Raw genomic sequence first — 52,048 nt, 5'->3', positions numbered from 1 at the left:
ATTTGGAAAAACCTTAGCACAAACGTAAGACTAAGCGAGTATCCATAAACAGTTGTGCTGGCGACAATAGCAAGAGTGAACCACCTGATCCCTTCCCGAACTCAGAAGTGAAACCTCTTTGCGCTGATGGTAGTGTGGGGTTACCCATGTGAGAGTAAGTCATCGCCAGCTCATTATTCCTGAAAACACCCCCTTCAAGAGAAGGGGGTGTTTTTTTATGTGCGGGATTTAATAAAAGGAAGAAAAGCCCTTATCTGCCAACTCTTCCTATTTAAAGAAAAATACATAAAATATAATAGTTTTTAATTATGAGATTATTTATCAAATTTTTAGTTTCAATAAGGATGAAAAAGTTTTACTCATCTTATTTTATTCCAGTTGCCTACGTGCATGTTTAAACGCAGTTCTTAGCCCTTCTTCTAAAGTGGGATGATAAAAAGGTTTATCTAAGATTTCATCAATTGTTAAATCTTCAGCGATGATCCAAGATAATAAATGCGCCATATGTTCAGCTGACTCAACAAAAAGTTCACTTCCTAAGAAGTTACGTGTTGCCTTATCAATATAAACTTCAATAGTACCTTTATTTTTGCCCAAAACCATCGCTCGCCCTTGTTTTTCGTATGAAACGATTCCAGTCACAAATTCGATCTTGGATTGAGTAAGCTGTCTGAAACTCTGTCCCACAATCGCCATTTCAGGTTGACTAAAAACAATCCCTAGTGGAGAGAGAGTTTTGATATTTTTAAGTTTAGGAAAGTTTAAACAATTATAAACCGCAGCTCGCCCTTCATGGGCAGCTTCATGCTGAATTGGGGAGTTGGTATGAGCATCGCCAATAATGAAGATTGGATAATCGTCTAATTGTTTAGTTTTTTCATCTACAGGAAGTTTTTTTAGATCACTAAATTTAGAATCGATATTTTCTAGATTTAAACTATTTAAATAACTGGAACGTCCTGTTGCGACCAATAAATAATCTGCAGTAATACTGTTTTGAGTTCCTTTTTCTGTGTAATTAATTTTAACTTTATTGCGAAATTTTCTAACTTGTTCTGGGAGTACTTCAAACTTGATATTTAATTCTTCACTTAAAATATTTTGAGCAATCTTTTGTAGTTCTGGACTAGTAAGGGAGCCAACTTTACGACTACGTGCAAAAACAGTCGTTTTAACCCCTAAACGTTGCATGGCTTGCGCGAGTTCAATGGCTATAACCCCACTGCCTATCACTGCTAATGATTCAGGTAAGGTTTCTAATTCAAAGATTTGATTAGATGTGATGAGCTTATCACCAAGTTCATCTTTCCAATCACTATTAATAGTGGGGGTAGATCCAACAGCGATAATAAAACTTTTAGCTTGGTAGTTTTGTTTATTAACTTGAACCGTGCTTGAGTCAATGAAATGGGCTTTTCCAGAGATTTTATGGGCATTATCCCAACTATTAACTTCTTTTAGTGTTGCATTGGTAAAGTGATTACGTAGCTCTCTTACATGTAGCATCACTTGAGAAGTATCTATTTTAGCTGAAACCCTTAATGCAACTTCTTGAGCATGTTGAATTTCATACATTCTGTTAGCTGTAGAGATGAGCACTTTGCTTGGCATACATCCAACACGGGCACACGTTGTATCCCAAGGACCATCATTAATAATAAGAATGTTTTGGGTATGCTTTATTGCTTCTTTATATGCAGATATTCCTGCAGTACCTGCACCGATGATAATGATGTCGTACATAAAAAATTGTCAGCTTTATGAAGTGATATTTTATATTCATAGTATATTAAAAGTATGTCACTACAGAGTTTGTAAAAAATGGTATTTAAATACTATTTTAAAAATTAAATGGATGACCCCACACTCACTCCAACTGTAGGTCGAACGTTCATCGAGCTACATCCAACAACGACACATGAAATAAGCAGTAGAAGAATCATTTTATTCATTGAGCAATCCCAGTTTTTCGCTTCATTAAATAATAGGGTAGAGCGTGTGCCACTTAGACATATCATTAAAATTGGTTTTGTAAGTTCATTATAATATTTTGCAAATTCAATTACGTCTGTTTTAGAAACTTTACTGATTGATAATCTATTGATAAATAAAACGATCATGAGCTTGTTTGACAATATTGCGCAATTGATTGACGGAAACCAGATTGTCTTGTTCCTGATCAGGACGATTCATAATGACGAATTAAAGTTTCAAATTTGTTTACTGTCATTTGACCTGTAAGTGCTACAGGTCAAACTTAAACTAAATAAAGCACTATAAACAACGTGCTTAGTCCTCCAGTAAATCCATTTGTTTTGCGATTTGATATAAATTATTTGAGCGATTACCTGTACGACAAAACATCAATACTGGTTTCGGAAGTTCATTGAAGTGATTGGCAAATGTACGTACATCGACTTCAGTAATTTGACCCGCAACGACAGGTTGGAAAACGTAATCTAAACCCGCATTGCGCGCAGCTTCTTCAATTTGGGCACTTGTAGGTTGTTCTGAACCACCTTCCATATCCGGACGGTTGTTGATAATCGATTTAAAACCTTTCTCGGCAACTTGTGCTACTTGTTCTGGGGCAATTTGACCTGCAAAACCGACATTTTCACTCATTTCGTCACTCCATAATTCGTTAAATAGATTTATGCTTTATGATAGCATTAAGCTGAAACTGGAGCTTAATCTGTTGAAATTTTTATAAGCGATTACAACCATAAAATAACGCAATGGAGCGCGTATGCATTCCTATACAGTTGAACCACTTTATGTGAATAGTGGGAAAGAGGTTATTGCTGCAGATTTTTACCGTCCCAAAACTGAACACAAGCCTGCTGTCATTATTATGGCGCATGGTTTGGCAGCCTTGCGTCAATTTAAACTGGTTCAGTATGCCAAGCGTTTTGCTCAAGCCGGTTATGCAGTGGTATTGTTTGATTATCGTTATTGGGGTGGAAGTACAGGCCGCCCACGAGAGCTAGTGTCGATTCAATCTCAATTAGAAGATTGGCGAACCATGATTGGGCATATTTTAGAGCGAAAATCAGTAGATACGCGACGGATCGTACTTTGGGGAACCTCTTTAAGCGGAGGGTATGTCTTAAATTTGGCTGCAGAATTAAAAAATATTCAAGCCGTAATCGCACAAATTCCCTTTGTTGATGGGACAGAAAGTGCCAAGCTTTACCCTTTACAACAACTACCGAAAGCATTAAAAATATCAAGTCAGGACTATATGGGTGCAAAAGTGGGCATGTCCCCCAAAACCTTGCCTGTCGTAGACCGGAAGGGCTTATGTTTTATGCCGACTGCTGATGGTTATGATGGATATTTATCCATTGTCAATCCAGATTATTTCTGGAGTGGAGAGATTCCTGCGCGAGTCTTTTTCAATCTGATCCGTTACCGTCCTATTCAGGATGTGCGTAAAATTAGTGTTCCTGTTTTATTTATTGCTTCCAAACAAGATAGTCTGATTCCACTTGAGTCGAGTCGTGAAACAGCAACCAATATTGCACCTTATGTACAATACCATGAGTGGGATATGCAACATTTTGATATTTATCATGGTCAATGGTTTGAAAAAGCCATAACTACCCAATTAGAATTTTTACATCAACATATTGGAGTGAGCTAAATGATTATTGTATGTCCTGCGTGTGGTGCTAGAAACCGAGTACCTGAAGATAAACTAGAGGCAAATCCAAACTGTGGTCAGTGTCAACATGCGCTTATCCCTCTGGCTCCAATTGAATTGAATGAGCACAATTTTAGTAACTTTGTCACCCATAGTGAATTGCCTGTACTGATTGACTTATGGGCGGAATGGTGTGGTCCTTGCAAGATGATGGCTCCTCATTTTGAACAAGTGGCGAAACAAAATCCAAGAGTGATTTTTGCGAAAATTAATACTGAACAATCACCTCGACTCAGTGGTGCTTTTAATGTGCGTAGTATTCCTACCTTAGTTTTGATGAATAAAGCCAACGAAATTGCTAGAATAAGTGGTGCTTTACGATCTACAGAGCTGCAACAGTGGCTAGATCAACAATTGAATGCCAAAACTGGGAGCTAATGTGTCAGATACTTATGTAAAACCTGAAGGAACCCTTTCCCTTCAAACCATTGCGATGCCAGCAGATACCAACTGGAGTGGTGATGTCTTTGGTGGGTGGATTGTTTCACAAATGGATTTGGCAGGTGCAATTCACGCAGAGCGTTTCAGTAAAGGGCGCTGTGCAACCATTTCGATTAATCAGATGACTTTTCTGGTTCCGGTAAAAGTCGGTGATGTGATTAGTTGCTATACCAAGATTTTAAAAGTGGGTAATACCTCAATTCAAATGCAAATTGAAGTGTGGGACAGCCATGATGATTCACGTGAACCGATTCGTGTGACCGAAGGGGTATTTACCTTTGTTGCGGTAGACGTAAAAGGTGGGAAGCGTCAAATTCCCGATGATGTAAAACAAAAATATTTAGCATCGCAACCCGCGTAAGAATCATATAAAAAAGCCCAACAATGATTGGGCTTTTTTATATTTTGAATTTTTTAAAACAGCATCTGGTTTATTTTGAACTAAGCAATATTCTTTACATAAGTAAAAATTCGTCACTTGATTTAGCTTTAGGCAACGAAAATTAAAAATTAAATTATCTTTTTAATTGTGACTTGGATACCCAAGCCCAGAGCATTTCGCATTGAATTGGCTCTTCACCTGATTCATCTGTAACACGAACTGAAACTAAGGTTTCACCTTTTTCAGTACTTTGCATTAATTTTTGCTGATCATCGGTGAGTGTTGCAGTGGCAGTCATTGCACCTTTAGTTGGACGTTTAAAATCGATTTTTAAACTTTTGATGAGCATAATACAGGAGTCGGGAACATTCATTCCGGTAACAAAACCGGTGGCTGTTTCAGCAATCAGTGCCATGGCACAGGCATGTACCTGACCAATATGGTTTTGCATCGCGCGATGGTTCTCAATTTTCACCACCACTTTGGTGTTACTTACTTCAAGGTAGCGAATATTGGCACTACCCACCATCGGCACGACCCGACCAAACGCTTTGCTCCACAGGGTACTGCGAATACCCTTAGGGAGTTTAGAGGTGGCTTTAACCAGTTTTGATAAGCGGTTGGACGATGTCATGAAGTTCCTCGACTTTTTATTGCATTAGTAGATTAGTCTTTAAAGTTATTAAACTGCAAAGGCACACCAAATTGTTGTTCTTTTAAGAACGCCATAATTTGTTGCAAAGTATCGCGCTTCTTGTCAGTTACACGAATCTTGTCACCTTGAATAGAAGATTGCGCTTTAATGCCGCTTTCTTTAATGGCTTTATTAATTTTTTTTGCAGTATCAGAGTCAAGACCATCTTTAAGCTTAATCACTTGAATGACATTCTTACCTGAAGCGGTCATTTTTTGTGGATCAAGGGCTTGAATATCCACTTTACGTTTAAAGAAATGATTTTCCAGCATGCTATACACCTGTTCGCATTGGAAATCACTTTCAGTCGTAATCTTGATTTCTTTATTTTTTTCGCTCAATTCAATAGAAACATCTTGGCCACGGAAGTCAAAACGGGTCGCAATTTCTTTTTGCGTGTTTTGAACAGCATGATTTACTTCAAAAATTTCTAATTCAGATACAATATCGAAAGAAGGCATGGTTTAGACCTTTACAAAGGGAAAGAATATCTGAGATGCTAGGGATGTTTTCTTCATTTGCCAAGTGTTGTTTACATCAAAGGAGTGCACAATGATCCGTAAGCAAGAAATTACAACATTTGAGTTCCCAGAAAATGCGGTTATCTGGGATGTTCGTGATACAAAAGCCTTTGCTGAAGGTCATGTAAAAGGTGCTGTAAATCAGCCCATCGATGACTTGAGTGCAGACAGCTTAACTCAAGTGGAGTCGGATCAGACCATTTACATTTTATGTGGTGGTGGTAGTAAAGCACCACGTGCTGCTGAAAAGTTAGATAGCTTCGATAGCTCACGTGAGTATGTTGTATTGATGGGTGGCACTCGTGCTGCACGCGATGCAGGATTCCCTTTAGAACAGGGCGCTTAAGAAAAAAGCACCGTAAGGTGCTTTTTTAATGGCTAAAAAATGAATTCCGCTCAATCCCTCTTGGTATAAAGGGGATTTTTTATTTTGCTGGTTTTTAGAGCGAGCTTGGGACTGGCTTTTGATAGTAAGGCTTTTTCGGTTTTACTTTTTTAATAAAACGTCGCGGATTAAGTTTATTCACCCAATATGAAGTCAGCGGGCAGGCTTCCCCTAAAACTTGAGCAGCCAAGACTTCACTACATAACGGTGCAAATAAAAAGCCTTTAGAGCCTAAAGCGGTAAAGGTATAAATTTCTGCATCGGGCTGAATTTTTCCAAGCAAGGGGAAATAGTCTGGGCTTTGTGTCCGTATCGATGCACGACCTTGCCAGGTTTCAATAGACGGCAAAGATTGTGCATAATTTGGAAAGACACTGTGGATCAGTGAATAGTTATGCACATGATCTTCTGGCAGCACTTCATCATCATCCCGGTGTGGATAAAAAGAAGCACCTAAAATCAGATGCTGCTCATCCAACTGCATGCAATAACCACCATAGCTATAAGCCTGTTCAGGTTGCAACGGCTGATTCGCATTATTCACCCAACTGACTTGCCCGCGATTCGGTTTAAGTTTAGGAAATTGTTCCGCAAAGTTTTTACTGTTCAGTGCCGCACAAACAATCACGTGATCGAACTCTCCCAAACATTGTTGCTTGGTGTCGATTACTTGAATGTTAGATTCAGTCTTTAATTCAACGATTTCCGCTTGCTGAAACTGAATAGCAGGATGCGCTAAAATTTGATCGCATAATTGATGCGGTGAAACTGTACCCGCTTGTAATAATTTTAAGCTCGGAAATTCGGTTTCAAGATCACTTTGATTTACTTTTTCCGCAAATACCCCGTGTGGATATTGCCCTGCAAGTTCAAGTAAATCATCGTCCTCTTTAAGGGTCAATTGGTTTACCTGAATCGGGCGAAAAGCTTTGAATTTTTGATAATGCGGAATCGCATATTGCCATGCCAAAGTGACCAGATGCTCAGCACTTTGCTCAATACGACCTAATCTAGGATTGAGTAAGGCCAGTGGATTGCCAGAAGCTCCCGCAAGAGGCGCTGATTGGTCGTAAATCGTGACTTGATGACCACGCCCGGCAAAGGCATAGGCACAACTTAAGCCAGCTATTCCTGCGCCAATAATCGCAATTTTACGTTGTTTAAATGCTGAAGCTGAATTGATTGATTCGGACTGTTCTGTCTCTGCAGTTTTTGATTTAAGGACTTGGTGATCTTTCGCTTCAGGAGGATTCCAGATTGCTGTGAGCATCTGACGCTTATGCTTAAAACCGGGGGGAAGAGAAATGGTAATTCCATATCCACTTAAACCATGTTTTAAAATACCCGCAACACTAAAAGAGGCAAAGGTCGTTCCATAATCAGACAGTCGGACAATATGGCTTAAAACATGGTCTTGCCAGAGATCGGGATTGCAAGCAGGTGAGAAGCCATCTAAAAACCATGCATCTACGGCTTTGGTTTTAGCAATGACCGGCAAGACATCATTGGCATCACCGAGCCATAAATCGATGGAAAAATGATCTTCAGGAAAGTTCAGTCGGTGACAACCAGCAATTGGCTGTGGATATTGCTCAATTAGCTGCTCGGCCAAAGGTTGCAGTTCTGGCCATACCTTGAGTGCGCGAATCAAATCAGCTTTGCTGAGTGGAAATTTTTCCACGCTGATCAAGTGTAGATGACTTCGGTTATTCGGGCGCAGCTGTCGCCACATTTGCCATAACGCTAAAGCATTTAAAGCGGTACCAAAACCAGTTTCGCCGACACAAAAATATTCAAAATCTTGCAGCTTTGCCAAACGTGTTGCGAGGTTATTACCATTCAAAAAGACATGTCGGGTTTCGAGTAAACCATTGTCTCTAGAAAAATAGATGTCTCCAAATTGTTTGGAGACAGGAATATCAATTCCATCCACACATTGCCAATCCAGATCAGCAGTTTGAATTGCACTAGACAAAACCTAAGCAACCTTTAAAACAAAAATAGATAGTGGTGTTTTACCACTGACGACGACGTTTGGTATAGACATAACTTGCAACCAAGAACCCAAGCAAGACACCGACTGCAATGGTTGCAGCGCCGTATAAAAACATTTGTGCACTACGTTCACTTTGTAAAACTTGAACTTGAACTCCCAAGCTGTCATTTTTCAATTGCAGCTCTTGGTTTTGCGATAAGGCATCCAGATTGGCTTTTTCCAATTGTTGTAAACGGGTGGCTTGATCCTTAACTAAAGCTTTAACTTTGGCATCTTGCAAAGCTTTATTTTTCGCAATTTGTTCTGCTGTTAAAGGTTTTGCTTCTTGTGGTAGACCATTGGCATCAACGTTACCAGCAGCAGGAACAGTGCCGGGTTTATTTGCAGGTAACGTTTGTGGCTTTTGGGTTTGTGGCGGTGGTGTTGCAGTCGTTGCTTGAGCAGCAGTAGCTACAGTAGGAGCGGGAGCAACAGGAGCGGTTTCTACCGCCCATGCAGTTGAACAGATAAGAGATAAACCCAATAAGCTTGAAACAACAACGCGCATGATTTTATCCTTGAGGGAAAGCTTTATTAAAAGGTTTCACATCAATATGACCGTATACGCCTTCTTTTAAGAAAGGCTCTTCTTGTAGCCATGCATCAAGTGCTTCACGCGATTCAAAGTCAACAATAATGGTACTGCCATAGAAACCCGCTTGTGGATTACTCGGATCTTTGGGCATGGCACCGGCAACAATTAAGCGACCTTCATCATTTAATTTTTGTAGACGTTCAAGATGTTGTGGGCGTGTAGCAAGACGTTTTTCTACTGTACCTTCGTTATCTGTACAGCTTACGACGAATAAAGGCATATTCTTTCTCGATCTGTTGACCTAAATTATTCTTCAGGCGACTTAAAATATTTGCGCAAGACAATAAACTGAATAATGATAAAGGAAAACATCACAATCATGTCACCAAATGCAGTGAATTCACCCCAATATTTTCCACCTAAAAATAAAAAAGCGAAGAAAATATGCAGGCAAGACATGAATATGAACATTGCAGCCCATGCGAAGTTTAAATTTTTCCAGCCTTTTGCCGTTAAATTGAAAATTGGACCAAATAAACGCTGAATCAGCGGTTTCTTATCTTTCATAAAATAAGGCGAAAGCAAGAATGCACCTGCGAAGATAAGATTTAAAAGCACCGCTTTCAAACGAATATAAAAATCATCGCTCAGCATTAACGTGACGCCACCAAAAATCACCGTCATAAACAACACAATCCATTGTTGTTTGTCTAAACGGAATTTTTGTATAACAAACAAAGCCCCATATACCACAAGCATGGAAATAATCAGGCCTGAGGTTGCAACCAGAATATTATTGTTATCTATACCGCCTGCAGAACCAATCAATTGCAGCAGGGGATGTTCAGTATCTTTGGGATCGACGGTTTTATATAAATAAAAGAAAATAATGAGTGGCACAAAGTCTAAAAGTGCTTTCATGTTAGAGTATCTAAATCTGATCAAATAAATGACGTAGTATAAGTGATGCAAGGCGTAGATTTACATACACACAGTAATATTTCTGATGGAACTTTATCTCCAGAACAACTTGTGCATGCAGCCATTGAAAAAGGTATTCATACCCTTGCGCTGACTGATCACGATACTATGGATGGCTTAAAAATAGCTGAAAAAGTTGCCTTGGATTTACCATTGAACATTATTTCAGGTGTAGAAATTTCCAGTCAATGGTCACGACCTGCAACTCAAAAAAGTTATGCGGTACATATTGTGGCCTTAAATATGCAAGATCCAGAACCGTTGCAGCGAGTGCTAGAACAACAAAAACAGATTCGCGCGATCCGTGCCAAACAGATTTGTGATTTGCTGATTCCGCTGATTGGTCAGGATATTTATGCAGATGTGATTTCTAAAGTGGATGGCATTGCAGACCGTATTACCCGCACCCATATTGCCAAAACCTTAGTCGAAAAAAAGATTGTGAGCCGCCCGCAACAGGCTTTCGATAAATATATAAAAGAAGGTAAAAAAGCCTATGTGAAATTTGATGGTCTGGGTTTAGAAGAAACCATTCAGGTTATTCATGAAAGTGGTGGCTATGCAATATTGGCACATCCGACCAAATATGATTTATCGGCGACGAACATTCGTTATTTGATTGAGATCTTTGCCAAATTCGGTGGAGACGCTGTTGAACTTCCTCCAGCGATTGAACCGGCCTCTACCCGGCAGATGGTTGATCGTATGATTGAGGAATTCGATTTAAAAGTTTCTGTGGGCAGTGATTTTCATGGCGATCATATGCCGTGGATTCGATTGGGTAATATTCCTCGCCTTAAAGAAGGGCAAGTCAGGATTTGGGAGAGTTTTGTTTGACCTCTCCCTGACCCTCTCCTAGAAGGAGAGGGGATTTCCATTATTTAAATTCAGAAATGATAAAGCTCCTTCTCCCTTTGGGAGAAGGTTGGGATGAGAGTCTAAAGCAAATTATGATCCTGCGCCTGAATTGGTGGCGGTGTCGGTTTACCTAAAGTTCCTAACAGTTCAATTTCAATGGTGCGCACCATTGAATCTAAAGGCAAGTCATTACTTTGCGTACCAAAAGGTTCTTCAATTTCCGAACTTAAGGCATCTAAGCCCAAAAAGGTATACGCCAAAATACCGACCATTAAGGGAGTCGCTAAACCTAGGGTTGAACCCAAGCTAAATGGCAGCATAAAACAGAAGAAATACACGGTACGGTTCAGCAAAACCGAATAGGCAAAGGGCAAAGGCGTGGTCGCAATACGGTCGCAACCGGTTTGAACCAGACTCAATTCAGCCACGTGCTGGTTCATCTGCATATAAATAATATCGGAAATTTCACCATCTTTAAGGGCTTGCATCAATTCCCATTGAATCAAGCTTAAAGTGTATTGTGGTGCATTGGCCTGCTGATAAAGCTGGGTTAAAGCCTGCTGGCTCATGCCACTGGTTTCAACCAATGTCATTTGATTTGCAGTTTGATGACGTAAACGATCACGCAAAACATTGGCAAACACAATCACGTGCTGAATCACACGTTCACGGCGGCCTTGGCTGAGCATACGGCAGTCGCGGTCAAAGTGCCGGGCATTGGCAATCAGCATTCCCCAAAGTTTACGCGCTTCCCACCAGCGATCATAACAGGCCGTATTTTTAAAACCCAGAAAAATGGACAGCACGACACCAATGAGGGTAAAGCCCACTAAAGGAAGTTCCGGGAAATGAAAATAACCAATATAAGATAATCCACCAATCACGGCGGAAATGAGCATGACCACACCTAAAGGAGGCAAAACCTTGGGCAGAATGGTTCCGCGCCAGGAAAATAGCAGCTTGAATACACTAGGTTGATCACGAACAATCATGTTATTAGTATCATCAAAATTTTTGTTGATCTTCAGTGTTGGCTGGGCTTTTGTCAATATTTGTTACATTTTTATTGGGGCTGAATAAGCCCATGTTCAGCAAAAGAATAACTCCCTTCCGGGGAAATAATGCAATGGTCAATCAGGCGGATTTCTAATAAATCGCAGGCCGTTGAAATATGTTGGGTTAATTCAATATCGGTATTGGAAGGCAGCGGCATTCCAAAAGGATGGTTATGCGCAATCACGATGCTACTCGCATGTTGATTAATTGCATGGCGTAGCAATTGATTAATCGAAATTTCACACGAATTTATTGAGCCATAGAACATTTTTTTAAAGCTTATTTTTCTTAAATGGACATCGAGGCAAAGCACTGCAAAAACCTCTTGAGTTTCACCCAATAATTCAAACTTTAAAAAATCTAAAAGTGTTTTTGAGTTACTTAATTCAATTTTTTCCTGTTTTAAATGTTGTGAGATATAATGCCGTCCCAATTCTTTTACCGCCATCAGCTGTGCATATTTGGTTTTGCCAATGCCATGAAACTGGCTTAAATCCTGAAGGGTGGTATCAAAAATTGGATTGAGTCCGCCAAAATGTTGTAACAGTATTCGTGACAGTTCAACAGCGGAATGTTGTCTGGAACCGGAACGTAAAAAGATTGCCAGCAGTTCTGCATCTGACAAACTGCTTGCACCTTGTTGAATCAGTCTTTCGCGTGGACGTTCTTGTTCTGGCCAATGTTTAATCGATGAATTCATTGTTTTTAGACTTTTTTATTATTAGTGAGAGTAATTAGACCTAAGTGCTGACTTGGGCATGACTTTATTTAATGCTATTGTGAGCGCCACTGCAACACAAAGGTAGCCTGTTTGTGAGCTTCGATTTGAGTGTGATTCCAAATAAAAACATTGTTTTAGCTGTAACTGGCGGTATCGCGGCCTATAAAAGTGCCATTTTAGTTCGTCGCTTAAAAGATGCGGGCTTTAATGTCCGTGTGGTGATGACGCAAGGTGCGCAAGCATTTATTACTCCGTTAACCTTCCAGGCCTTGTCGGGAAATCCGGTACATACTGAATTACTCAATCCTGAAGCAGAAGCGGGCATGGGGCATATTGAATTGGCACGTTGGGCTGATTTATTGCTGGTTGCACCTGCAAGCTGTGACACTTTAGCGAAATTTGCTGCCGGTTTGGCCGATGACCTATTAAGTACTTTATATCTGGCAACCAAATCTCCGGTTTGGGTGGCTCCGGCCATGAATCAGCAAATGTGGGCAGCCAAAGCCACGCAGCGTAATTTAAATACGCTGGTTGAAGATGGTGTACATGTGATTATGCCGGATGCAGGTTCACAAGCCTGTGGCGATGTTGGTTTGGGACGTATGCCTGAGCCTGAAGATTTAGCACGACAAGTGACTCAGTATTTCCACAAAGCACAACGTGCGATTGCCGAAAAATTTGGCATGCTGGCAGGTAAACATGTGGTGGTTACTGCGGGACCGACCCGTGAAGCGATTGATCCAGTCCGTTATATTTCCAACCATAGTACCGGGAAGATGGGCTTTTCCTTGGCCGCTGCCTGTTATGCAGCAGGTGCGAAAGTAACTCTGATTGCTGGCCCCGTGAGTCTGGATACACCGAATGGTGTACGCCGGATTAATGTTTCCTCTGCTGTACAAATGTTGGACATCAGCATGCAAATGCTGGATGAAGGTTGCGATATTTTTATTGCGACAGCCGCAGTTGCGGACTACCGAGTTGCTGAAGTTGCCGAGCATAAAATTAAAAAAGCCGGTGATGAGCTGAACGTTTCTTTAATTAAAAACCCAGATATTGTCGCGACCATTGCCCAGCAACAAAAACGCCCATTTATGGTGGGGTTTGCAGCGGAAACCCGCAATGTCGAAGAGTATGCAGCGGGTAAACTGGTGGCGAAAAAACTCGACATGATCGCTTGTAATGATGTATCACGGCCTGATATTGGTTTTGCCTCTGATGAAAATGCCATGATAGTGTTCTTTGCCGAACAGTATCAAATGCAGAAGCGTGATCTGGAAAAAGCTTCAAAACAGGAAATTGCGCAGCAGCTGGTGGAAGCAATTCATGATGCCTTGCACAATGAAATAGAACCGGTTTAAAGAAGCTGAAGTTCTGGATTAAAATGCAACGAATCCGTTGCATTTTTTATGGAATTTACACTAGGTTTAATGCTTAAAATGCAAATAGTCAGAACAATTAAAAAGCAACAATAGCATCAACAATAATAACCAAAGTTTTTAAATGGATCTTTAAAAGGACGTCAAACATGATCAAAAAAATTTTAGCCACAATAATACTTTCTTTCACTTTGTCATTCAGTAGCCTGAGTTTTGCCGGCGAGCTTGGGCAGAGTATGAGTACGCTTGTGAAAAACTTTAAAATGTTTAATAAGGCGGAGAATCAGAGCGATGCGCTAAAAGCACTGGATCATATGAAAACTGCAGCTTTAGATGCAAAACAAGTGAAATTAAAAAAACATGATGCAAACGCACCGACCTCAGATACTTTATATGACCAATTGCTGGCAGAGATTGATAAAACCAGAATATTGGTACAGGTAGGTCAATTAGATCAGGCTAAAGTGGAAGGCAAAAAAATTGCTCTGGTGAAAGAACAGGGACATGCAGTTTACAATCCTCACTGATTTTATGCATATTCATCATTCAGAGAAATGAGTGCTGAAAACGTAGCATAAGCTGACAGTTTTTCTATTTTTTTAGTGGCTGCCATAGACGTTGTGTAAAGCTTTCTTCATTTAGCAATATATAAAGACAGCTGAAAAATCAAGATTAAAAAAATGCCAGCCCCATTTCTGAATGGTCTGGCATTGCTAATCACGCGAAAGCTTACAATCAATTTGAAGCCAGATCACTCTGATTTTCTTTCAAATAATCTTCAGTGCGTTGCATCGCTTCCTGAATATTGATTAACGCCGTTTCCACATCTTTTAAAGTTTTGGCATTACCGCCACTTAATGCCTGACGCCATTTACGTGCACCCGGCAAGTTTTGGAATAAACCTAAAATATGACGGGTGATAATGGAAAGTGGGGCACCTTCTTCCATACGTTTGGCAATATACGGCATCATTTGCGCCATAATATCAAAACGGTCAGGTGCTTCCAGATTCCACAGTTGTCCAAGTTCAGCCAATAAATATGGATTGTGATAAGCCTCACGACCAATCATCACACCATCGACATGTTTTAAATGTTGTTGGGTTTCAGCCAAGGTTTTTACACCGCCGTTAATTTCAATCAGTAGGTTGGGACGTTCCTGTTTTAAACGGTAGACATCTTCATAACGTAAAGGTGGAACATCGCGGTTTTCTTTAGGCGATAAACCCTGAAGCAAGGCAATACGGGCATGCACAATAAAGTTGTCACAACCGGTTTTGGCAACAGTATCGACAAAATGCAGCATTTCTTCATACGACTGCATGTCATCAATACCGATTCGGTGTTTGACCGTAACAGGTATATCTACAGCGTTACGCATTTCAGCAATACATTCAGCAACCAGGTCAGGCTCTGCCATTAAGCATGCACCAATTTTATTGTTTTGTACGCGGTCGCTTGGGCAGCCGACATTCAGGTTGACTTCATCGTAGCCCCAGTCTTGAGCCATCTTGGTACAGGTTGCTAAATCCTTTGGATTTGAGCCACCGAGTTGAAGCACAATCGGGTGTTCTTCATTGTTATAGTCCAAATGACGTTCCGCACCACCAAATAAAATGGCACCAGTCGTCACCATTTCGGTGTACATAATGATATTCGGATTAAACAGGCGGGCAAAAAAACGATAGTCACGCGTGGTCCAATCCATCATCGGGGCAACCGAAATGCGAGGCTGTAAAGATTGGAGAGCAGTCATGGCGTAAACCTGAAATGATGAAAAACCGAAGCGCGGATTATACGGGGTTTGATAAAAAATCGACAGTAGCTTGCGGCGATCATTACCTTTACATAAGGCCAGAAAATCAACTATGCGGTCAGCTTAGAATTTGTATGTAATGTAATTTTTTAGTATTTTGGAGATATGACCACAACAGGGAAAATAATATGTTGGTTCTAGAAGAAATATATAGAAGTAGAAAAAATGAATATTCCACGTCTTTTAATTTACGTATCCAGCGCAGTTTAAGCTGGTTTAAAAAAGCCCTGGTGCTTCATGATGATCTTGATATGCAGTTTATTATGGAGTGGGTGGCATTTAATGCATTGTATGCACGGGAGCAAGCGGCCAATCAGCAACAGCAAACCTTAAGACTGTTTCTGAGTTCGATGTACCATAAAGATGCTGATCAAAAAATATTTCGTATCCTTTGGGAGAAAAAACAGCCAACCATTCGATTACTCTTGAGTAACCCTTATCTGGATCAAAGTTTTTGGGACTGGCGTAATCAGAAAATCAGTGAGGAAACATGGCGCTCAGCCTTTGACACGGAACAACAACAGCTCCAGCAAATCCTGCAAAACCATGATTCAGTCAGTTTATTGGTATCCCTGTTTAGCCGCTTAGCGACCTTGCATCAACAGTTAAGTCAAGGCGGAGCGACCTACAATAGCGCCCTTAACCGGAAACAATTAGCGAATGCCTGTAGTGTTTTATCTGTATTGGTGCCGAGCTTTATCCAAATTTTATTGGAAAATGTCGAAAATATAGAGTTCAGTAAACCCTTTTATCCCGTAGCGCAAATGTCTTAAGGCCAATGATTTGAAATAAGTCCCAAGGTAAAAGGCTGTTTCAATTTCATTTTTTTATGAAATAGATGCTGCGCGAGCATGATAACGCATATCGAGTAAAGCAAACAAAGCTGAACAGATCACCAGACTTAGTCCTGTGATACAGGTCATACTCCATCCACCATGCTGCCATGAATAAACACCGAGCGCAGAACCACAGGCACCGCCAATAAAGTACAGGGTCATATAAAGTGAATTGACTCGTGATTTAGCATCCGGGCGTAAACGAAAAATCACGTTCTGGTTACAGCTATGCGTAATCGCCAGGCCAAGATTAATCAGTCCGTAGCCCAGAATATAACTCAGTAAAGACACCGCACCAAAATAAAGAAATAGCCAGCTACTGATCAGGATAGAACAGCCGATCCAGCTCAGTGTTTTGATATGACCACGATCAGCCCATTTACCAATCAGCTGAGTCGAAAGCGCGCCAAACACCCCCACGAGTGTGACCAGACCGACCATGACATCAGAAAGCTGAAAAGGTTTCTGGGTGAGCAGCAGGGCAATGGTAGAGAACAGCATACTCATGGCGGCAAAGGCGAATGCTCCTGTAAGCGAACGCAATATCAGGCGTGGTTCCTGTTTTAATAAGATCGCCATGGATTTAAAAATTGCCGCATAGCTTATTCTCAGACGTGGCAGACTCGGCAATTTATCTCTTAAATAGAAACTTAAGCCCAACATGGCTATGCCACTGACCACATAGATCATTTTCCAGTGAAACAGGTCGGAAAGTAATCCTGCAATACTGGTTGAAAGCAGAATGCCGACCAGTAAACCACTCATCAGGAAGCCGACTACTTCTCCGGTTTTTTCCGGTTTCACCGCCATGGTGGCCAAGGGAATCAGAATCTGTGCAGCGACAGAAAAAAGCCCCGCAATGATGGTTCCAATCCAGAGCATCGGCAGATTTACTGCACTGGCACAAATAAATAAACCTACGGCTGCGCCCAGCATGAGAAAGGGAATGAGTTTGCTTTTATTCAGCATGTCGCCCAAAGGCACAATAAACAGTAAACCCAATGCATAGGAGATCTGGGCAAAGGTGACGGTCAGAGCCACTTGCGATTCAGGAACCTGATAATACTGCTGAATGGATGAAATCAAAGGCTGGCAGTAATAATTTGCCCCCGCACATAAACCACAAGCAATAGCCATTAGCCATAACAAAGATTTATCTTGGCTAATGTCGAGAGAAGTGTTCATAAAAGTCCCTTGCTTGATGTTTTACAGGCAATCAGCGGTTGCTTCATTTCAATGAGCAGACCGAGTATAGCAAGACCTGAGACAGGAATTAGCCGACAAAAAAGTAAAGGCGGTTATTTCCCATGCTATTAATTTTCTGAATTAAAAATGAATGCAGTTCGGAAGCTACGTTTATTTAATTAAAATTTATCAAACGGCCGTATTAACAGTAATTGAATGAATAAGCTTAGTGAGCGAGTTTCTTTTTCGATAAGGTAATCATCATCACCCCCACAATATTCAAGGCACAGCCGAACCATTGAATCGCATTCATTTTTTCACCCAAGAAAAAGGTCGCCAAAATAATGGTTAGAATAGGGCCAATCGAGGCAATCATGGCAGATTGCGAAGCACCTAAGCGCTCAATACTTTGCATCAATAATACGGTTGGTAAAACCGTGACCATAAAGCCCAGTCCAATCCCATACCAGATTACGGAACTGGGTAACTGCGCGAGTAAGCTAATCGGATTCGGGATTGCAATTAAATAATGGCTCAGTGTTCCGATACAGGCAATACTCAGCGCAAGACCGGTGAAATTCCATGAACCGAATTTCTGAATCAGGCGCGGTGTCAATAACAGATAGCTTGCAAATGCCACAGCACTGGCAAAGACCAAACTCGCACCCAACCAGAAATTACTTTGATGCGGAACATTACTCTGTTCCTGTAACATCACGATGACTGTACCGCCATAACTGAGCAAAATCGCAAAAAGACTTTTAAAGCTTAATCGTTGTTTATAGATCACACTTGAAGCCAGAACCGTCATCGTCGGGTATAAAAATAAAATAATCCGTTCCAGTGAGGCACTGATATACATCAGTCCGGCGAAATCCAGCCAGCTTGCAAGATAATAACCAATCAAGCCTGCAAAGATCAGTAAGCCCCAGTCTTGACTGGTAATTTTTTTACTCTGATGTCGATTTAACCAGCAAATGAGAAGGAAAAAAGGCAATGCACTGGCCATTCTTAGCGCCATGAGAACGGTGCCATCAACCAGCGGGGAGAGGGCATAGGCTTGTTTAATAAAAATAGCTTTGGTGCTAAATAAAAAAGCGGCACAAACAGCGAACAATGAACCTAATTGTGTTGTTGTTAGACTCAGTTTCATTTTACCTACTTGGGGCGTACTTTGAGTATGAAAGAGAAAGTATATAAATTTGAATTATAAAGTTTTTAGTTGAGGAGGTGAAATGCAAAAATATGATGCTTAAGATTCCTATTCGGAATGAATCCCTTTTTATGAGTTTCATTTATTTCAAGAAAGGGACGCTAAAATAAAAATAAGTTTTAAGTGAATGGAGAATCTTTTCAAATATTGGATAATGGAAGTGAATGTGCAGTAGAAAAAAAAGATAAAATGTCAAAAATGATGGTCTTAAGCAGTAAAAAATAGTGATATTAATGTGAATGCTTGATATTTGCCCTAATTTGGTGCGAAAAACGGTCGATTAGGTAGAAGCACGATCAAATCATCATCAAGCGAAATGGTCAGCAAAAAAAATTTAACTATTTTTTTGACCTCAGTCGACTTAGGGTGAATAAGATTGGGTGGATAAAAATAACAATTGAAATTGGGAACAATAGAGATCCGATACTATTTACTTTGCCGCTTATTTTTAGAAATGGGCTTTTAAAAAACGGACAAATTTTCTGCTGAATCAGTCTGCTTATAATGTCACTTTAGTCAATCTAATTAAAAGTAGCGATTAAATAGGTTATTTTAGCCCTAAATCGGGGCATCTTTAAGTTAGTGTTTTATTTATGCTAAAAGCTAGAATTGTCAGAATGATCAATTCAAATTTTTTAAATCCTGCTAAAAAATCACCCTCAGCGCTTAAATATAAAAAATTAAAAAGTGTTGCAATGACATTTAAGCGGATAAAAACAATTTTAATTAAAGCGAAACCAATAAATGCTATATCGTATGATTATTTTTATGAATCATCAGTTCAAAATATGGGTATTTATTAAATAAATATTGGGTGGTAATTTAAAAAAGTTCAATTAGAATCCAAAAATTCAACAAAAATGCATCTAGGGGGAAACATTGCTAACCGCAATGTTTACTTAAGAAAAATTAGCTTGAGGAAGGCTCATGCAGATCGGAATCCCAACCGAAACTGTTGTCGGTGAAAATCGCGTGGCAGCAACGCCAGAAACAGTAAAGAAGTTGATCAGTGTTGGTCATACAGTGGTCATTGAACGTAGAGCAGGTGTTAAAGCTGCTTATATTGACAGTGCATATGAACAAGTCGGTGCCAAAATTACGGATGATGCCTATACCGGCAGTCAGATTATTTTGAAAGTTCGTGCGCCTAAAGGTGACGAAATTCAAAAACTTGCTCCAAACACCGCAGTTATTGCGATGTTTGATCCGTACCGCAATACTGAACTTGACCAATTTGCATCCGCGCAGGTGTCTGCATTTGCTTTAGAGCTTTTACCCCGTACGCTTTCCCGCGCACAGAATATGGATGTATTGTCTTCGCAAGCCAACTTGGCTGGTTATAAATCGGTGCTTTTGGCTGCGGCAGAATACCAACGCATGTTCCCAATGCTGATGACTGCTGCAGGTACGGTTAAACCTGCCCGTGTAGTCATCATGGGGGTAGGTGTTGCAGGTTTACAAGCAATTGCAACGGCAAAACGTTTAGGTGCTGTAGTTGAAGCAACCGATTTACGTCCAACAGCTCGAGATCAGGTTGAGTCTTTAGGTGGTAAATGGCTAGACGTGCCAATGTCTGATGAAGAAAAGCAGAAAGCTGCCGATGCTGCTAAAAACGGTTATGGATGGATGCCAGGTGAGCAATACATCAAAGACCAGGCAGCGATTGTCGATAAAGCGGTTTCCAATGCAGACATCGTGATTACCACTGCACTGTTACCAGGCCGTGATGCACCACGTTTAATTCGTGCTGAAACGGTTGCCAAAATGAAACCAGGTTCAATCATCCTTGATATGGCGGTTGAATCAGGCGGTAACGTTGAAGGTTCTAAGTGCGGCGAAAATGTCGTGACCGATAATGGCGTGACCATTTTAGGCATTCCAAATATCCCGGCAACAGTAGCGACTGAAGCTTCGGCATTGTATGCACGTAATGTTTTCAATTTCCTGGAAACTCTTTTTGATCAAGACAAGAACTTTGTCATTAATCCAGAAGAAGAAATTCAAAAAGCGCTACTCGTCGCTCATGGCGGCCAAGTGCTGTTAAAGCGTGGTTAAGGAGATAGATCATGGTTGAAACGATTACAATTTTCGTCCTTGCCATCTTCGTAGGTTACTACGTGGTTTGGGGCGTAACACCCGCTTTACACACACCGCTTATGGCTGTCACCAATGCACTGTCTTCCATTATTGTGGTGGGTGCAATGATTCAAACTGTAGGTTTGCCGGTAATTGGGGTAGAGGCCAACGTGGCTTTCCAAAGCGTGAACATTGTGAGCATTTTGGGTGCTATCGCTGTGTTCTTGGCAAGTATCAACATTTTCGGTGGCTTTGCCGTGACTGCACGTATGCTTGAAATGTTTAAGCCGAAGCAAAAGAAAAAAGAGGGTTCATAAATGGAATTTATTCGAGACTATGCGGATTGGTTCTACTTGGTAGGCGCCGTTCTTTTTATCTTAACGCTTCGTGGTTTGTCTGGTCCTAAGACCGCGATTAAAGGTAACCGTTACGGCATGATCGCGATGGCGATTGCTGTGATTACTACTTTCTTTGTGGCTGAACATCCTGTGGTCTGGATGATTATCGGTGCAATGGTACTCGGTGGTGTAGTTGGTATTGCACGTGCACGTACTGTTCCGATGACGCAGATGCCTGAAACTGTTGCACTGATGCACTCATTGGTCGGTTTGGCGGCTGTTTTAATTGCAATTGCTGCCATTCTGCATAACAACCAGTTAACTGCATTATTTACACAAAATGAAGCGGCTTTGACTGCTGCAGGTGTTCAACATGCACACATGAGCAAAGTTCATTTATTTGAATTGTTTGTGGGTTGTTTTGTGGGGGCGATTACCTTCACTGCCTCTGTATTTGCTTATGGCAAATTGGCTGCAAAAAAATGGGCAAAAACGATTTCAGGTGCATGGGTTAAACCAGTACAAGCGATCATTTTCCTTGCGATGTTAGCGTCTGGCTTCGTGTTCTTCTCAACCGGCAATATGCAAGCTTTCTGGGCAATGACAGCTCTGGCACTGGTATTTGGCTGGGTATGGATTGCACCAGTCGGTGGCGGTGATATGCCAGTTGTGGTATCGCTATTGAACTCATTCTCGGGTTGGGCAGCAGCAGGTATTGGTTTCACTTTAGAAAATAATATGTTGATTGTTGCAGGCTCGCTGGTGGGTTCATCAGGTGCGATTCTGTCTTACATTATGTGTAAAGCAATGAACCGTTCGATCATCAATGTTTTGTTTGGTGGTGCGATGGGCGGTACAGCAGTTGCAGCAACAGATAATGGTGAGAAAGTTCAGCGTAACCACCGTTCTGGTTCAGCGGATGACGCCGGCTTCTTGATGTCAAATGCGGACAGCGTTGTGATTGTACCGGGTTATGGTATGGCGCAAGGTCGTGCACAAAATGCAGTAAAAGAACTGTGTGAAATTCTGAAAGAGCAAGGTGTGAAAGTCCGTTTTGCGATTCACCCAGTGGCAGGTCGTATGCCGGGTCATATGAATGTACTGCTTGCAGAAGCGGATGTAGCGTATGACGACATTCTGGAGATGGATGAAATCAACACAGATTTCCCTGCAACTGACGTGGTTTTAGTGATTGGTGCAAATGACGTGGTTAATCCTGCGGCAAAAGATGATCCAACGTCACCAATTTACGGTATGCCGATTTTGGAAGCACATAAGGCGCGTACCATCATGGTGATCAAGCGTTCAATGGCAACAGGTTATGCAGGTCTGGACAATGACTTGTTCTATAATGAGAAGACCATGATGATCTTTGGTGATGCCAAGAAAGTAGTTGAAGATATGACCAAGGCGATTAATGGCGGCGGTCACTAAACATCGAATTTGTATCATAATAAAAAACCACCTTCGGGTGGTTTTTTGTTTGGCGAAAACTTATATTAAAAATGCCAGATAACTTCCTATTTTTATGTGAGTTTATGTAGGTCTCATTTAAAGTGCAGGGATGCTATTTATGGTGATAGAAAATGCAACATTTAATCCACAAAATATAATCAAAATAAAGAAAAAAAGTTGTCAAAATGGTTATGCTGCTTTGGTTATACGGTGAATGTGCCGTGCCATATAACAGTAGTATAGTGTAGTTAGGCGCGGTTAGTTCTCAGTTCGGTGTTCTTATACACGAATATGGAATTTTGTATTTCATCCGAAACATAGCTATAAGCGCCAACGCGAGGCTAGACTTATATATCATGGGTTCATAAGTTGGGATAACTGGCCCATCGCTAGTGTAAACGGCATGAATCAAGCAACATTTTCGTATCCGCACACTCCCGCATGGTCATAAGTCAGGTGTGTCAATCATTTGAAAGAGGTGACTTATGTTGTTTATTGTCAAGTGGAGAACCGGTCCGGCAAATCGTAATGCAGCGATAGAGCGCTTTCTGAAGACGGGAGGAAAACCGCCTGAAGGAGTAAAAATGCTGGGAAGATGGTTTGCTATAGCACAGCAATCTGGCTTTGCAGTCGTTGAAGCGTACGATGCATTGTTGATACAACAGTGGGCGCTAGAGTGGAACGACCTTCTTGCTATGGAAGTTTACCCTATTTTAACTGACGAGCAAGTCGGTCCACTTATGGCTGCTGCGCTCGGGAAGAAGTAGTAAGTACAGTCCACAAGACGCTTCCATTGGAGGTCTCACTACCTCATCATAGTGTTAAAATTTCCGATGAGCTTGGGCATTAACCTAGAATAATCGGGACAGTTGTGAGCCATTCAGGAAGGAGGGCGTGCCAATGATTGATCTGATGATGTAGGGTTAAGAAATAAAAAAGCGACCTTATGGTCGCTTTTTCTTGCTTTAAGCAGATTCTGGAGTAGCACGCCATAAGCTTTCAAGGTCGTAAAATTTACGCGCTGTTGGAAGCATAACGTGGACAACCACAAAACCAAGATCGATTAAGATCCATTCCGCATCACGTTCACCTTCAACGCCGATCGGGCGGAAACCCGCTTTACGTGCTTCTTCAGCAACATTATCTGCGAGGGCTTTAATGTGACGGGTTGATGTACCGCTAGCAATGACCATATAGTCTGCTACATTGCTAATCGCGCTAACATCAAGTTCAAGAATATCTTTTGCTTTTACATCTGATAGGGCTTCATGTACAACTTTTAAGCAAGCTTGTACATCTTTAGCTTGAGAATTCATTGCTAGATCGAGAGAATTAGAAGCGCTGGGCGATGGTTCTAAATTCATAAAGGGTTTTATTTCCGGACAATAACTCATCGTGTAATATAGCGGTTTTAGTGCCAAATTTCAATTCTGTTCATAATTTAACTTTGCGGATTTTTTACAAAATATTTATCTTTCCATGCAAAAGAATGCTTGGAGTGCGCCTGTGGGCGATATTCTGCGGCTGTATAGCCTGTATATGCACTTTGATTAAGCCATTGAAATATCTCTGCAAAATTGATTTGTGCAGTATCGGGTTCATGGCGTCCCGGGCAGTCAGCAAATTGAATATGACCAATATCGTCAATATTTTCTTTTAAGGCTTCAAATATATCTTCACCCATCATCGCCATGTGATAACAGTCATATTGCATTTTCAGGGCAGGGTTTTGCACGGCTTCAAGCATTTCTTGTGCTTGAGCAATGTTCTGAACCAGAAAGCGCGGCATATCTGTGCCATTAATCATTTCAAACACCGGCTGAATCTGATGTTCGCTCAGCATAGAGCAGGCAAGTTTCAAATTTTTTGCCAAGGTATTTAAGCAAGGCAGTAGATCTGCATCGACTGGTTGCTTGCCCGCTAAAATGTTCACACTCGGCACATTTAATGCTGTGGCATATTGAATGGCTTTTTCTAGACCGCGATGAAATTCAAGTTCCATCCCCGGGACACCGGCAAGACCATTACCACCTTGCATTAAATCACCCGCAGGTACATTGATCAGGCAAAGAGTTAAGTCATGAATGGTCAGCTGGGTTTGAATTTGTTCAATGCTGAGTTCATAGGGAAACTGAATTTCCACATGCTGAAAACCCTGTGCACGCGCTAGAGCAAAGCGCTCAATCAAAGGCACTTCAGTAAAAATCATCGATAAATTTACAGCCAGCTTAATCATGCCCTTACTCCTTGCTTGTTAGAAAATGAGATGCTTAAGATTCAACCTGTTGAATCACAGTGGCAAGATCAGCTTCAGCATAGCCTTTATTTTGGTGGGTTTTCAATTGTGATAGTGCTTGTTTTGCAACAGGAATATTTAAATTAAATTGTTCAGCCAGCTGGACTGCATTATTTAAGTCTTTGGACAAGGTTTGAACTTTCCATTGCACTGGTTCAAAAGTATGGGTCGCCATACGCGGGGTTAAAATCTGGAAAGGTTTCGAGTCGGCAAAACCACCGGCAAGCGCAGGGGCGAGTAAAGTGGTATCAACGCCTGCTTGAGCAGCCAATGCGACAGCTTCAGCAATTAAAGTACTGTTGGCAGCCACAATCAGTTGATTGCAAATTTTGGTTGCTTGTCCGGTGCCAGTTTCACCCATACGAGTGACACGTTGTGAAAGTACATTATAAATCAGCGATAAATCTTGGATGGTTTGCAGGTCACCACCAGCAAAAATCACCAAGGTTCCCTGTTCAGCACCCGCTGTTCCACCCGAAACCGGGGAATCAATCCACTGTACTTGGCGAGTTTGGGCTTGTTGTGCCAAGGTCTTGGTTTTATCCACAGATAAACTTGAGAAATCCACAATCACTTGTCCTGCTTGTAACTGGTTCTGAATTTGATCGTAGACCGCTTGCACTGCGGCATCATCTGCCAGACAGGTCAAAATAACAGGATATTGTCCAATGTCTTGCACGTCTAAGGCAGTCGCGCCCATATCAATCAGTACATCACAGGCGGATGCTGTGCGGTTCCAGATCGCGACTTCAAAACCGGCTTGAATCAGTCGGGTGGCCATACGGCTGCCCATCAGTCCCATGCCTAAAAATGCAATTTTTGTATTACGATCAAAACTCATGTGTTTTTCTCTGCACAATCCTGTTATCTGGATATTTTACTTATATTGGCGTGGTAAAAACTGAACTTCCGGGTTCTTGTCTTTTTTACGCGCCAATTTACTGTTTTTACCTAATAGTAATTTTAGTTGCCAAATTTTCTCTAGGCGTAAAGATTTTTTTGGTTCATGTTCCATGGCATCGAGTACGCGTTTGGCTGCGGTGAGAGCATCAGGAGAACGTTGCAACATTTCTTCTGCAAGGGCTTGGGCTTTGCTGATTGGTGATTCATCCAGATGTGTCACCAGACCAATGTCTTTGGCATAATTGGCATCGAAAATACGTCCAGTCAAGGTCAACTCTTTGGCAAGGTCGACATTAATAATGCCTTTGATTGATCGGGTCAGCCCCATGTCTGGAACCAGTCCCCAGCGGCTTTCCATAATCGACATTTTGGTATCCGGATGTGCAATCCGAATATCCGCAGCCAGTGCCAATTGCATGCCAGCACCCAAGCAATAACCTTCAATTGCAGCAATGACCGGTACAGGAAGCTCCTGCCAAATTAGAAAGGCTTTCTGGAATAGGCTTTGTCCCGGTTTAATCAGTTCCCATGCAGCGTAAGCCGTATTTTTCGGTGCGTTTAAATCGGCAAGGTCAATCCCGGCACTAAACACATGTGCTTCGCCAGTTAAAATGACACAGCGAATCGAGCGGTCTTTTTTAATTTGATTGGCTGCATTGACCAGTTCGCGTAACAAAGCAAAGCTCATGGCATTGCGTTTTTCGGGACGGTTTAAAGAAACGGTTGCGATGCCCTTATTTTTTTCTATGCGAAGTAACGCCATGTTGTATAGACCTGTAATTTTTTCCATTGTTTTGAGCATAACACGGGCATTTCTCTGATACATGCCGCGATACATGACAGCAGAGTCACATCTAAAGATGGACGCTACTGTCACAATTCGAATAAGACCGCGTTAAGTATTTTGTTGGTTTAAAATTTGCTGAGATGCTTGTTCAACTTGCTGAATCACTGACTGTAATTCATCAAAACGTTTTAGGGTTTCCTGAATAAAAGTGTCGTCGGCTTTACGACGTTCTTTGCGTAAAGAGGAAACAAACTGCTCAAATCCACCAGTTGCTTCTTGTAGAGTAGGTGCACCAACGTAGCGGGTTGCGCCATATAAACGATGCAGTACATGTTCCAGTTGTGGGAAATCTTCCATTTCAATCAACTGCTGCATTTCAGCGAGTTCTGTGGCGAAACTGTCGACCAGCATTTTAAGCAGATCGATCGCCAGATCTTCTTTGTTGGCCGCCAGTTGCAAGCTTTGTTGCCAATCTAAAATATTTGGATCGAGCGCTTCAATCAGAATGGCTTTTTCTACACTTTTAGCCTTTTTAAAGCTTTCCGAAGTCCAGTGGGTAAGAATCTGAATAATCTGATCCATTTGAATTGGTTTGGTGACATAATCATCCATACCCACCTGCAACAGTTTTTGTTTCTCATCTGCCAATGCATGCGCCGTCAGGGCAATAATCGGCAGGCGTTTATGGTTTTCTAAAGTCGACTCTAGGGACCGGATGGCGCGAGTCGTATCTACTCCGGACATCACCGGCATCTGAATATCCATAAACACCACATCAAATGTAGGCAGATCTTTTTCAATCCGATTCTGAATGATTTCTAGGGCTTCTTGACCGCTTAATGCCTTGGTGGTCTTGACATTGAGTTCGGCCAAAAGGGCTTCTAAAACAATCAGATTCGGTAAATGGTCATCGACAGCGAGGACATGCAGACCTTGTCCATTAAATTCTTCATGTACATCTTGATCGAAAATCGGCTGATTGCTGAGTAGCTGAATCAACGCACTACGACTCAACGGTTGATAGAGTGGGCGGGCACGATACTCGTTCAGCATGTTTGGATCGAGCGACATTTGATAACCGTAAACTGCAATGTTGCCATGATAACGGTTACGAATTTCTTTCAATAAGGCTTCGCTATCGCCACTATGATCCACAATCAGCCAGGTATTTTCATCGTTATTCGAGAATTTATTCAGCTGACTGAACAAATCCAGAATCGAGCTGGTTTCGACATGATGCACATCATAATTTTCAAGATAATGACGCAAGATATTGGCAGTCGCAGGATGGGCTAAATAAGACACCACCTGCATGTTATTGAAGTGTGGATGAACAATTTCAATTTCGTCATTCACAGCAAACATGGCGGTAAACCAGAAGGTGGAACCTTTTTCGGTTGGTGCACGTTCCTGGTTATCTTCAAAGCCAATTTGACCTTGCATTAAATGCACCAGCTGTTTGGAAATCGCCAAGCCGAGTCCTGTTCCACCAAATTGACGGGTCACTGAAGCATCGCCTTGCGAGAAGGATTCAAACAGTTTTTTACGGTCTGTACCACTGAGACCAATCCCGCTGTCTTGCACGCTAAAGTGCAATAAACATTGTCCAATATCGTCGTGTTCCATACGGGCACGGACAATAATTTCACCATCCGGGGTGAATTTAATCGCGTTGGAAATCAGGTTGGTCAGAATCTGCTTGAAGCGCAGGGCATCACCAATGACTTGCGTTGGTACATTGTCGGCATAATAAAATGCCATATCAATATGTTTTTGTGCCGCCAAAGGCGAGAGCATATCCATGACATCGAAAATGGCTTCTTCCAGATCAAACGGTGCGGTTTCCAGTTCCAGTTTGCCGGCATCAATTTTCGAGAAATCCAGTACATCGTTAATCAGAGCCAAAAGATGGGCAGATGATTTACGGATGGTTTGCAAATACAGGTTTTGCTCATTGCTCAAGTTGCCTTGACGCAGCAATAAATGAATAAAGCCATCAATACTATTTAATGGTGTGCGTAATTCATGGCTGATATTGGCCAAGAAGACCGATTTGGACTGGTTAGCTGAAATTGCCTGGTCTCGTGCTTGACGATAGGTAATGTTTTGCACTTCTAAAGTATCTAAGGTACGACGTAAATCGTCTTCAGTTTGTTCGGTATGTTCTTTCAGTTCTAAAAAGCTAAAGTGCAGGCGTTTGACTACATTGGCAATGTCGCGCTGGAGCAAACGTAATTCACCAGTACTGTTAATCACCATGTGCTGATCCAGGGTATCGGCATTTAAACGCTGCAATTGCATCCGGATCTCGTACATCGGGGCAATCCAGCGCCGCGAATAGAAATTCAAGCACAATAAAAGTAGCAATAAAGTCAATAAGCCGGTTGCAATCAGCACCACCATGACCCGATAACGCGCAATTTCAAGCGGTTGGTTATCCAGCTCAATCACCAGTCTGGCCGGGTTATCCGTATGTTCATTAATTTTTAAGGCATAAATATTATTATCATGATGCAGAATAGGACCGACAAAAGCGGCGTTTGAGTCAATCTTTGGCCAAGGTTCCTGATCCTGATAACCAATACTTAAACGGTTTCTACCATCTTCATCAATAATGGCGGCACGAATTAAATATTTTTCATTCAGCATGACCTGCATGGCATTACGTGCCTGATCATACTGCCATGGATAACTACTTAATAAGTCGATTGCTGCTTCTGAGGTGAGCTGATAACGGGTCACAATGGCAATTGCCATTTGACGTTGTTGTGCACGTGATGCATTGGAGGTCTCGGATAAAACCAGCAATGCCCCGACACATGCCAAAATCATAATCGGCACAAAAATCAGTGCAATGAGTTGTCCATAAGCATGATTTAAGTGTAGACGTTTAAATAACTTTTTATTGATATTTGACATGGTTAAAGCAGTTTATTTTCTATGCTCGGAATATTAGCATGCTTTATTTAAAACTGACTGCGCTTTAATCACTTTCAATAAAAAGCCTGCTAAATGGGTGCAGGAAGGAGCATTTTTTCATACAATAGGCGCACCTCGATATAGGTACAAATAATGAGTAATACCACCCCTGATTTTCAAGCAGACGAATTTTTGTTAGACCACTACGTAGGTAAAACGCCTCTAGTGCGTTTGCAACGTCTAGCAAGTCACACTCAAGCAACAGTATTGGCTAAACTTGAAGGAAATAATCCTGCAGGTTCGGTAAAAGACCGTCCAGCGTATAACATGATTATGCAGGCTGAAAAACGTGGTCAAATTAAACCCGGCGATACGTTAATTGAAGCGACAAGCGGAAATACAGGGATTGCCTTGGCCATGGTTGCAGCAATGCGTGGCTATAAAATGAAATTGATTATGCCAGCAGGTTCAAGTCAGGAACGCAAAGATGCGATGCGTGCTTATGGGGCTGAACTGATTGAATCTTCAAGCATGGAAGAAGCGCGTGATATGGCGCTGCAAATGGAAAAAGAAGGGAAAGGACTGGTCTTGAACCAGTTTGGTAATCCGGATAATGTTGAAGCCCATTACCTCACCACGGGTCCGGAAATCTGGCAGCAAACAGGTGGTAAAATTACTCATTTCGTCAGTTCCATGGGAACGACAGGCACGATTATGGGAATTTCCAAATATCTAAAAGAACAAAATCCTGATATTCAGATTGTCGGCTTGCAACCTTCTGAAGGTTCAAATATTGCAGGTATCCGTCGTTGGCCCCAAGAATATCTTCCGACTATTTTTGACCCTAAACGAGTTGACCGCATTATGGATATTCCGCAAATTGAAGCGGAAAAAACCGCACGTCAATTGGCGCGCAAAGAAGGCATTAGTGCCGGTACATCTTCCGGTGGTGCAGTTTGGGCATCAATCAAACTGGCTGAAGAAAATCCGGGTGCAGTGATTGTATGTATCATCTGTGACCGTGGTGACCGTTATCTTTCTACAGGTTTGTTTTCTGTACAAGACCCAGAATAAATCTGCAATTTTTGTGAGTTAAAATGCGCTTACCCGTTTTAGTTTTCGATATAGAAACCCTGACCGATTTAAAATCGGGAGCGCATTTGTATGGTCTGGATTTGCCAGAAGCAGATCTGGAACAGGCGTTGATTAAATTGCGCCGTCAAGAGTCGGGCATAGACTTTCAACGCATGGCCTTGCATGAAATTGTCTGTATTTCTGGCTTATGGCTTGATGAGCAAGGCGGCATGAAAATGTTCTCGTTTAGCCGGGAGCAGAATACTGAAGCGGAAATTTTAAAGAAATTTCTCTCGATTTTTGACAAGCGTCATCCGACTTTAGTTAGCTGGAATGGCTCACAATTTGATTTGCCGGTGATCCTGTTTCGCGCCATGTATCATGGTTTATCTGCACCAAGTTTATTCGATCAGGGCGAAATTGATCAGCAAAAGCGCTATAATAACTACCAGAATCGTTATCACCATCGTCATGTCGATTTGATGGATGTGATCGCGATGTTCAATGGTCGTCAATTTCAAAAGTTAGATGATGTTGCACATTTACTCGGTTATCCGGGTAAGCGTGGTGATGGCGCCTACCATGTTACTGAATATGTACGTCAGCAAGAATGGCAAAAACTCACCAGTTATTGCGAAGGTGATGTGCTCAATACCTGGTTGATTTACCTGCGTTGGTCATTGTTAAAAGGCCAGCTTTTACTCAATGATTATCGTGATGCAGTTCAGCGCACCATCCAGTTTTTATCGACTCAACCTCAACATGCAGATTTTTTAGCAGTATGGCGTGAAACCTCACAACGTACTGAATTTACCGCTACAGACTTTTTATCTCCCACACTCTAGGTATTCATGAAACATAGAACTAAGCCACGTCCAGCTCAACAGCCGATTTACACTTTTCAGGTTGAGTCACTTTCACACGAAGGACGGGGGATAGCGCACTATGGAACACATCCTGATCATCCAAGTGAGAAGCAGGGTAAAAAAGTATTTATCAGTTATGCCTTGCCTGGTGAGACTGTTAAAGCGCAAATTACCAATGTGGCAAAACGTTTAGAGGAAGCAGACAGTATTGAGCTGTTAAGCGCACCTGCTGCAACACGTATTGAACCGAAATGTCCACATTTTACTGTGTGTGGCGGTTGTAATATGCAGCACATTCAGCAAGATGAACAAATTCGCTTAAAACAAGAGGTTCTAAAATCGCATTTAGAACATTTTGCCGGAATCCAACCTGAACAATGGTTAGAGCCATTACGTTCGCAACGTGAAGACTACCGTCGTAAAGCCCGTATTGGAGTACGCTATATTCCAAATCAAGACAAACTGGTGGTGGGTTTCCGTGAACGTCAAAGTAATAAATTGATTTCCATCGACCGCTGTATGGTGCTTGATCGTGAATTTGGATCGATTACAGCGCTAAAACAGTTACTCGAAAGTCTAAAAGCCAAAGCCGCCATTGGTCATATAGAATTGGCCATGGGTGATGAAAATATTGCACTGGTGGTTCGTCATATTGAAAAATTATCAGCAGATGATGTCAACCAATTAAAACAGTTTACGTTAAACAAACAGTGGCAATTGTATTTACAGCCCGCCGGTGCAGACAGTTTGCACCGTGTGGATGATCCAGCTGCTGCAATGCGTTTGCATTATGCTGTGGAGGAATTTGACGTGAAATTTGGCTTTAATCCGCTCGATTTTACTCAAGTGAATTCAACGATTAATCCGCAAATGCTGAAGCTGGCATGTGATTTGCTTCAGTTGCAGCAAGGTGAACGCGTTCTGGACTTGTTTTGTGGTCTAGGAAACTTTTCTTTACCTCTTGCTCGCTGTGTCGGTGAAACAGGGCAAGTGGTGGCTGTTGAAGGAAGTGAAGAAATGGTTCAGCGTGGTGCAGAAAATGCTAAAAACAATGCGATGACTCACGTACATTTTTATTCACAAGACTTAACAAAAGATTTTTCGCATCATTCTTGGGCAAAACAGGGATTTGATGCATTATTGATTGATCCTCCACGCTCAGGAGCGGAGGAAATAATGTATTATGTGCCCAAATTTGGTGCAAAAAGAATCGTTTATGTATCATGTAATCCTGCCACATTGGCGCGAGATGCGGGTGTGCTGGCGAAACATGGTTATCGATTAAAAAAAGCTGGGGTGATGGATATGTTTACCCATACGGGACATGTTGAATCTATTGCCTTATTCGAAAAATACAATGAAATAAACGATTTATAAGATGAAGTGTAAAAAAGTAGGAGTAGGGTATGGTCACAGTACGTGAGCAACTTCCTGGACGTCTCAATGAGTTGTCGGAGGAAGCGACTGTAGAACATGCCGAACAAGCTCGACATGATTTGGCTGAATGGCTAAATCGGGTTCGTGGCATATTAGATGATATGGCGCTAAAACAACTCGAAGATGTAGCGCATTTAACTTTGCAAAAAGAACTGCAAAGTACGGTTAACCATCGTTCCAACACCTTTTATACCGGCATTGAAATGGCCGATATTTTGGCGCATTTACATGTGGATGAAGATACTTTGTCCGCAGCGATGCTGTATCGCAGTGTGCGTGAAGGCGTCATGACGCTTGAAGAAGTTCGTGAACATTTTGGTGAGCAAGTGCATAGTCTGGTCCAAGGGACCTTGGCGATGGGTAAACTTTCCGAACTGATTGAAAAGAACAAACGTCTAGAAGATCATTTTAATAATAATCAAAGAGAGCATTTAAGCGGCATTTATAAAATGCTGATTTCTGTGACCGAAGATGTTCGAGTGGTCTTGATTAAACTTGCAGAGCGTACTTATGCCTTGCGAGAATTGACTCAAGCATCACGCGAGCGTCAAGAGCGTGTTGCTCGAGAAATTTTGACCATTTACTCACCTTTGGCGCACCGTTTAGGGATTGCGCAGTTAAAGTGGGAACTGGAAGATTTAGCGTTTCGTTATTTAGCCCCAGAACGCTATAAAGAAATTGCAACCTTACTGAATGAAAAACGTTTAGAGCGCGAGCAATATATTCAGTTTGTCATTGATAAACTGAAAAATGAACTGGCGAGCTACGGTATCGAAGCCGAGATTAGCGGACGGGTGAAGCACATTTATTCGATTTATCGAAAAATGAAAAGCAAGAACCTTAGTTTCGATCAGCTGTATGATATTCGAGCGGTTCGGGTGTTGGTAAAAAGCGTACCTGAGTGTTATCACTCATTGGGAATCGTGCATCAAATTTGGCGTCATATTCCGCATCAATTTGATGATTACATTACCAATCCTAAAGCCAATGGCTATCGCTCATTGCATACTGCGGTCATTGCAGAGAACAAGTCACTTGAAGTGCAAATCCGAACCAAGGATATGCATAACGAGGCAGAGCTTGGGGTATGTTCGCACTTCAATTATAAAGAAGGCGCAAAAAATACCGATCATTCTTTTAATCATCGTTTACATTCATTGCGTGCAGTACTTGAGCATTATCAAGAACGTAATGATTCCAGCGCGCATAAATCAGATGATGATTCCGAGAATTTTGAACACGTTCAAGATTTTGAAGGATTTGAAAAAATCTATGTGTTTAGTCGTGATGGGGACATTAAAGAATTACCCCGTGGTTCAACCGTTTTAGACTTTGCCTATCATGTGCATACTGAAGTGGGGAATAAGTGTTATGCAGCGCGGGTCAACCAGCGCTATGTACCTTTAACCTATACTTTAAAAACCGGCGAACAGGTTGAAATTCTGACTAAAAAAGATCGCGAACCAAATCGTGACTGGTTAGTGAACTCGCTGGGTTATATCAAAACCTCTCGTGCACGCGATAAATTGCGTCACTGGTTTAGACAGCAAGACCGCAGTAAAAATTTGGAAGTTGGCCGTGAAATTCTGAATAAAGAACTTTTACGTTTGGCGATTCATCCAAAAAGCATTGATTTAAATGATTATTGCAATCACTTCAATGTCAAATTGGGTGAAGATATTCTGATTGGTTTGGTGAATGGCGATATCAGCCTGCATTCCTTGATCAATCAGGTCAATCGTCATATGCATATCGGTCAAGATGAACCTGAATTGGTACTCAAGCCGACCTTAAATCCGCGTGCAAGTCATACCTTGTCTGCACATGGTATTTTGATTGATGGTTTGGACAATGTGGAATTGCATATTGCGCAATGTTGTCAACCGGTTCATGGTGAGCCAATTGGTGGATATATCACGCTGAATCGTGGCGTCAGTATTCATAAGGTTGCCTGTCCGGATTATGTGCGCATGATTTCTCACGAACCTGAGCGTGCTGTTGAAGCCGATTGGGAAATGCAACCGACCCGTGGTCAAAGTGTACAGATTGTGGTGGAAGCCTATGACCGCCGTGGTCTGCTTAAAGATTTAACTCAAGTGATTTTTTCCGATCAAATCAATATTCGTCAGGTGAATACCATTTCAGAAACAGATGGTATTGCCAATATGAAGTTGTTAATTGAAGTGAAAGGTCTGGCACAGTTATCACGTTTGTTGGCACGTTTAGAGCAACAACCGGGGATTATTAGCGCACGTCGTTTGGTGCAAGGTAATTAATCCAAACCTGTAAATTACGACTGAAAAACCAGCAACTTGTGTTGCTGGTTTTTTATGCCTACCTGATTCTATGGTGTGGGTATTTTATTGATTTTTAATTAAATCAATTCATAAATTTAAATGGCAATATTTGCTCCATCATGGCGTGGTGCTGAATTTATACGATGCTGTATATTTTCAGCTGACATAAAAAAGCCCATCTGAAGATGGGCTTTTTTATGTCAATTCAAAGAAAAACTATTTAGGAATTTCTTCTTCTTCAAATTCAGGCTTAACCTGTACAATGAAGTCTTGACGATTCAGGCCACGCCACAGGGCAAAGGCAGTACCAATGTAAATTGAAGAATAGGTACCGACAAAAACCCCAATAAACATCGCCACAGAGAACCAGTGTAAACCTTCGCCACCGAGGAACATCATTGCCACGACAACAAGCAATAAGGTCATTGAGGTATGAATGGTACGGCGTAAAGTTTCTGTCAAAGAAATATCGATAACTTCACGCGGGCTTGCGCCACGGATCTTGCGGAAATTTTCACGAATACGATCCGATACCACGATGTTATCGTTTAACGAGAATCCTAAAAGTGCCAGAATTGCAGCCAATACGGTTAAGTCAAATGGCCATTGCATCATGGCAAAAACACCCACTGTTACAAGGACGTCATGGAATAACGAAAGAACCGCACCTATAGCTAACTTGAATTCGAAACGAATCGTGACGTATACCAACATTAACAGTAATGCCAATCCAACCGCACCTGCAGAGCGCAGATACAGCTCATTGCCGACTTGACCACCGACAGAGTCCACCTTGTGGACTTCAGCAGCATTATTCGGCAATTGGGCAGCTTTGGTAATCGCGTTACTCAAGTCTTCTACTTCAAGGTCTTGAGCTGGCATACGCACCAAAAGGTCTTTGTTGCTACCGAGGGTTTGCACCACAGCATCTTTGAAACCGGCTTGATCTAAAGCTTTAACCACTTCAGCCTGGTTTGCCGGTTGAGCATAGTTTAGTTCTGCAGAAACGCCCCCGGTAAAGTCCAAACCGAGGTTTAGACCTTTGGTCACAATAAAGAAGATGCTTGCAATCGTTAAAATGATGGAGAAAATTGCCGCCGGTTTGGCAATTTTCATAAACGGAATTATCCGTTCATCATCAGGGCGACCATATTTTTTTGAATCAGGTTGAGTCATATCAGTCATCATCGATCTCCTTAAATGCTCAACTTCTTCAGGTTACGCTTTTTGCCATAAATGAGCTGTACGATTGCACGGGTCACTGTAATTGCAGTAAACATCGAACAAATAATACCGATCATCAAGGTTACGGCGAAGCCTTTGATTGGACCTGTACCGATGGCAAACAGAATAAACGCAACCAGGAATGTGGTTAAGTTCGAGTCAAAAATGGTGTTATAAGCTCGATCATAGCCCGCGACAATCGCTTGTTTAGGCGAGGCTCCCCATTTCATCTCTTCCCTTATTCGCTCACAGATCAGTACGTTGGCATCCACCGCCATACCAATGGTGATCACGATACCTGCAATACCCGGAAGGGTTAGTGAAGCACCAATCCATGACATGACTGTCAGGATCATCGCCAAGTTGGCAAGCAGGGCAAAGTTAGCAATCACACCGAATAGACGGAAGAATACCACCATCCAGATTGCAACCAGAATGAAACCGATTTGAGTCGATAACACACCTTTGTCGATGTTTTCTTGACCCAGGCTTGGACCCACGACACGTTCTTCAACAAAGTACATTGGCGCAGCCAAAGCACCTGCACGAAGCATCAGCGCAAGTTCAGCCGCTTCTTGTGGAGAATCCAGACCGGTAATACGGAATTGTGAACCCAATACCGCTTGAATGGTTGCCGCATTAATCACCACAGATTCTGCATAAGGCGTACGCACTTCAGTTTGTGCACCGGTTACAGGATCGGGTACATAGCTGATTTTTTGCTTGTTCTCGATGAACAATACCGCCATGCGTTTACCAACTGCATTACGTGTTGCATCTGACATCAGCTTACCGCCAGCGCTGTCTAAAGTAATATTTACTTCAGCACCGCCAGTATCCTGGCTAAAGCCACTTGATGCATTTTGTACACGTTCACCGGTCAGAATACGGTTACGGTTGAGCAGTAATTCGCGACCACTATCCAGTGATTCATAAGCAAAAATTTCTGTACCTGGAGGTAATGCCTGACCAGTCGATTTACCGGTATACGGATCGATATATTGGTCATTCAAATCAGAAACCAGGCGGAATTCCAGGTTCGCTGTACGACCCAGGACACGTTTTGCTTCAGCAGTATCCTGAACACCCGGAAGTTCAACCACAATGCGGTTGCTACCTTGGGTTTGAACCAATGCTTCCGCTACACCCAACTCGTTAATACGGTTACGTAGAGTCGTTAAGTTTTGGTTTACCGCATAAGACTGAATTTCTTGCTTACGGACATCGGTATAGTTCAGGCGTAAAGTTGAACCTGATTCTGATGCAATCGCTTGCTGAGTGAATTCATTGCCATTGCGACGCAAGAAGTCCATCACGGCATCACGGTCACTGTTATTGGCAAACTGCACAGTAATGGTGTTGTTATTCAACGCAAGGCTATTGAATTTCAGCTTGTTGTCACGCAGTTGACGACGCAAATCAGTCGCAGATGTTTCCATACGCTGACTGATGGCTTTATCCATATCCACTTCAAGCAAGAAGTGAACACCACCACGTAAATCCAGACCCAATTTCATTGGTTTTGCACCAATTTTTTGTAGCCATTCAGGAGTGGTTGGCGCAAGGTTCAATGCAACAACATAATTATCGCCAAGTCCACGACGTAATACTTCTTTGGCTTTTAACTGTGCTTCAGAAGTATCAAGACGCAAAAGGGCAGCATTATTGCTAAAGCTGTTGTCATGGCTTGGAATTTTTTCACTTTCTAATAATTGCTCTGCTTTTTGTACGATGCTTTGATCAATTTGGGTACCGGCTTTGGCACCCGAAATTTGAACAGCAGGTTCATCGGGATACAAACTAGGCAGGGCATATAATGTGCTAATCACCAAAACCACGATGATCAGCAGATATTTCCATGCTGGGTAACGCATTTGTTTTCTTCTTAAAATGAAAAAGTCGTGCTAGGGCACGACTTTTTTTTGATTAGAGATTATTTAATGTGCCTTCAGGAAGAACTGAAATCACACTTGCACGCTGAATTTTTACTTCTACGCCACGGCTTAATTCAACCACTGCAAAATCACCTTCAATTTTAGTGATTTTACCCATTAAACCGCCGGCAAAAACCACTTCACTGCCTACACCTAGGCTTTCAACTAGCGTGCGGTGCTCTTTAGCGCGTTTTGCTTGAGGGCGCCAGATGAGGAAATAGAAAATTGCGACAAATACTGCAATCATCAAAAGGTTGGTTACCAAACTTGGCTGGGCTGCAGCTTCACCTGCTGCGTGAGCAGTAGAAATAAAAAGGCTCATTTCATTTTCCTAAAATAAAAAACTGTATATCAACAATATGATAATAAACTAACTTGTTCTGCAATTTACCTTGTCTTTTTCTTCAGCGCAAATGCTGAAAGATTAATCTTCAGGACAAGGAGGTACTTCTAGACCACGACATGCATAAAATTCTTGGACATATTGATCAAAAGTACCATTATCTAACGCATCACGAATGTCTTGTGTAAATCTTTGGTAATAACGCAGGTTATGAATTGTACCGAGCATAGAACCGAGCATTTCACCGCATTTTTCCAAATGGAATAAGTACGAGCGAGTGAAATTCTGGCAGGTGTAACAGTCGCATTGCGGATCAAGCGGGTTTTGGTCATGACGATATTTGGCATTACGAATACGCACCAAACCGTCGGTCACAAAATAATGACCGTTACGTGCATTACGGGTTGGCATCACGCAGTCAAACATGTCGACACCGCGACGGATCGCTTCAACGATATCTTCCGGTTTGCCGACACCCATCAGGTAGCGTGGTTTATCTTCAGGCATTTTCACAGGAAGATAATCCAGTACCTTGATCATTTCTTCTTTCGGTTCGCCCACAGAAAGACCGCCAATGGCAAAGCCATCAAAATCAATTTCTTTTAAACCATTCAGTGATTCATCACGAAGATCTTCGTACATGCCACCCTGGATAATACCGAACAGGGCATTTTTATTTTTGAGTACATCATGATGATGGGTTTTACAGCGTTTTGCCCAGCGTAGCGAGAGTTGCAATGATTTTTGCGCTTCTTCACGGGTTGCCGGGTAAGGCGTACATTCATCAAAAATCATCACGATGTCTGAATTCAAGGTATGTTGAATATCCATTGAAATTTCAGGTGATAAGAAAACTTTAGAGCCATCAATCGGCGAGCGGAAAGTCACACCATCTTCTTTGATCTTGCGCATTGCACCCAGACTGAATACCTGGAAGCCGCCTGAATCGGTTAAAATCGGTTTATTCCATTTCATGAACTCGTGTAAGCCACCATGTTCACGAATCACGTCTAAACCTGGACGCAAGTAAAGATGGAAAGTATTACCCAAAATAATTTGAGCTTTAATGTCTTCAATATCACGTGGGAGCATGCCTTTCACTGTACCGTAGGTACCAACAGGCATAAACACAGGCGTTTCAATAACACCATGTTCAAGCGTTAAACGACCACGACGGGCACGACCCGACTGGCCTAATTTTTCAAACTTCATACAATATCCTGAACAAAAGCGAAGCACTGCGTGCAGTGCAAGAGCGAATAAACAGTTCGCCGCTAAAAGTTGGCTATTTTCCTAGATTACGCACATAAACACCAGCGTTGTTGAATTTTAACTCGATACTTTCCTTTTCACGGTATATGGGGATAGTGATCATGATCCAGCAAAGTCAGGTTGTGGCTTGTATGATAGAACTGTTCAATCCGTTCTAATATTTCATTTTTTTCTAAGGCACAGCCATCTTTTATCCCAGAATCCATCGCTGCAATAGTCTGAATCAGTTTCTGGATATAGGGATTGCTATCAATGAAAGCCGATTCTAAAGTGAGCAAATAGGCTTGCTGCGCAATGTGTAAATAATCATAAGGTTCAACTTCCGCCATTTGTGCTAAATCAACCAGCAGATCTTTATCGGATTGAGAGAGTTTTTGTTTGCTACTTAGTTTTTTAGGCAGGGTTTCGGGAGCATGATGTTGAATGAATTCATCCAATAATCGGCTGCCGATATTGAGGCATTGTGCCGAATGGACTGCAACTTGCGGCTGATGGGGAAGGTGAATAAAAAACACAATATTATGGGTATCCAAACCATAAGAATGGGCAAAGGCTTCCTTGGCCTGTTTAAAGGCTGCTATCAGCAGGTCTAAATTATTTTGACGATTGTCGTGTTTTTGTTCCAGTAAGGGATTGCCAAAGATATGGGTTTTTTTTAAATAATCCGCCAAGATTAATTTAAATTGCGCAAAGCGGTTTTCGACGGATGAGTGAGAGCGATAGCGCCATTTTTTGACCTGCCATTTATCTTGCTCCGATAAATATTGAGCTGGATCTTCATGCTCCGCGAATAAACTCCGAATGGTCGAGATTGCTAGATCTTCTATCCTTAAATATTCATTGAAGACCAAGGCACAGGCATAAATCTGATCTTCATTATATTGATCGTATAAGGGGTAAAACTCTTCAATCAACGCATCTTTGAGTAAGGGGATATGTTCTAACATGGGCTTTATTCTTTTTTTATGAAGTTAATATTTTTTTTAAATCGCGGATTCAAATACCAAGTGCGACACATTTGTATTTAGTTGAAAAAGTTAGGTGTATTAGAATCATTAGACTTTTTCAACTCGCAATTGGAAAGCACACAATGAAGCAATACACCCAACTTTCTCAAGAAGAAAGATACGAAATTTATGCTGCTTTGAAAAGTAAATCTTCAATCTCCACCCTTGCCAGAGAGCTTGGACGTTCCCGATCAACCATTTATCGTGAGATCAAAAGGAATACAGGACAACGTGGCTATCGGGCTAAACAGGCTGAGCATCTCTCCAGCCAACGACGATATCGATCCTCATCTCAGATGACAGATTTCGCTATAATCTACATCCGTTATCTGATTGCTCTGGATTGGTCACCTGAACAGGTTGCGGGGGCTTTGAAACAACGTGGCTGGTTAGATGTCCCATCGCATGAATGGGTCTATCAGTACATTTATCAGGATAAATCTAAGGGTGGAAAATTGCATCAGCATTTAAGACACCAGAAAACATATCGCAAGCGGGGTTATAAAAACACAGATCGTAGAGGTCAACTTGTTGATAGAACAAGTATTCATTGTCGTGATGAGGTCATCGAGAAACGTCAACGCCTAGGTGATTTTGAAGGTGATACTGTAATAGGCAAGAATCATAAGGGAGCATTATTAACCCTGGTTGAACGCAAGAGTCTGTATGTACATATCGTTCATTTGGGGCAAACGAGAACCACAGCTAAAACGATCTCGTGTGCTTTAGCATGTTTGCGTAGTAGTCATGCCTATAGTGTGACCTTTGATAATGGCAAGGAATTCTCAGAGCATAGGCGGATAACGGACGCAGGCATAGAGACTTACTTTGCAGATCCGTACAAGTCTATTCAACGAGCCAGAAATGAAAATACGAATGGTCTGATCAGACAATATCTGCCAAAATCCTCATCGTTTGATCATGTTTCAAAAGAGCGGATAGAACAGATAGAGACTGCTCTAAATAATCGTCCTAGAAAGACACTGGGCTGGTATACACCCAGTGATATTATGGCTGGTTTTTATACTGTTGCACTTGCCGCTTGAATCCGCCAATTAAAATTTTTGGACTTCTTGCTGTTATTTATGAAGAGTGAATACAAGAAGTCCCAAGGTATTAAAAATTAGGTCGATAGTCAAAATTTTGAGTGACGGCTTGATCTCGAAAGGGACGAATGGCTTTTTTACCCATGGTCATGGTGTTCACTATATTATTAGGGAAAATCTGAATATGGTTATTAAATAACTCTACATTACGGTTGAAAATGGTAATGGCTGCGCCGACATTTTCATTCTGTTCTTCAATTTCATTCATCATTTTCAGATAAATTTCATTGGCTTTTAGTTCGGGATAGTTCTCCACCACGACATTGAGACTACGCATCAATTCTTTATTCAAGCTTTCAATGCGTTGTAATTGAGATACATCGGTATTATTTAAATTGAGATTTAAAATATTCTGACGCAGTTCAGTCACTTTTTCTAAAGTGCCTTTTTCAAAACCTGAATATTGTTCAACTAAAGGCTGTAAGCCATCCAGAATTTTAATTTTCTGACGTTCATAGCTGGCCACATCTGACCAGGCACGTACAGAAGCATTGTGATGACGAACAATATTATTGCGAATCATGATACATGCGACGACCACAGCAATGATCAATAGCAAAAAAATTAACAGCCCCATTGATATGTCCCCAAAACATCCATTATTATTTTAAAAAATGCGTTAAATCACGCTGTAAGCTTTCTAAATAAGGTAATTTAAAAGTGCGCAAGTGTCCACGTAATGCGGAAATATCTTGAATGTTTTTAGCTTGTGTCGATATTTTAAATAAATCGGCAGGCCCTAAAAAGCATAAGGTATGACTGGTCGGGTGGAAGATTAAATCGCCCTGACGTTGGGTAAAAAAATCAGCCAATTTCAGTACGAATGCCGGTGATAGGATTTTTGCAGTTTGCATTTCATCACTGCCAAAAATGTTGAGTTTCTGATTGGTCTGAATATCACTGGTATGCCAGGGAAAGCTGTAAGGATAATAAAAATCTTTGTTGGCAGTGGTCACTGCAATACCTTGCGTTTCGACATCAAAAACAAAGACACCCCACAAATCTTTGTGGACTTCTTTCACTTTGACATTATTGCCATCTTTATCGCGGACGCGGACTTCATTGATAAAATGATATTGAAACACCATGACCTGATGTTCTTGGCCTTCCTCATCTGCCCAGACCGTGCTGGCGTAATAGGGAATATCGTTAGAAAGGGTACCTTGATTAAACACCGGAAACAGCCGTTTTAAGTGGGCAATGAATAAAACCGGTTGCAGCGGAACAGAAATATGTTGCGGTTGTTGCTGAAAGGCGAGCTGGTATTTTTTGGCGATGCTTTGTTGTTCTAGATATTCGATGACCTCATCAATCGGCTTTTTATCTTCATAGCTGATATACGCCCAAAAAATCATAAATAGGCCGGTTACCAGACCAACCTGTAACCAGATATTGGTCGGGAGAATAAAAATCAGCAGCATAAAAAAAAGCCCTAGCGCAGCTAAAAGTAGCGGTAGGACATTTTCAAATTTGAGCACGATCGGTGCATTCCACGGATGCAAACTATCCAGGATATCTTGCTGGGTTTGAGCCTGACGACCAATCTCCCAGAGCCGCGCAATATTTTGAAAAACCCGTTCATTTTTTTTACGTCGAATATGAATCGAATGTTTAACAGTATCGAGCGGCATGGTGTGCTTCTTTTTATCGGCAAATATTTAAGGCGTAATTTTATCAATCAGCATGGCATCGCCATAACTAAAGAAGCGGTATTTTTCTTCTACCGCATGATGATAGGCATTCAAAATATTATCACGATTCGATAATGCTGAAACCAGCATCAACAAGGTGGATTCAGGCAAATGGAAGTTGGTAATTAAACGATCGACCACTTTAAAGTCATAACCTGGATAGATGAAAATTTGTGTATCACCTGTCCATGCATCTAATGTACCGCCATGTGCCTGAGCTGCACTTTCAACGGCACGTGTTGCTGTTGTTCCAACCGAAATGACTTTATTGCCACGTGCTTTAGTTTGACGAATCAGTTCAACCGTATGTTCTGGAACATCACACCATTCGCTATGCATAATGTGGTTTTGAATATCATCTGTACGTACCGGCAAGAAGGTGCCTGCACCTACATGCAATGTCACAAATGTTTTTTGAATCCCTTTTACTTCAAGTTTTTCCAATAGGTTTTGGTCGAAGTGCAGGCTGGCGGTGGGTGCTGCGACACTTGCCAATTTTGTCGGGTCATTAAACACCGTTTGGTAACGTTCGGTATCAATGGCTTCTGCTTCACGGTTGAAATAAGGTGGAATCGGTAAAGCACCGTATTGATCCAGAACATCTAAAATCGGTTGTGAAAACTCGACAATAAACAAGTTTTCATGGCGACCTTGCACCGTCACTTTTACCGCATCTTCACCAATAAAAAGTTCAGCACCGGCTTTAGGCGTGTTGCTGGCTTTAATGTGGCAGTATGCAATAAATTTGTCCTGCATCCGTTCCACTAAAACTTCTACAGCACCACCAGAGGCACGTTTACCTTTCAGGCGTGCTTTCATCACTTTGGTGTCATTTAAAATCAGTAAGTCACCAGAGTCGAGTAAATCAAGAATGTCGGTAAAATGACAATCGTGATATTGCCCTTGAGCATCTAAATGCAAAAGACGTGAAGCACTACGCGTATCTAGAGGGTAGCGAGCAATGAGTTCGTCAGGGAGATCAAAGTTAAAGTCAGAAAGTTGCATCTTCAATGTATAAAAATAAGAAAAACGTCCGCATTATAGTCCTGAAAAGGACAAACGAGAGGATATCTGATGCTTTTTAAAACAAAGTTTTTGTTTTTGCTATAAAAGTGATCAATTGATCAAATTAGATAATTGACAATTTAAAGTTTGGTAGTAATATAGCCACCACAAGCTAATGCGCTTGTAGCCCCTTTCCCGAGGTGGTGAAATTGGTAGACGCGGCGGACTCAAAATCCGCTGTCAGAGATGACGTGTCGGTTCGAGTCCGACCCTCGGGACCAGATATTAAAAAGCCCTCAAGCACTATAAGACTTGAGGGTTTTTTTTATTGTTTAAAGAAAATTTCTGACTAAATTTTGAATAAAGAATAACTAAAAAGCAAATCTGCCTTAAATTGTCACATTTGATCTATTTGTGTCTTTTTTCATTGTGTTCTATGTGAAAGTTTGTTAATAAAGTTAAGGGGAATAGTTAGTTTTTTTATCAATAGGGGTAAAACAAATTTACGAGGCAGATATGAAAATGCAGTTACTCGAAATAGGCTCGGAAACTGAGCAACTCAGTGCATGTAGAATATCATTATTGCTTGGTGTTTTTACTTCAGAAAATCGTGTCGAAGGTTTTTTAAAGTTTGCGCGTGGCATTCTGCAAGCAGAGCGTGGCATTCTTGCTTTTCATCATGAACCGTATATTTGGTATTCTGCACCCGAATCTTTTAAAGCATTTCATGCGCAAAAAGAAGCCAATTTGGTCTCCTTTTTTGAAGGCGATACTATTCTCACAACAAAACATAAGAACTATGCTGCTTTTTCTCAACATGTGCATGATTTGGGTGTTGGGCACAATCGTATTGTCGGTTTCGATTTAAAAATCAATAAAACAGAGTCTATTGGACAAGTCCTTTTATTTGATGAGCAGACTGAATCCTTTAATGATGAAAATTTACAGCTGGTGCATGAATTTGCCATGAGCTTGATTAATATCATTGAATTACGTTCAAACTATGCCGAGCTCAAAGAATTATATGAACAGCAATCTGCTTTAAATTTTAGTAAAACCAAGTTTTTTCAAATTATTGCGCATGATCTGCGTGCGCCATTTCATGGCTTAATCGGTTTCTCGGAAGTGTTGGCTCAAGAGCGAGAAACACTGGATGATTCTAGTATTCAGAGTATTGCTGATTATTTGTTGGACACTTCGCAGTCAACCTATAATCTTTTAGAAAGTTTATTGAATTGGGCCATGGCAGAAGGTGGGCGCTTTGTTTACCACCCGATTAATTTTAATTTAAAACAATCCTCAAAAATTGTTTTTGATGTCTTGAATAGCTTGGCGATTAAGAAAAATATCCAGCTGATTGATCAAGTGCCTGACGATATAAAAGTCTATGCCGATATTAATATGGTGACCTCCGTTTTACAGAATCTGGTTTCAAACGCACTGAAATTCACCCATGTGGATGGTACGGGGAAAGTCACCATTCATGCAGAACAATCCGCACAGTATGTTGATATATACATTCAAGATACCGGCTTGGGGATGACTCAACCGCAGATTGACGAGCTTTTCCAACCCCGCTTAACAGTAAGTTTTAAAGGAACTGCTGGTGAGAAAGGCACAGGATTGGGCTTGGTATTATGTAAACGTTTCGTCGATTTGAATCAAGGTGAAATTTCTGTGCAATCCAAAGAAGGTGCGGGGACGACGTTTAAAGTCTCTTTACCAACAGCCTTGAATGCACATCAAACTTTATCTTTGAATGGCGTGAAGCAAGCCATTACTGAATAAATCAGAACAGAACGCTAAATTTATTTTCCACTATTTCTTTTCAACTGATATAACTAGAAAAAACTCGGCTGAAGGTTTGAAAATGAATGCGGAACAATTGCACAAAACATTACGTGCTAGCCAATACGTAGAACAAGTATTGGGAAATCATGCAGTACTCCTCGAACAAGATTATGCAATTGACCAATTTCTCGTTCCTTTAAGCACCACGCAAATCCAGAACTTTGTGGATCGCGCTTTAGACAATATCACTGATGAAATCACATGGATGCGTGCGATTCGTGTGCTTCGTGCACGTTTGATGTTTCGCTGGATCTGGCAGGATGCCAACCAACTTACCGATGTGGTCACCTTGACCCGTGAACTTTCAGACTTTGCTGATGCCTCCATTTGCGCAGCAAAAAAATTCGCAAGAGTTCCTCTGGTTGCAAAGCACGGCGAACCGATGGGTTATAACGGTACGGTACAAGATTTAATTGTGGTCGCCATGGGTAAACTGGGTGCTCAAGAACTTAATCTTTCAAGTGATATAGATCTTATTTTTGCTTTCGATGAGCAAGGTGAAACCAATGGTCGTAAATGTATTGATGTACAGCAATTCTGTATTTTGTGGGGACAGAAACTGATTTATCTGCTGGATCATATGACTGCGGATGGTTTTGTATTCCGTGTTGATATGCGTTTGCGTCCATGGGGGGATGGTTCGGCACTGGCGATTAGTCATGTTGCTTTGGAAAAATACTTAAGTCAGCACGGGCGTGAATGGGAACGTTATGCCTGGATTAAAGCACGTATTGTGACCGGTGGAAAAGAAGGTGATGAACTTCTGGAGATGACCCGACCTTTCGTGTTCCGGAAGTATGTCGACTACACTGCCTTTGAAGCCATGCGTGAAATGAAGGCCATGATTGAACGCGAAGTGCTGCGCCGTAATATTGAAGATGACATTAAGCTCGGTGCAGGCGGTATTCGTGAAGTCGAATTTATTGTGCAGGTTTTTCAGCTGATTTACGGTGGCTCCAAGCTTGAATTGCAAGACCGTCAATGTTTAGTCAGCCTGCATCATCTGGGTGAGGTGGGGTTGCTTGATGTGCAAGCCGTGGCTGAACTGGAAGATGCTTATTTATTCTTGCGCCGTGTTGAACACGCTATTCAGGCGTTGAATGATCAACAAACCCAGTCCTTGCCGAGTGAGCCTGAATTACGTCAGCGCATGATTGAAACTTTAGGCTTTGCGGATTGGGATGTCTTCATTGCATTTCTGAATCAGAAACGCGCGAAAGTTATTTTTCAGTTTGAACACCTGATTAAGGAAAAAGAACCCGATCCGTTAATAGAAAGTTTTAGCCAACTGGAAAAACAGTTAGATGCCGTGCTGGATGACAATGCCAAAAACCTGATTCATGAATTCTGGTATGGACATGCGCTAAAGAAATTGCCGGCGAAAGCGGTTCAGCGTTTAAAAGCCTTCTGGCCACATTTGATTGAAGCCATTTTGCAGTCGGATAAACCGCAAGTGGCATTATTACGCTTAATGCCTTTGGTTGAATCGGTGATGCGTCGAACTGTGTATCTGGTGATGCTGATTGAAAGCAAAGGGGCGTTGCAACGTCTGGTTAAAATGTCTACCGTAAGCCCGTGGATTTGTGAGGAACTCACCCATTATCCAGTGTTGCTTGATGAATTCTTGTCGATGGATTTTGAATTGCCGAAACGTCAAGATTTAGAAGATTCACTGCGCCAGCAACTACTTCGCATTGAGATTGATCAGGTTGAAGATCAAATGCGGGTGTTAAGATTATTCAAAAAATCTAATGTCTTGGCGGTTGCGGCCAGTGATGTTTTAGCCGAAAGTCCACTCATGAAAGTGTCGGATGCACTGACGGATATTGCAGAAGTCTCGGTCAATGCCACCTTACAGTTGGCGTATCAAATTACGGCGAAAAAACATGGCTATCCGCTTGATGCAGAGGGTCAACGTTGTTCACTTGATCACATGGCATTTGTCGTGGCAGGCTATGGAAAGCTGGGTGGAATCGAGATGGGCTACGGCTCTGATCTGGATCTGGTGTTTATTCATTATATGAGTGAACAGGGCGATACTGATGGTCAGAAGCCGATTAGTGGGTTCGAGTTTGCCATGCGGGTTGCTCAAAAGTTGATGTCGTTGATGACCACGCAAACTCTGGATGGTCGGGTCTATGAAATTGATACCCGTTTGCGTCCATCGGGTGAGGCGGGTTTATTGGTGACCAGTCTAAAAGCCTTTGAGCAGTATCAGCTGAAAAGTGCCTGGGTGTGGGAACATCAGGCTTTGGTTCGTGCACGATCTATTGCTGGTGAAAAAAGTTTACGTGAAAAATTTGAAGCATTACGGTGCCTTATTTTGACCCAGCCGCGAGATGAAGCTAAAGTTCGGGAAGAAGTTTTGAAGATGCGCCAAAAAATGAAAGACCATTTAGGCTCATCGAAAGAACAGCAAAAAGATGGAATTTTTCATTTAAAACAGGACGCAGGTGGTATCGTTGATATAGAATTTATGGCACAGTATGCGGTGTTAGCCTGGAGTGGGTCGAATCCCGATCTCGCCCATTACTCCGACAATGTACGAATCCTTGAAGATGCCGCAAAAGCAGGTTGCTTATCCAGCGACGACGCGACAGCATTGATTCAAGCTTATCTCAGTGAACGAGCCGAGAGCCACCGTTTAGCCCTTGCGAATCAATCCATGCAAGTGAATGCTGCGGACTGGCACGATACCCGCGTGATCGTTTGCAAGTTATGGCAAAGATTAATTGATCCAACTGCAAATATTTGCATTGGATAAAGATGACTGTGTATAAAAATTTGGAGAGTGCGCCATGAACTTGGCTGATCGTGATGGTTTTATTTGGCAAGATGGACAAATGGTTGATTGGCGTGAGGCAAAAATCCACGTCTTAACACATACCTTACATTACAGTATGGGTGTGTTTGAAGGTGTCCGTGCTTATGAGACTCCTAACGGAACTGCGATTTTCCGTCTTCAGGATCATACAAAACGTTTGCTCAACTCTGCAAAAATTTATCAAATGAAAGTTCCATTTGATCAAAAAACTCTAGAGCAAGCTCAAATTGATGTCGTACGTGAAAATAAATTAGCGTCTTGCTATTTGCGTCCAATTATCTTTATCGGTTCTGAAAAACTGGGTATCGCTGCAACTGACAATACCATTCATGCGACTGTTGCTGCATGGAGCTGGGGTGCTTACCTTGGTGATGAAGCGATGGCGAAAGGTATTCGTGTTAAAACTTCATCATTTACCCATCATCATCCTAACGTGACGATGTGTAAGGCAAAAGCATCGGGTAACTATACTTTGTCTATTCTTGCACACCAAGAAGTTGCACATTCTGGTTACGATGAAGCAATGTTGATGGACCCACAAGGCTATGTATGTCAGGGTTCAGGTGAAAACGTATTCTTGGTTAAAGATGGCGCATTGCATACACCTGATATCGCTGGCGGTGCTTTAGACGGTATTACGCGTCAAACCATTATTACCATTGCCAAAGACTTGGGTATTGAAGTGTTTGAACGCCGTATCACCCGTGATGAATTCTACATTGGTGATGAAGCCTTCTTTACTGGTACTGCTGCTGAAGTAACACCAATTCGTGAATATGATGATCGTGAAATTGGTTGTGGTTCACGTGGTCCAATTACCACACAAATTCAAAAAGCATTCTTTGATGCAGTTCAGGGTAAAGACCCTAAATATGCACATTGGTTGACTTACGTAAAATAAGTTGATCGGTTAAGATGAAGAGGCGAAACGAAAGTTTCGCCTTTTTTATTGATTAAGATTTGAGATTATTTTCTTTTAAGGACACTTTTTATGCATATTGTCTATGTTAGTGATGGCAAAGCAGGGCATCGCTCACAAGCAGTCGGCTTATATAAAGCGATGCAAAGGCAAAGTGCAGAGGAAGTCACCTTTGAGGAAGTATCAATAGATAAATTGCCAGTTTTTAGCTTATTGTCAGCAATTTTTAACAAGAACATTGCAGCGCTAAAGCAACGACCAAATTATATTTTTGGCGTAGGCAGTCATACTCAATTGCGTGTTTTACTGTTAGGGGAAGTATATCCTCAAGCAAAAACGATTATCTTAATGAAACCTAATTTTCCTGTTGCCTGGTTTGATTATGCGATTATTCCTGAACATGACGGTGTGGCAGCATCAGAGCGGGTCATTGTGACTAAAGGTGCGCTAAATCCAATTGTGAATGAACAGAGACATCAGCAGAATAGATTTTTAATTGCGTTAGGTGGATCGTCCAAACGACATCAGTGGAATGAAGCAAAAGTTTTAGATTCAATTCAGCAAATAGTCGATCTTCACCCTCAAGCTGACATTATTCTGACCACTTCACGACGTACACCGAAAGAATTTTTAGAGCATTTGAATGAAAAAGCATTTGTATCAAGGCTAAAAATATTTCCGGTTGAAAAGACACCGCAAGGCTGGATTTTTGAAGAAATGCAAAAGGCAGAAGCAGTTTGGGTCACGGAAGATAGTGTTTCAATGATTTTTGAGGCACTAACAGCGGGATGTAAGGTTGGGGTGATGGAAGTTGACCGGTTGAAGGAAGATCGGATTACAAATTCAATTGATTTAATTTTAAAGCAGCAGTTAGTTTTTACTGAATTTGATTTAAAAAAATTAACAGAAGCAATGACCTTTACTGAGGCAGAAAAAGTGGCAAATAGACTTTTAAGTAAATAGATTTTATTGATTATTTTCTGTAATATTTGTACCCAAGAGGGGAGGTCTGTTTTTAACAGTTGTTTAATATCTGTTTTACGGGCATTAAATATATAAAATAAATTTGGTAATACAGATGTTTAAAAGATTGTTGCAAATATATGCGCTTCCAGTACTTTTGTCACTCGGTTATACATTAGGACTCGGTTTTTGGGATTATTTACTTGAAGTAAAAGACTTTCCAATTTTTATTATAATTTTTATTTTAAATATCTATTTTTTTATCTTTATTAAGCAATGTAGATTTATTGCACTTAAAAGTATTTTGATTTTTTGTTGTCTGCTTTTGGTGGCCTATATTGCATCGGCAACTGGTTTCTTACAAGGTCATATGTCTTTAGGTATAATGGCTTCGGTTTTGCAAACCAATCAAAATGAAGCACTAGAATTTTTATCAGTAATCCATTTGAAATATTGGATATATGGATTTTGTTTATTACTTCTGTCATTGTATTATTTTTTTGTTCAACCTTTATATTATTCAATTCGACTTAGAAAATTACCTGCATTTTTTTTATTAGGTCTTAATGTTTTTAATATTTTTAGTGTGCAAACCATTGCAGCAACGATTAAATATCAAAAAGAAGAAAAAAAATTAAATGCTGAAAATAGCCCCAATGCGGATTGGAAAATTTCATCCATTCAACCTAAATATGACAATCAAATAGTGATTATTGGTGAG

The 52,048-nt window shown here is 41.4% G+C and carries 48 protein-coding genes, 1 tRNA gene and 1 rRNA gene (1 of these 50 running past the window's edge); 24 read left to right on the top strand and 26 right to left on the bottom strand.

Going from position 1 to position 52,048, the window contains the following annotated elements; all coding sequences use genetic code 11:
* Nucleotides 1-56 precede the first annotated feature (56 nt).
* A 5S ribosomal RNA gene (rrf, locus tag E0409_RS05705) occupies nt 57-171 on the top strand.
* A 198-nt stretch (nt 172-369) separates the two neighbouring features.
* On the opposite strand, the gene E0409_RS05700 is transcribed toward rrf, so the two are convergent.
* On the bottom strand, nt 370-1,743 hold the full coding sequence (locus E0409_RS05700) for a dihydrolipoyl dehydrogenase (protein ID WP_131288718.1): 1,374 nt from the start codon (nt 1,741-1,743) through the stop codon (nt 370-372).
* A 546-nt stretch (nt 1,744-2,289) separates the two neighbouring features.
* Nucleotides 2,290-2,625: a protein tyrosine phosphatase family protein gene (locus E0409_RS05690; protein ID WP_131288716.1), complete on the bottom strand. Its 336-nt coding sequence runs from the start codon at nt 2,623-2,625 to the stop codon at nt 2,290-2,292.
* Between the two features lie 124 nt (nt 2,626-2,749).
* Between E0409_RS05690 and E0409_RS05685 the strand changes: the two genes are divergently transcribed.
* From E0409_RS05685 to E0409_RS05675, 3 genes are read left to right on the top strand one after another with little or no spacing between them, the layout of a single operon-like run.
* Nucleotides 2,750-3,646 carry an alpha/beta hydrolase gene (locus E0409_RS05685; protein WP_131288714.1) on the top strand — a complete coding sequence of 299 codons (897 nt, stop codon included), beginning with the start codon at nt 2,750-2,752 and terminating at the stop codon, nt 3,644-3,646.
* The gene (gene trxC / locus E0409_RS05680; protein ID WP_131288712.1) at nt 3,647-4,084 is read left to right on the top strand and encodes a thioredoxin TrxC; all 438 of its coding nucleotides are present in this window, start codon (nt 3,647-3,649) and stop codon (nt 4,082-4,084) included.
* A gap of 1 nt (nt 4,085) precedes the next feature.
* Entirely contained in the window at nt 4,086-4,508 is a 423-nt protein-coding gene (locus E0409_RS05675) for an acyl-CoA thioesterase (protein WP_067723055.1), read from the top strand.
* A 154-nt stretch (nt 4,509-4,662) separates the two neighbouring features.
* Here the strand turns inward: E0409_RS05675 and E0409_RS05670 are convergent, their stop codons facing one another.
* Both E0409_RS05670 and E0409_RS05665 read right to left on the bottom strand, forming a co-directional pair.
* Entirely contained in the window at nt 4,663-5,163 is a 501-nt protein-coding gene (locus tag E0409_RS05670; protein WP_131288709.1) for a DUF4442 domain-containing protein, read from the bottom strand.
* Between the two features lie 32 nt (nt 5,164-5,195).
* Complete coding sequence (locus E0409_RS05665; RefSeq protein ID WP_067723050.1) at nt 5,196-5,684, bottom strand: YajQ family cyclic di-GMP-binding protein; 489 nt, start codon at nt 5,682-5,684, stop codon at nt 5,196-5,198.
* 91 nt (nt 5,685-5,775) lie between these two features.
* Here E0409_RS05665 and E0409_RS05660 point away from each other — a divergent pair, with 91 nt between their 5' ends.
* The gene (locus E0409_RS05660) at nt 5,776-6,090 is read left to right on the top strand and encodes a rhodanese-like domain-containing protein (protein WP_131288707.1); all 315 of its coding nucleotides are present in this window, start codon (nt 5,776-5,778) and stop codon (nt 6,088-6,090) included.
* A gap of 94 nt (nt 6,091-6,184) precedes the next feature.
* Here E0409_RS05660 and mnmC read toward each other — a convergent pair whose 3' ends face one another.
* From mnmC to E0409_RS05640, 4 genes are read right to left on the bottom strand one after another with little or no spacing between them, the layout of a single operon-like run.
* Complete coding sequence (gene mnmC / locus E0409_RS05655) at nt 6,185-8,104, bottom strand: bifunctional tRNA (5-methylaminomethyl-2-thiouridine)(34)-methyltransferase MnmC2/FAD-dependent 5-carboxymethylaminomethyl-2-thiouridine(34) oxidoreductase MnmC1 (RefSeq protein ID WP_131288705.1); 1,920 nt, start codon at nt 8,102-8,104, stop codon at nt 6,185-6,187.
* Between the two features lie 40 nt (nt 8,105-8,144).
* Nucleotides 8,145-8,672, bottom strand: a complete 528-nt coding sequence (locus tag E0409_RS05650; protein WP_131288703.1) for an SH3 domain-containing protein — start codon at nt 8,670-8,672, stop codon at nt 8,145-8,147.
* A 4-nt stretch (nt 8,673-8,676) separates the two neighbouring features.
* Nucleotides 8,677-8,979, bottom strand: coding sequence for a YciI family protein (locus tag E0409_RS05645; RefSeq protein ID WP_131268242.1), 303 nt, complete (start codon nt 8,977-8,979; stop codon nt 8,677-8,679).
* A gap of 26 nt (nt 8,980-9,005) precedes the next feature.
* A complete protein-coding gene (locus E0409_RS05640; RefSeq protein ID WP_131288701.1) occupies nt 9,006-9,620 on the bottom strand; it encodes an inner membrane-spanning protein YciB in 615 nt (204 codons plus the stop codon).
* 45 nt (nt 9,621-9,665) lie between these two features.
* Between E0409_RS05640 and E0409_RS05635 the strand changes: the two genes are divergently transcribed.
* Complete coding sequence (locus E0409_RS05635; protein WP_131288699.1) at nt 9,666-10,517, top strand: PHP domain-containing protein; 852 nt, start codon at nt 9,666-9,668, stop codon at nt 10,515-10,517.
* A 101-nt stretch (nt 10,518-10,618) separates the two neighbouring features.
* Here the strand turns inward: E0409_RS05635 and E0409_RS05630 are convergent, their stop codons facing one another.
* Both E0409_RS05630 and radC read right to left on the bottom strand, forming a co-directional pair.
* Nucleotides 10,619-11,530: a bestrophin family protein gene (locus E0409_RS05630; RefSeq protein ID WP_131288697.1), complete on the bottom strand. Its 912-nt coding sequence runs from the start codon at nt 11,528-11,530 to the stop codon at nt 10,619-10,621.
* A gap of 71 nt (nt 11,531-11,601) precedes the next feature.
* Nucleotides 11,602-12,294 (bottom strand): RadC family protein, encoded by a 693-nt coding sequence (gene radC, locus E0409_RS05625; protein WP_131288695.1) that lies wholly within the window; start codon nt 12,292-12,294, stop codon nt 11,602-11,604.
* A 113-nt stretch (nt 12,295-12,407) separates the two neighbouring features.
* Between radC and coaBC the strand changes: the two genes are divergently transcribed.
* Nucleotides 12,408-13,673 (top strand): bifunctional phosphopantothenoylcysteine decarboxylase/phosphopantothenate--cysteine ligase CoaBC, encoded by a 1,266-nt coding sequence (coaBC, locus tag E0409_RS05620; RefSeq protein WP_131288693.1) that lies wholly within the window; start codon nt 12,408-12,410, stop codon nt 13,671-13,673.
* 167 nt (nt 13,674-13,840) lie between these two features.
* Entirely contained in the window at nt 13,841-14,218 is a 378-nt protein-coding gene (locus tag E0409_RS05615) for a cytochrome b562 (protein ID WP_131288691.1), read from the top strand.
* A 208-nt stretch (nt 14,219-14,426) separates the two neighbouring features.
* On the opposite strand, the gene dusA is transcribed toward E0409_RS05615, so the two are convergent.
* Complete coding sequence (gene dusA, locus E0409_RS05610; RefSeq protein WP_131288689.1) at nt 14,427-15,446, bottom strand: tRNA dihydrouridine(20/20a) synthase DusA; 1,020 nt, start codon at nt 15,444-15,446, stop codon at nt 14,427-14,429.
* Nucleotides 15,447-15,634: 188 nt separating this feature from the next.
* On the opposite strand from dusA, the gene E0409_RS05605 reads away from it, so the two are divergent.
* Nucleotides 15,635-16,279 carry a hypothetical protein gene (locus E0409_RS05605; protein ID WP_131288687.1) on the top strand — a complete coding sequence of 215 codons (645 nt, stop codon included), beginning with the start codon at nt 15,635-15,637 and terminating at the stop codon, nt 16,277-16,279.
* A 54-nt stretch (nt 16,280-16,333) separates the two neighbouring features.
* On the opposite strand, the gene E0409_RS05600 is transcribed toward E0409_RS05605, so the two are convergent.
* Nucleotides 16,334-17,527, bottom strand: a complete 1,194-nt coding sequence (locus E0409_RS05600; protein ID WP_131288685.1) for an MFS transporter — start codon at nt 17,525-17,527, stop codon at nt 16,334-16,336.
* A 226-nt stretch (nt 17,528-17,753) separates the two neighbouring features.
* Nucleotides 17,754-18,680, bottom strand: coding sequence for a DMT family transporter (locus E0409_RS05595; protein ID WP_131288683.1), 927 nt, complete (start codon nt 18,678-18,680; stop codon nt 17,754-17,756).
* 987 nt (nt 18,681-19,667) lie between these two features.
* Here E0409_RS05595 and E0409_RS05585 point away from each other — a divergent pair.
* The 4 genes from E0409_RS05585 (at nt 19,668) to E0409_RS05570 (ending at nt 23,376) form a co-directional block, all read left to right on the top strand.
* Nucleotides 19,668-20,795: a Re/Si-specific NAD(P)(+) transhydrogenase subunit alpha gene (locus tag E0409_RS05585; protein ID WP_131288681.1), complete on the top strand. Its 1,128-nt coding sequence runs from the start codon at nt 19,668-19,670 to the stop codon at nt 20,793-20,795.
* An 11-nt stretch (nt 20,796-20,806) separates the two neighbouring features.
* Nucleotides 20,807-21,133: a proton-translocating transhydrogenase family protein gene (locus E0409_RS05580; protein WP_131288679.1), complete on the top strand. Its 327-nt coding sequence runs from the start codon at nt 20,807-20,809 to the stop codon at nt 21,131-21,133.
* Complete coding sequence (locus E0409_RS05575; RefSeq protein WP_131288677.1) at nt 21,134-22,588, top strand: NAD(P)(+) transhydrogenase (Re/Si-specific) subunit beta; 1,455 nt, start codon at nt 21,134-21,136, stop codon at nt 22,586-22,588.
* Between the two features lie 506 nt (nt 22,589-23,094).
* A complete protein-coding gene (locus E0409_RS05570) occupies nt 23,095-23,376 on the top strand; it encodes a DUF3303 domain-containing protein (RefSeq protein WP_131288671.1) in 282 nt (93 codons plus the stop codon).
* Between the two features lie 198 nt (nt 23,377-23,574).
* On the opposite strand, the gene rsfS is transcribed toward E0409_RS05570, so the two are convergent.
* The 5 genes from rsfS to E0409_RS05545 all read right to left on the bottom strand — a co-directional run bounded on the left by rsfS (nt 23,575) and on the right by E0409_RS05545 (nt 29,514).
* Entirely contained in the window at nt 23,575-23,973 is a 399-nt protein-coding gene (rsfS, locus tag E0409_RS05565) for a ribosome silencing factor (protein WP_131288669.1), read from the bottom strand.
* Nucleotides 23,974-24,050: 77 nt separating this feature from the next.
* Entirely contained in the window at nt 24,051-24,845 is a 795-nt protein-coding gene (locus tag E0409_RS05560) for a hydroxypyruvate isomerase family protein (protein ID WP_131288666.1), read from the bottom strand.
* Nucleotides 24,846-24,879: 34 nt separating this feature from the next.
* A complete protein-coding gene (locus E0409_RS05555; RefSeq protein ID WP_131288664.1) occupies nt 24,880-25,746 on the bottom strand; it encodes an NAD(P)-dependent oxidoreductase in 867 nt (288 codons plus the stop codon).
* Nucleotides 25,747-25,782: 36 nt separating this feature from the next.
* A complete protein-coding gene (locus E0409_RS05550; protein ID WP_131288726.1) occupies nt 25,783-26,571 on the bottom strand; it encodes a crotonase/enoyl-CoA hydratase family protein in 789 nt (262 codons plus the stop codon).
* 132 nt (nt 26,572-26,703) lie between these two features.
* Nucleotides 26,704-29,514, bottom strand: a complete 2,811-nt coding sequence (locus E0409_RS05545) for a GacS-like sensor histidine kinase (protein WP_131288662.1) — start codon at nt 29,512-29,514, stop codon at nt 26,704-26,706.
* Nucleotides 29,515-29,667: 153 nt separating this feature from the next.
* On the opposite strand from E0409_RS05545, the gene cysM reads away from it, so the two are divergent.
* From cysM to E0409_RS05525, 4 genes are read left to right on the top strand one after another with little or no spacing between them, the layout of a single operon-like run.
* A complete protein-coding gene (cysM, locus tag E0409_RS05540) occupies nt 29,668-30,588 on the top strand; it encodes a cysteine synthase CysM (RefSeq protein WP_131288660.1) in 921 nt (306 codons plus the stop codon).
* 23 nt (nt 30,589-30,611) lie between these two features.
* Nucleotides 30,612-31,433 carry a 3'-5' exonuclease gene (locus tag E0409_RS05535; protein ID WP_131288658.1) on the top strand — a complete coding sequence of 274 codons (822 nt, stop codon included), beginning with the start codon at nt 30,612-30,614 and terminating at the stop codon, nt 31,431-31,433.
* A 6-nt stretch (nt 31,434-31,439) separates the two neighbouring features.
* A complete protein-coding gene (gene rlmD / locus E0409_RS05530; RefSeq protein ID WP_131288655.1) occupies nt 31,440-32,831 on the top strand; it encodes a 23S rRNA (uracil(1939)-C(5))-methyltransferase RlmD in 1,392 nt (463 codons plus the stop codon).
* A gap of 29 nt (nt 32,832-32,860) precedes the next feature.
* Complete coding sequence (locus E0409_RS05525; protein WP_131288653.1) at nt 32,861-35,167, top strand: RelA/SpoT family protein; 2,307 nt, start codon at nt 32,861-32,863, stop codon at nt 35,165-35,167.
* Between the two features lie 237 nt (nt 35,168-35,404).
* Here the strand turns inward: E0409_RS05525 and secF are convergent, their stop codons facing one another.
* The 5 genes from secF to E0409_RS05500 form a co-directional block, all read right to left on the bottom strand.
* The gene (secF, locus tag E0409_RS05520; protein ID WP_131288651.1) at nt 35,405-36,376 is read right to left on the bottom strand and encodes a protein translocase subunit SecF; all 972 of its coding nucleotides are present in this window, start codon (nt 36,374-36,376) and stop codon (nt 35,405-35,407) included.
* An 8-nt stretch (nt 36,377-36,384) separates the two neighbouring features.
* Entirely contained in the window at nt 36,385-38,286 is a 1,902-nt protein-coding gene (secD, locus tag E0409_RS05515; RefSeq protein ID WP_131288648.1) for a protein translocase subunit SecD, read from the bottom strand.
* A 52-nt stretch (nt 38,287-38,338) separates the two neighbouring features.
* Nucleotides 38,339-38,668, bottom strand: coding sequence for a preprotein translocase subunit YajC (gene yajC, locus E0409_RS05510; RefSeq protein WP_131288646.1), 330 nt, complete (start codon nt 38,666-38,668; stop codon nt 38,339-38,341).
* Between the two features lie 102 nt (nt 38,669-38,770).
* Entirely contained in the window at nt 38,771-39,901 is a 1,131-nt protein-coding gene (gene tgt / locus E0409_RS05505; protein WP_131288644.1) for a tRNA guanosine(34) transglycosylase Tgt, read from the bottom strand.
* Between the two features lie 137 nt (nt 39,902-40,038).
* Nucleotides 40,039-40,908 carry a DUF4303 domain-containing protein gene (locus E0409_RS05500; protein ID WP_131288642.1) on the bottom strand — a complete coding sequence of 290 codons (870 nt, stop codon included), beginning with the start codon at nt 40,906-40,908 and terminating at the stop codon, nt 40,039-40,041.
* A gap of 143 nt (nt 40,909-41,051) precedes the next feature.
* On the opposite strand from E0409_RS05500, the gene E0409_RS05495 reads away from it, so the two are divergent.
* Entirely contained in the window at nt 41,052-42,014 is a 963-nt protein-coding gene (locus tag E0409_RS05495; RefSeq protein WP_131288640.1) for an IS30 family transposase, read from the top strand.
* Nucleotides 42,015-42,084: 70 nt separating this feature from the next.
* On the opposite strand, the gene E0409_RS05490 is transcribed toward E0409_RS05495, so the two are convergent.
* The 3 genes from E0409_RS05490 to queA are packed head-to-tail and all read right to left on the bottom strand — an operon-like array spanning nt 42,085 to nt 44,770.
* On the bottom strand, nt 42,085-42,651 hold the full coding sequence (locus E0409_RS05490; RefSeq protein WP_131288638.1) for a LemA family protein: 567 nt from the start codon (nt 42,649-42,651) through the stop codon (nt 42,085-42,087).
* 25 nt (nt 42,652-42,676) lie between these two features.
* A complete protein-coding gene (locus tag E0409_RS05485; protein WP_131288636.1) occupies nt 42,677-43,705 on the bottom strand; it encodes a hypothetical protein in 1,029 nt (342 codons plus the stop codon).
* A 27-nt stretch (nt 43,706-43,732) separates the two neighbouring features.
* Nucleotides 43,733-44,770 carry a tRNA preQ1(34) S-adenosylmethionine ribosyltransferase-isomerase QueA gene (gene queA, locus E0409_RS05480; protein ID WP_131288634.1) on the bottom strand — a complete coding sequence of 346 codons (1,038 nt, stop codon included), beginning with the start codon at nt 44,768-44,770 and terminating at the stop codon, nt 43,733-43,735.
* 194 nt (nt 44,771-44,964) lie between these two features.
* Here queA and E0409_RS05475 point away from each other — a divergent pair.
* The 6 genes from E0409_RS05475 to E0409_RS05450 form a co-directional block, all read left to right on the top strand.
* A tRNA-Leu gene (locus E0409_RS05475) sits at nt 44,965-45,051 on the top strand.
* A 235-nt stretch (nt 45,052-45,286) separates the two neighbouring features.
* Nucleotides 45,287-46,558 carry a sensor histidine kinase gene (locus E0409_RS05470; protein ID WP_131288632.1) on the top strand — a complete coding sequence of 424 codons (1,272 nt, stop codon included), beginning with the start codon at nt 45,287-45,289 and terminating at the stop codon, nt 46,556-46,558.
* A gap of 82 nt (nt 46,559-46,640) precedes the next feature.
* The gene (gene glnE, locus E0409_RS05465; protein WP_131288630.1) at nt 46,641-49,385 is read left to right on the top strand and encodes a bifunctional [glutamate--ammonia ligase]-adenylyl-L-tyrosine phosphorylase/[glutamate--ammonia-ligase] adenylyltransferase; all 2,745 of its coding nucleotides are present in this window, start codon (nt 46,641-46,643) and stop codon (nt 49,383-49,385) included.
* Between the two features lie 34 nt (nt 49,386-49,419).
* Nucleotides 49,420-50,346, top strand: a complete 927-nt coding sequence (locus E0409_RS05460) for a branched-chain amino acid transaminase (protein ID WP_131288628.1) — start codon at nt 49,420-49,422, stop codon at nt 50,344-50,346.
* 90 nt (nt 50,347-50,436) lie between these two features.
* Nucleotides 50,437-51,327, top strand: coding sequence for an ELM1/GtrOC1 family putative glycosyltransferase (locus tag E0409_RS05455; protein ID WP_131288626.1), 891 nt, complete (start codon nt 50,437-50,439; stop codon nt 51,325-51,327).
* Between the two features lie 115 nt (nt 51,328-51,442).
* Nucleotides 51,443-52,048: the 5' portion of a phosphoethanolamine transferase gene (locus E0409_RS05450; RefSeq protein ID WP_131288624.1), read on the top strand. It continues 870 nt past the right edge of the window; 606 of the gene's 1,476 nt are visible here — the first part of the coding sequence; its start codon is at nt 51,443-51,445; its stop codon lies off the right edge, out of view.

Source organism: Acinetobacter sp. ANC 4862 (assembly GCF_004336635.1).
GTDB lineage: Bacteria > Pseudomonadota > Gammaproteobacteria > Pseudomonadales > Moraxellaceae > Acinetobacter.
This window is presented reverse-complemented; position numbering and strand designations above follow the sequence as displayed.

Coding starts and splice junctions, on each gene's coding strand:
- cysM (WP_131288660.1), top strand. CDS start 29,668: ATGAGTAATACCACCCCTGATTTTCAAGCAGACGAATTTTTGTTAGAC.
- E0409_RS05490 (WP_131288638.1), bottom strand. CDS start 42,651: ATGGGGCTGTTAATTTTTTTGCTATTGATCATTGCTGTGGTCGTCGCA.
- yajC (WP_131288646.1), bottom strand. CDS start 38,668: ATGAGCCTTTTTATTTCTACTGCTCACGCAGCAGGTGAAGCTGCAGCC.
- E0409_RS05700 (WP_131288718.1), bottom strand. CDS start 1,743: ATGTACGACATCATTATCATCGGTGCAGGTACTGCAGGAATATCTGCA.
- E0409_RS05605 (WP_131288687.1), top strand. CDS start 15,635: ATGTTGGTTCTAGAAGAAATATATAGAAGTAGAAAAAATGAATATTCC.
- E0409_RS05460 (WP_131288628.1), top strand. CDS start 49,420: ATGAACTTGGCTGATCGTGATGGTTTTATTTGGCAAGATGGACAAATG.
- E0409_RS05455 (WP_131288626.1), top strand. CDS start 50,437: ATGCATATTGTCTATGTTAGTGATGGCAAAGCAGGGCATCGCTCACAA.
- E0409_RS05645 (WP_131268242.1), bottom strand. CDS start 8,979: ATGCCTTTATTCGTCGTAAGCTGTACAGATAACGAAGGTACAGTAGAA.
- E0409_RS05615 (WP_131288691.1), top strand. CDS start 13,841: ATGATCAAAAAAATTTTAGCCACAATAATACTTTCTTTCACTTTGTCA.
- rsfS (WP_131288669.1), bottom strand. CDS start 23,973: ATGAATTTAGAACCATCGCCCAGCGCTTCTAATTCTCTCGATCTAGCA.
- glnE (WP_131288630.1), top strand. CDS start 46,641: ATGAATGCGGAACAATTGCACAAAACATTACGTGCTAGCCAATACGTA.
- E0409_RS05535 (WP_131288658.1), top strand. CDS start 30,612: ATGCGCTTACCCGTTTTAGTTTTCGATATAGAAACCCTGACCGATTTA.
- E0409_RS05470 (WP_131288632.1), top strand. CDS start 45,287: ATGAAAATGCAGTTACTCGAAATAGGCTCGGAAACTGAGCAACTCAGT.
- E0409_RS05570 (WP_131288671.1), top strand. CDS start 23,095: ATGTTGTTTATTGTCAAGTGGAGAACCGGTCCGGCAAATCGTAATGCA.
- dusA (WP_131288689.1), bottom strand. CDS start 15,446: ATGACTGCTCTCCAATCTTTACAGCCTCGCATTTCGGTTGCCCCGATG.
- E0409_RS05500 (WP_131288642.1), bottom strand. CDS start 40,908: ATGTTAGAACATATCCCCTTACTCAAAGATGCGTTGATTGAAGAGTTT.
- E0409_RS05585 (WP_131288681.1), top strand. CDS start 19,668: ATGCAGATCGGAATCCCAACCGAAACTGTTGTCGGTGAAAATCGCGTG.
- queA (WP_131288634.1), bottom strand. CDS start 44,770: ATGCAACTTTCTGACTTTAACTTTGATCTCCCTGACGAACTCATTGCT.
- E0409_RS05670 (WP_131288709.1), bottom strand. CDS start 5,163: ATGACATCGTCCAACCGCTTATCAAAACTGGTTAAAGCCACCTCTAAA.
- rlmD (WP_131288655.1), top strand. CDS start 31,440: ATGAAACATAGAACTAAGCCACGTCCAGCTCAACAGCCGATTTACACT.
- E0409_RS05595 (WP_131288683.1), bottom strand. CDS start 18,680: ATGAAACTGAGTCTAACAACAACACAATTAGGTTCATTGTTCGCTGTT.
- E0409_RS05550 (WP_131288726.1), bottom strand. CDS start 26,571: ATGGCGTTACTTCGCATAGAAAAAAATAAGGGCATCGCAACCGTTTCT.
- E0409_RS05545 (WP_131288662.1), bottom strand. CDS start 29,514: ATGTCAAATATCAATAAAAAGTTATTTAAACGTCTACACTTAAATCAT.
- E0409_RS05560 (WP_131288666.1), bottom strand. CDS start 24,845: ATGATTAAGCTGGCTGTAAATTTATCGATGATTTTTACTGAAGTGCCT.
- E0409_RS05635 (WP_131288699.1), top strand. CDS start 9,666: ATGCAAGGCGTAGATTTACATACACACAGTAATATTTCTGATGGAACT.
- E0409_RS05650 (WP_131288703.1), bottom strand. CDS start 8,672: ATGCGCGTTGTTGTTTCAAGCTTATTGGGTTTATCTCTTATCTGTTCA.
- E0409_RS05555 (WP_131288664.1), bottom strand. CDS start 25,746: ATGAGTTTTGATCGTAATACAAAAATTGCATTTTTAGGCATGGGACTG.
- E0409_RS05685 (WP_131288714.1), top strand. CDS start 2,750: ATGCATTCCTATACAGTTGAACCACTTTATGTGAATAGTGGGAAAGAG.
- E0409_RS05575 (WP_131288677.1), top strand. CDS start 21,134: ATGGAATTTATTCGAGACTATGCGGATTGGTTCTACTTGGTAGGCGCC.
- secD (WP_131288648.1), bottom strand. CDS start 38,286: ATGCGTTACCCAGCATGGAAATATCTGCTGATCATCGTGGTTTTGGTG.
- E0409_RS05495 (WP_131288640.1), top strand. CDS start 41,052: ATGAAGCAATACACCCAACTTTCTCAAGAAGAAAGATACGAAATTTAT.
- trxC (WP_131288712.1), top strand. CDS start 3,647: ATGATTATTGTATGTCCTGCGTGTGGTGCTAGAAACCGAGTACCTGAA.
- E0409_RS05525 (WP_131288653.1), top strand. CDS start 32,861: ATGGTCACAGTACGTGAGCAACTTCCTGGACGTCTCAATGAGTTGTCG.
- E0409_RS05580 (WP_131288679.1), top strand. CDS start 20,807: ATGGTTGAAACGATTACAATTTTCGTCCTTGCCATCTTCGTAGGTTAC.
- E0409_RS05660 (WP_131288707.1), top strand. CDS start 5,776: ATGATCCGTAAGCAAGAAATTACAACATTTGAGTTCCCAGAAAATGCG.
- E0409_RS05600 (WP_131288685.1), bottom strand. CDS start 17,527: ATGAACACTTCTCTCGACATTAGCCAAGATAAATCTTTGTTATGGCTA.
- E0409_RS05690 (WP_131288716.1), bottom strand. CDS start 2,625: ATGAGTGAAAATGTCGGTTTTGCAGGTCAAATTGCCCCAGAACAAGTA.
- E0409_RS05630 (WP_131288697.1), bottom strand. CDS start 11,530: ATGATTGTTCGTGATCAACCTAGTGTATTCAAGCTGCTATTTTCCTGG.
- radC (WP_131288695.1), bottom strand. CDS start 12,294: ATGAATTCATCGATTAAACATTGGCCAGAACAAGAACGTCCACGCGAA.
- secF (WP_131288651.1), bottom strand. CDS start 36,376: ATGATGACTGATATGACTCAACCTGATTCAAAAAAATATGGTCGCCCT.
- tgt (WP_131288644.1), bottom strand. CDS start 39,901: ATGAAGTTTGAAAAATTAGGCCAGTCGGGTCGTGCCCGTCGTGGTCGT.
- E0409_RS05485 (WP_131288636.1), bottom strand. CDS start 43,705: ATGCCGCTCGATACTGTTAAACATTCGATTCATATTCGACGTAAAAAA.
- E0409_RS05640 (WP_131288701.1), bottom strand. CDS start 9,620: ATGAAAGCACTTTTAGACTTTGTGCCACTCATTATTTTCTTTTATTTA.
- E0409_RS05665 (WP_067723050.1), bottom strand. CDS start 5,684: ATGCCTTCTTTCGATATTGTATCTGAATTAGAAATTTTTGAAGTAAAT.